The 55,487-nt window shown below is 67.1% G+C and carries 52 protein-coding genes and 7 pseudogenes; 38 read left to right on the top strand and 21 right to left on the bottom strand.

Features of this window, described 5'->3' with window-relative positions; translation table 11 throughout:
• Positions 1-27 precede the first annotated feature (27 nt).
• Complete coding sequence (locus ACIQI8_RS44160) at positions 28-1,797, bottom strand: tannase/feruloyl esterase family alpha/beta hydrolase (protein WP_402364626.1); 1,770 nt, start codon at positions 1,795-1,797, stop codon at positions 28-30.
• 590 nt (positions 1,798-2,387) lie between these two features.
• Between ACIQI8_RS44160 and ACIQI8_RS44155 the strand changes: the two genes are divergently transcribed.
• A complete protein-coding gene (locus tag ACIQI8_RS44155; protein WP_402364623.1) occupies positions 2,388-2,918 on the top strand; it encodes a carboxylesterase family protein in 531 nt (176 codons plus the stop codon).
• Positions 2,911-3,047, top strand: a pseudogene (locus ACIQI8_RS44150) (transposase); the annotation flags it as partial. The gene ACIQI8_RS44155 and the pseudogene ACIQI8_RS44150, both read left to right, overlap by 8 nt.
• A 243-nt stretch (positions 3,048-3,290) precedes the next feature.
• Here the strand turns inward: ACIQI8_RS44150 and ACIQI8_RS44145 are convergent.
• Complete coding sequence (locus tag ACIQI8_RS44145) at positions 3,291-3,689, bottom strand: hypothetical protein (protein ID WP_402364620.1); 399 nt, start codon at positions 3,687-3,689, stop codon at positions 3,291-3,293.
• A gap of 199 nt (positions 3,690-3,888) precedes the next feature.
• Between ACIQI8_RS44145 and ACIQI8_RS44140 the strand changes: the two are divergent.
• A pseudogene (locus ACIQI8_RS44140) lies at positions 3,889-4,170 on the top strand (transposase family protein); the annotation flags it as partial.
• Positions 4,171-4,556: 386 nt separating this feature from the next.
• Here the strand turns inward: ACIQI8_RS44140 and ACIQI8_RS44135 are convergent.
• Positions 4,557-5,303, bottom strand: a complete 747-nt coding sequence (locus ACIQI8_RS44135; protein ID WP_402364617.1) for an SDR family NAD(P)-dependent oxidoreductase — start codon at positions 5,301-5,303, stop codon at positions 4,557-4,559.
• 183 nt (positions 5,304-5,486) lie between these two features.
• Here ACIQI8_RS44135 and ACIQI8_RS44130 point away from each other — a divergent pair, with 183 nt between their 5' ends.
• Both ACIQI8_RS44130 and ACIQI8_RS44125 read left to right on the top strand, forming a co-directional pair.
• Complete coding sequence (locus tag ACIQI8_RS44130; protein WP_402364614.1) at positions 5,487-6,389, top strand: LysR family transcriptional regulator; 903 nt, start codon at positions 5,487-5,489, stop codon at positions 6,387-6,389.
• Between the two features lie 119 nt (positions 6,390-6,508).
• Complete coding sequence (locus ACIQI8_RS44125; RefSeq protein ID WP_402364611.1) at positions 6,509-6,925, top strand: hypothetical protein; 417 nt, start codon at positions 6,509-6,511, stop codon at positions 6,923-6,925.
• A gap of 2 nt (positions 6,926-6,927) precedes the next feature.
• On the opposite strand, the pseudogene ACIQI8_RS44120 reads toward ACIQI8_RS44125, so the two are convergent.
• Positions 6,928-7,557 (bottom strand): annotated as a pseudogene (locus ACIQI8_RS44120) (transposase); the annotation flags it as partial.
• Here ACIQI8_RS44120 and ACIQI8_RS44115 point away from each other — a divergent pair.
• A pseudogene (locus ACIQI8_RS44115) lies at positions 7,548-7,779 on the top strand (IS5/IS1182 family transposase); the annotation flags it as partial. The pseudogenes ACIQI8_RS44120 and ACIQI8_RS44115 overlap by 10 nt on opposite strands.
• An 87-nt stretch (positions 7,780-7,866) precedes the next feature.
• Positions 7,867-8,142 (top strand): hypothetical protein, encoded by a 276-nt coding sequence (locus tag ACIQI8_RS44110; RefSeq protein ID WP_402364608.1) that lies wholly within the window; start codon positions 7,867-7,869, stop codon positions 8,140-8,142.
• A gap of 8 nt (positions 8,143-8,150) precedes the next feature.
• Here ACIQI8_RS44110 and ACIQI8_RS44105 read toward each other — a convergent pair whose 3' ends face one another.
• The gene (locus tag ACIQI8_RS44105) at positions 8,151-9,035 is read right to left on the bottom strand and encodes a helix-turn-helix transcriptional regulator (protein ID WP_402364605.1); all 885 of its coding nucleotides are present in this window, start codon (positions 9,033-9,035) and stop codon (positions 8,151-8,153) included.
• Between the two features lie 186 nt (positions 9,036-9,221).
• Between ACIQI8_RS44105 and ACIQI8_RS44100 the strand changes: the two genes are divergently transcribed.
• Positions 9,222-10,049: an SDR family NAD(P)-dependent oxidoreductase gene (locus ACIQI8_RS44100; RefSeq protein ID WP_402364602.1), complete on the top strand. Its 828-nt coding sequence runs from the start codon at positions 9,222-9,224 to the stop codon at positions 10,047-10,049.
• A gap of 181 nt (positions 10,050-10,230) precedes the next feature.
• The gene (locus tag ACIQI8_RS44095) at positions 10,231-10,455 is read left to right on the top strand and encodes a hypothetical protein (RefSeq protein ID WP_402364600.1); all 225 of its coding nucleotides are present in this window, start codon (positions 10,231-10,233) and stop codon (positions 10,453-10,455) included.
• Here the strand turns inward: ACIQI8_RS44095 and ACIQI8_RS44090 are convergent, their stop codons facing one another.
• Positions 10,456-10,911: a VOC family protein gene (locus ACIQI8_RS44090; protein WP_402364597.1), complete on the bottom strand. Its 456-nt coding sequence runs from the start codon at positions 10,909-10,911 to the stop codon at positions 10,456-10,458.
• A 410-nt stretch (positions 10,912-11,321) separates the two neighbouring features.
• Here ACIQI8_RS44090 and ACIQI8_RS44085 point away from each other — a divergent pair, with 410 nt between their 5' ends.
• Entirely contained in the window at positions 11,322-11,630 is a 309-nt protein-coding gene (locus ACIQI8_RS44085; RefSeq protein ID WP_402364594.1) for a hypothetical protein, read from the top strand.
• 162 nt (positions 11,631-11,792) lie between these two features.
• Positions 11,793-12,065: a cold-shock protein gene (locus tag ACIQI8_RS44080; protein ID WP_402364591.1), complete on the top strand. Its 273-nt coding sequence runs from the start codon at positions 11,793-11,795 to the stop codon at positions 12,063-12,065.
• A gap of 163 nt (positions 12,066-12,228) precedes the next feature.
• On the opposite strand, the gene ACIQI8_RS44075 is transcribed toward ACIQI8_RS44080, so the two are convergent.
• Positions 12,229-13,089, bottom strand: a complete 861-nt coding sequence (locus ACIQI8_RS44075; protein ID WP_402364588.1) for a hypothetical protein — start codon at positions 13,087-13,089, stop codon at positions 12,229-12,231.
• Positions 13,090-13,390: 301 nt separating this feature from the next.
• Between ACIQI8_RS44075 and ACIQI8_RS44070 the strand changes: the two genes are divergently transcribed.
• From ACIQI8_RS44070 to ACIQI8_RS44060, 3 genes are all read left to right on the top strand, one after another.
• Positions 13,391-13,651: a hypothetical protein gene (locus ACIQI8_RS44070; protein WP_402364586.1), complete on the top strand. Its 261-nt coding sequence runs from the start codon at positions 13,391-13,393 to the stop codon at positions 13,649-13,651.
• Between the two features lie 36 nt (positions 13,652-13,687).
• Positions 13,688-14,008: a hypothetical protein gene (locus ACIQI8_RS44065; RefSeq protein WP_402364583.1), complete on the top strand. Its 321-nt coding sequence runs from the start codon at positions 13,688-13,690 to the stop codon at positions 14,006-14,008.
• Between the two features lie 111 nt (positions 14,009-14,119).
• On the top strand, positions 14,120-15,349 hold the full coding sequence (locus tag ACIQI8_RS44060; RefSeq protein WP_402364580.1) for an MFS transporter: 1,230 nt from the start codon (positions 14,120-14,122) through the stop codon (positions 15,347-15,349).
• A gap of 34 nt (positions 15,350-15,383) precedes the next feature.
• Here ACIQI8_RS44060 and ACIQI8_RS44055 read toward each other — a convergent pair whose 3' ends face one another.
• Positions 15,384-15,611 (bottom strand): hypothetical protein, encoded by a 228-nt coding sequence (locus tag ACIQI8_RS44055; protein WP_402364577.1) that lies wholly within the window; start codon positions 15,609-15,611, stop codon positions 15,384-15,386.
• Between the two features lie 28 nt (positions 15,612-15,639).
• Between ACIQI8_RS44055 and ACIQI8_RS44050 the strand changes: the two genes are divergently transcribed.
• From ACIQI8_RS44050 to ACIQI8_RS44040, 3 genes are all read left to right on the top strand, one after another.
• Positions 15,640-16,194, top strand: a complete 555-nt coding sequence (locus ACIQI8_RS44050; RefSeq protein WP_402364574.1) for a hypothetical protein — start codon at positions 15,640-15,642, stop codon at positions 16,192-16,194.
• 820 nt (positions 16,195-17,014) lie between these two features.
• The gene (locus ACIQI8_RS44045; protein WP_402364571.1) at positions 17,015-18,118 is read left to right on the top strand and encodes an amidohydrolase family protein; all 1,104 of its coding nucleotides are present in this window, start codon (positions 17,015-17,017) and stop codon (positions 18,116-18,118) included.
• Between the two features lie 280 nt (positions 18,119-18,398).
• Positions 18,399-18,797: a nuclear transport factor 2 family protein gene (locus tag ACIQI8_RS44040; protein ID WP_062701857.1), complete on the top strand. Its 399-nt coding sequence runs from the start codon at positions 18,399-18,401 to the stop codon at positions 18,795-18,797.
• A 1,030-nt stretch (positions 18,798-19,827) separates the two neighbouring features.
• Here the strand turns inward: ACIQI8_RS44040 and ACIQI8_RS44035 are convergent.
• Entirely contained in the window at positions 19,828-20,679 is an 852-nt protein-coding gene (locus ACIQI8_RS44035; protein ID WP_402364568.1) for an acyl-CoA thioester hydrolase/BAAT C-terminal domain-containing protein, read from the bottom strand.
• A 460-nt stretch (positions 20,680-21,139) separates the two neighbouring features.
• Positions 21,140-21,646, bottom strand: a complete 507-nt coding sequence (locus ACIQI8_RS44030; RefSeq protein ID WP_402364565.1) for an alpha/beta hydrolase — start codon at positions 21,644-21,646, stop codon at positions 21,140-21,142.
• 834 nt (positions 21,647-22,480) lie between these two features.
• Here ACIQI8_RS44030 and ACIQI8_RS44025 point away from each other — a divergent pair.
• Positions 22,481-23,344 carry an SDR family oxidoreductase gene (locus ACIQI8_RS44025; protein ID WP_402364562.1) on the top strand — a complete coding sequence of 288 codons (864 nt, stop codon included), beginning with the start codon at positions 22,481-22,483 and terminating at the stop codon, positions 23,342-23,344.
• 835 nt (positions 23,345-24,179) lie between these two features.
• On the opposite strand, the gene ACIQI8_RS44020 is transcribed toward ACIQI8_RS44025, so the two are convergent.
• Both ACIQI8_RS44020 and ACIQI8_RS44015 read right to left on the bottom strand, forming a co-directional pair.
• The gene (locus tag ACIQI8_RS44020) at positions 24,180-24,659 is read right to left on the bottom strand and encodes a hypothetical protein (RefSeq protein ID WP_402364559.1); all 480 of its coding nucleotides are present in this window, start codon (positions 24,657-24,659) and stop codon (positions 24,180-24,182) included.
• 285 nt (positions 24,660-24,944) lie between these two features.
• Positions 24,945-25,561, bottom strand: a pseudogene (locus tag ACIQI8_RS44015) (sigma-70 family RNA polymerase sigma factor).
• Positions 25,562-25,723: 162 nt separating this feature from the next.
• On the opposite strand from ACIQI8_RS44015, the gene ACIQI8_RS44010 reads away from it, so the two are divergent.
• The 6 genes from ACIQI8_RS44010 to ACIQI8_RS43985 all read left to right on the top strand — a co-directional run bounded on the left by ACIQI8_RS44010 (position 25,724) and on the right by ACIQI8_RS43985 (position 32,219).
• Positions 25,724-26,725: a MerR family transcriptional regulator gene (locus ACIQI8_RS44010; protein WP_402364556.1), complete on the top strand. Its 1,002-nt coding sequence runs from the start codon at positions 25,724-25,726 to the stop codon at positions 26,723-26,725.
• Between the two features lie 214 nt (positions 26,726-26,939).
• A complete protein-coding gene (locus tag ACIQI8_RS44005; protein WP_402364553.1) occupies positions 26,940-28,187 on the top strand; it encodes an NAD(P)/FAD-dependent oxidoreductase in 1,248 nt (415 codons plus the stop codon).
• A 153-nt stretch (positions 28,188-28,340) separates the two neighbouring features.
• On the top strand, positions 28,341-28,718 hold the full coding sequence (locus tag ACIQI8_RS44000; protein WP_402364550.1) for a hypothetical protein: 378 nt from the start codon (positions 28,341-28,343) through the stop codon (positions 28,716-28,718).
• On the top strand, positions 28,715-29,941 hold the full coding sequence (locus ACIQI8_RS43995; protein ID WP_402364547.1) for a lycopene cyclase family protein: 1,227 nt from the start codon (positions 28,715-28,717) through the stop codon (positions 29,939-29,941). The genes ACIQI8_RS44000 and ACIQI8_RS43995 overlap by 4 nt, the downstream gene beginning before the upstream one ends.
• Positions 29,938-30,669 (top strand): class I SAM-dependent methyltransferase, encoded by a 732-nt coding sequence (locus ACIQI8_RS43990; RefSeq protein ID WP_402364544.1) that lies wholly within the window; start codon positions 29,938-29,940, stop codon positions 30,667-30,669. Before ACIQI8_RS43995 ends, ACIQI8_RS43990 begins: the two co-directional genes overlap by 4 nt.
• Positions 30,666-32,219, top strand: coding sequence for an FAD-dependent oxidoreductase (locus ACIQI8_RS43985; protein WP_402364541.1), 1,554 nt, complete (start codon positions 30,666-30,668; stop codon positions 32,217-32,219). The genes ACIQI8_RS43990 and ACIQI8_RS43985 overlap by 4 nt, the downstream gene beginning before the upstream one ends.
• Before the next feature lie 29 nt (positions 32,220-32,248).
• Here the strand turns inward: ACIQI8_RS43985 and ACIQI8_RS43980 are convergent, their stop codons facing one another.
• From ACIQI8_RS43980 to ACIQI8_RS43965, 4 genes are read right to left on the bottom strand one after another with little or no spacing between them, the layout of a single operon-like run.
• Positions 32,249-33,256 (bottom strand): DUF5914 domain-containing protein, encoded by a 1,008-nt coding sequence (locus tag ACIQI8_RS43980; RefSeq protein WP_402364538.1) that lies wholly within the window; start codon positions 33,254-33,256, stop codon positions 32,249-32,251.
• On the bottom strand, positions 33,240-34,250 hold the full coding sequence (locus ACIQI8_RS43975) for a phytoene/squalene synthase family protein (protein WP_402364535.1): 1,011 nt from the start codon (positions 34,248-34,250) through the stop codon (positions 33,240-33,242). Before ACIQI8_RS43975 ends, ACIQI8_RS43980 begins: the two co-directional genes overlap by 17 nt.
• Positions 34,237-35,808, bottom strand: a complete 1,572-nt coding sequence (gene crtI, locus ACIQI8_RS43970; protein WP_402364532.1) for a phytoene desaturase family protein — start codon at positions 35,806-35,808, stop codon at positions 34,237-34,239. Before crtI ends, ACIQI8_RS43975 begins: the two co-directional genes overlap by 14 nt.
• Positions 35,805-36,953, bottom strand: a complete 1,149-nt coding sequence (locus tag ACIQI8_RS43965) for a polyprenyl synthetase family protein (protein ID WP_402364529.1) — start codon at positions 36,951-36,953, stop codon at positions 35,805-35,807. The genes crtI and ACIQI8_RS43965 overlap by 4 nt, the downstream gene beginning before the upstream one ends.
• Before the next feature lie 762 nt (positions 36,954-37,715).
• On the opposite strand from ACIQI8_RS43965, the gene ACIQI8_RS43960 reads away from it, so the two are divergent.
• The 5 genes from ACIQI8_RS43960 to ACIQI8_RS43940 all read left to right on the top strand — a co-directional run bounded on the left by ACIQI8_RS43960 (position 37,716) and on the right by ACIQI8_RS43940 (position 43,265).
• On the top strand, positions 37,716-39,200 hold the full coding sequence (locus ACIQI8_RS43960) for a hypothetical protein (protein ID WP_402364526.1): 1,485 nt from the start codon (positions 37,716-37,718) through the stop codon (positions 39,198-39,200).
• 160 nt (positions 39,201-39,360) lie between these two features.
• Positions 39,361-39,738, top strand: coding sequence for a hypothetical protein (locus ACIQI8_RS43955; RefSeq protein WP_402364523.1), 378 nt, complete (start codon positions 39,361-39,363; stop codon positions 39,736-39,738).
• A 1,006-nt stretch (positions 39,739-40,744) separates the two neighbouring features.
• The gene (locus ACIQI8_RS43950) at positions 40,745-41,608 is read left to right on the top strand and encodes an oxygenase MpaB family protein (protein ID WP_402364520.1); all 864 of its coding nucleotides are present in this window, start codon (positions 40,745-40,747) and stop codon (positions 41,606-41,608) included.
• Between the two features lie 137 nt (positions 41,609-41,745).
• The gene (locus tag ACIQI8_RS43945; RefSeq protein WP_402364517.1) at positions 41,746-42,348 is read left to right on the top strand and encodes a DUF4383 domain-containing protein; all 603 of its coding nucleotides are present in this window, start codon (positions 41,746-41,748) and stop codon (positions 42,346-42,348) included.
• A 203-nt stretch (positions 42,349-42,551) separates the two neighbouring features.
• Positions 42,552-43,265 (top strand): hypothetical protein, encoded by a 714-nt coding sequence (locus ACIQI8_RS43940; protein ID WP_402364514.1) that lies wholly within the window; start codon positions 42,552-42,554, stop codon positions 43,263-43,265.
• Positions 43,266-43,608: 343 nt separating this feature from the next.
• Here the strand turns inward: ACIQI8_RS43940 and ACIQI8_RS43935 are convergent, their stop codons facing one another.
• On the bottom strand, positions 43,609-45,921 hold the full coding sequence (locus ACIQI8_RS43935; protein ID WP_402364511.1) for an FdhF/YdeP family oxidoreductase: 2,313 nt from the start codon (positions 45,919-45,921) through the stop codon (positions 43,609-43,611).
• Positions 45,922-45,957: 36 nt separating this feature from the next.
• A complete protein-coding gene (locus ACIQI8_RS43930; protein WP_402364508.1) occupies positions 45,958-46,551 on the bottom strand; it encodes an SRPBCC family protein in 594 nt (197 codons plus the stop codon).
• A 1,067-nt stretch (positions 46,552-47,618) separates the two neighbouring features.
• Here ACIQI8_RS43930 and ACIQI8_RS43925 point away from each other — a divergent pair.
• Positions 47,619-47,855, top strand: a pseudogene (locus ACIQI8_RS43925) (hypothetical protein); the annotation flags it as partial.
• Between the two features lie 9 nt (positions 47,856-47,864).
• Complete coding sequence (locus ACIQI8_RS43920) at positions 47,865-48,254, top strand: VOC family protein (protein ID WP_402364506.1); 390 nt, start codon at positions 47,865-47,867, stop codon at positions 48,252-48,254.
• Positions 48,255-48,606: 352 nt separating this feature from the next.
• Here ACIQI8_RS43920 and ACIQI8_RS43915 read toward each other — a convergent pair whose 3' ends face one another.
• Positions 48,607-49,326, bottom strand: a complete 720-nt coding sequence (locus ACIQI8_RS43915; RefSeq protein ID WP_402364503.1) for a TetR/AcrR family transcriptional regulator — start codon at positions 49,324-49,326, stop codon at positions 48,607-48,609.
• Between the two features lie 113 nt (positions 49,327-49,439).
• Between ACIQI8_RS43915 and ACIQI8_RS43910 the strand changes: the two genes are divergently transcribed.
• On the top strand, positions 49,440-50,141 hold the full coding sequence (locus ACIQI8_RS43910) for an NAD(P)-dependent oxidoreductase (protein WP_402364500.1): 702 nt from the start codon (positions 49,440-49,442) through the stop codon (positions 50,139-50,141).
• Between the two features lie 57 nt (positions 50,142-50,198).
• Here the strand turns inward: ACIQI8_RS43910 and ACIQI8_RS43905 are convergent, their stop codons facing one another.
• Both ACIQI8_RS43905 and ACIQI8_RS43900 read right to left on the bottom strand, forming a co-directional pair.
• The gene (locus ACIQI8_RS43905) at positions 50,199-50,420 is read right to left on the bottom strand and encodes a hypothetical protein (RefSeq protein ID WP_402364497.1); all 222 of its coding nucleotides are present in this window, start codon (positions 50,418-50,420) and stop codon (positions 50,199-50,201) included.
• A gap of 88 nt (positions 50,421-50,508) precedes the next feature.
• Complete coding sequence (locus tag ACIQI8_RS43900) at positions 50,509-50,661, bottom strand: hypothetical protein (protein ID WP_402364495.1); 153 nt, start codon at positions 50,659-50,661, stop codon at positions 50,509-50,511.
• A 117-nt stretch (positions 50,662-50,778) separates the two neighbouring features.
• Between ACIQI8_RS43900 and ACIQI8_RS43895 the strand changes: the two genes are divergently transcribed.
• From ACIQI8_RS43895 to ACIQI8_RS43870, 6 genes and pseudogenes are all read left to right on the top strand, one after another.
• Entirely contained in the window at positions 50,779-51,462 is a 684-nt protein-coding gene (locus tag ACIQI8_RS43895) for a maleylpyruvate isomerase N-terminal domain-containing protein (RefSeq protein ID WP_402364493.1), read from the top strand.
• A 230-nt stretch (positions 51,463-51,692) separates the two neighbouring features.
• Positions 51,693-52,562 (top strand): RHS repeat-associated core domain-containing protein, encoded by an 870-nt coding sequence (locus ACIQI8_RS43890; protein ID WP_402364490.1) that lies wholly within the window; start codon positions 51,693-51,695, stop codon positions 52,560-52,562.
• Between the two features lie 210 nt (positions 52,563-52,772).
• A complete protein-coding gene (locus ACIQI8_RS43885; protein ID WP_402364487.1) occupies positions 52,773-52,973 on the top strand; it encodes a hypothetical protein in 201 nt (66 codons plus the stop codon).
• Between the two features lie 894 nt (positions 52,974-53,867).
• Complete coding sequence (locus ACIQI8_RS43880) at positions 53,868-54,077, top strand: hypothetical protein (RefSeq protein ID WP_402364484.1); 210 nt, start codon at positions 53,868-53,870, stop codon at positions 54,075-54,077.
• A gap of 140 nt (positions 54,078-54,217) precedes the next feature.
• A pseudogene (locus ACIQI8_RS43875) lies at positions 54,218-54,596 on the top strand (ISKra4 family transposase); the annotation flags it as partial.
• A 98-nt stretch (positions 54,597-54,694) separates the two neighbouring features.
• Positions 54,695-55,156: a DUF6924 domain-containing protein gene (locus tag ACIQI8_RS43870; protein WP_402364481.1), complete on the top strand. Its 462-nt coding sequence runs from the start codon at positions 54,695-54,697 to the stop codon at positions 55,154-55,156.
• Positions 55,157-55,487: the final 331 nt, after the last annotated feature.

The raw sequence follows: 55,487 nt of genomic DNA, 5'->3' as shown, positions 1-55,487 counted from the left end.
CATTTGATCGCTTGGTGGCGGGTCAGCTCATGCCTTGCCCTTGCTCACCACCCACTTCCCGTGAACCCAGTTGCCGACCTCCTCGTAGCCGGAGCGGAAGGAGCCGAGCCACTGCAGGCTCAGGTTCGCCTCCGCGGTGGACTTGGCCGATGTGTAGCTGGACGGGTCGTCGGCCGAGCCGCCCGTGGTGTTCACGGCGATGTAGGGGAAGGCGTACGTGGGTCGCGACGATGCGACCTTGCCGGTGCTGTCGACCGTCTTGGTCAGCAGGCTGTCCGGTGCCTGGCCCTGGGTGACCCAGTCGGTGATCGCAGTCAGGGCGTCCAGCTTGTCCGGGCCCTGGCCGCCGCCGCAGTGGGCGACGCCCGGGAGCAGGAAGAGGCGAGCGAAGCTGCTGGTGGCCCCGGCGCCGCCCATGACCTTCTGGACGGCCTTGTAGTACGCCATGGTTCCCACGGCCGGGATGTGCTGGTCGCCCAGGCCGTGCCAGAGGATCAGCTTGCCGCCCGCTTTCTTGAACGCGGTCAGGTCGGGGTCGGTGGCGTCGTAGATGCCCTCGTTGGGTTGCATGACCTTCTTGAAGTAGGCCGCGGTGAACTTGATGTCCTTGTACGTGAGGGACGGCCGCGGGCTGTCGAAGATCTGGTAGCGGAGCGTCTCGCGGACGAAGTTCTGGTCGCCGGTGGTGCCGGTCGCCGTGGTGGGCACGATGATTCCGGCCCAGTTGAGTTCCGAACCGCGCAACTGGTAGCCGGGGTAGAGGAGTTGACCGTGCTCGTCGGTCGGGCCCGCATAGATGCGACGCAGGGTGGTGACCTGGTCGGCGGTCAGGCAGTAGGCGTCGGCCGTGGAGGTCTGTCCGGCCTCGCACTTGATGCTCGCCGGGTCCCAGTCGCAGGCCAGCGGGTCGGCGATGATGCCGTCGGCCGGTGCGTCGCAACCCTTGAGGACGGCCGTGTGGATCGGGGCGAGGTCGGCCGTGGTGATTGTGGCCGGGCCGCCGTTGAGGTAGACGGACTGGGCGGTCCAGGCGTGCGAGAAGGTATTCAGGGCCGTGAAGTTGTTGGCCGGTGCCCCGGCGACGATGCCGTCGAAGTCGGTCGGGTAGCGCTGGGCCTCGGTCAGGGCCTGGTGGCCGCCCTGTGAGCAGCCGTCGAAGTAGGAGTGCGTGGCGGGGGTGCCGTAGTACTGCTTGACCAGGACCTTCGCCACCTGGGCGAGCAGGTGGTCGGACTTGTAGCCGAAGTCGGCACGCAGAGCCGGGTCGGTGGAGAAGAGCCCGCCGCCCTGGGAGTGGCCCTCGTCGCTGGAGCCGACGGCGAAGGAGCCGTCGGTCAGCGGGACACAGCCGTACGACGCGGCGGCGTTGCTCGTGTTGACGTTGCCGCACAGGCCTCCGCACCCGAGTTGCAGGTAGTTCGCTTGCCAGCCGGTCTTCGGGAGGCGCAGCTGGAAGTGGATCTGCGGGGCGATCACGCCCTGCACATTGCAGTACGCCCAGTCGCCGAGAGTGTTATCGGCGGCAGCCACCTCGGCGGCCGAGGTGATCTCGAACGGCACGTCCGGGACGGCCGCCGCCAGGTCGAGGGAGGCGACCTGGGAGCAGGTCAGCGCGGGCGCGATACCGGACGTGGTGGTGGCGGCGTTGACCGCCGTGCCGGAACCGGAAGTGGCTGAGGCGCCGGTCGTCGCGTCGGCGAGGCTGATACTCGCCCCGGTCACGAGGGCGAGGGTGGCGGCCAGGGTGGCCATGACGGTGGTGGACTTCCACGGACTCCATCTGGGGAGCATGCGCATGCTCGGTCTCCGTTCGTTCGCTGAGCCGAGGCGGGTGACCTGGCGCTGTGTGCGGAACGACCCGTTCGGTCCGTCTGTCCTCAACACATCGCCGTATCTCGCGGCCCACACCCGGCCCCTGGTTACTGCGGCTTCACAGGGGCGGTACGCCGAGGACCGTAGTCCCGGGATCGACTCGGCACAAGATCGGTCAACGAAATTGTTAACAATTCTTCTGTCAACCCTCACGCGCGCAATCTAAGGATTCACGGCGATCCCTGTGATTAGCGGCCGTGCCTGTGGTGGCATGCGGAACGCGAACACAAGCATGAGGCGAACCGTCCCCCCTCTCGGAACGGGAGCCCGTGTGAGCCTGCGAGATTTCCCCCGGCCGCCCTCCACTGCGGCCGACTTGGGTTGCCGTCGGCTGCTCGGTGGTGCGGTCGGTGTCGCCGCCGCGGCAACGGGGCTCGGCGGCACGGTGGCCGGCGCTACGTCCGCCGCACCCCGTACCAGCACCGGGTCCGGTCGAGCAGTACGCACCCAGTCCGGAGTGGTGACCTGTGTCCCGGCGGCCCTCGACGGCATCACCGTCTACAAGGGCATCCCGTATGCCGCATCCACCGCCGGCGAGAACCGCTGGCGCGCCCCCGCAGCCGCCCCCGTCCTGGAAGGGCGTCCGCAAGGCCGACGCCTGGGGCGCCGCCTGCCCTCAGCCCGTCAATGGCATCGATGCCGACAAGGTGCCCGAGCTGAGCGAGGACTGCCTCAACCTCAACATCTGGACGTCGGAGGCGAGTTCGAAAGCCCGCCGCCCGGTCTTCGTGTGGATCTACGGTGGCCGCAACAGCGCCATGTGGTCAGGTCAGCCGGTCCATGAGGGCGCGACCCTCGCGTCGAAGGACACCGTCGTGGCCACCTTCAACCACCGCGTCGGCGCCTGCACGTGCGGAGGTCGGGACGCTCTCACTTGGCACCCTGACGGGTTTGAGCGGCGGCGTCGACGGCCTCTGGCTTTGTCAGTGGGTTCCGAGTGGGCGGTTTGTGAGTCTATGAGTGGTCTGGTGTCACCTGATGGTGTGGGCAAAGCCGGAACGTGCCGGTCCGAGCCGGTGGCCTGCTGGGATCGGTCGGGTGAGTGAACGCAAGCCGTACAGAGCGACTTGACGGACGAGCAATGGGCGTTGATCGGGCCGGTGCTCACGGCCTGGAAGGGCCGGCATCGTTCCGTCAGCGGCCGTCAGGGCCGCTACTCGATGCGGGAGATCGTGAAACCGGAGTTTCGTTGCGTACGAGACGGGACGGCCAGCAGACGTCACGCCACCGTGACCTGCAATTTCCGCTACCACTGGGACTTTGAGACAGCCCTGCGTCCCCACCCCGGAGCGGCATCGCTGACAAAGCTCACACTGAAGACACCGATGAGACAGTGCCCTGGCCCTCATCCTGCCCGACAAACTGCCAGGGCCCGCCGGACAAACCGGCGAGCCCTCGCAGACGATTTGGATCTAGACCTAGGCCACGCCCGAGCCGTACCCCGGGTGGGCCGTGTTACTGCCCCAGTACTCGTACACAGTCACGCTGACGGCCGTCTCCTCCAGGAAGAAGTTGCCGATCGCCGACGCGCATTCCCCGTTGTTGTTCGGATCGGACACGACGTAAGCGACAGGGCCGTCACCGTCATAACCCTGCACTACGGCCTCGGTACCGCGGCCGTCGGTCGTGTTGTCGCAGACCGTGATCTTCTCGTAGCCCGGGTAGCCGTTCAGATCGGCGTCGAAGTACACGGCACCGCTCGAATTGCTCGTGTACACCCAGCCGCTGTTGGACGACGCCTGTGCCTGGGTGACGAGGCCGATCGTCGACATCACCGCGATCCCGGCCACCATCGAGGCTCTTCGCAAAGTTCGCATGATTCCCTCCCGTTTCCACTTCGCCTCCATCGGAGGCACCGCCGATTCAGCTACTGAAGATCCTTCGTCCGTGCGATAGCCCCTAGCAAGGTGGTGGCAGGGGTTGTGGACTCTGCGGTAACCAACTGTGAACTCTCCGCCAACACTGAGGAGTTGAAGCCCATGGTTGAGCGGAGGCCGACGAGTATGGCGATGTCCTATATCCGTGGGCACCGCCCACGCCTACACCGCCGCCGTCATCGACCTGCTCGCCGACCTGCCGCGTGCCCTGGGCGAGTCCGACCCCGACTACGTCCCGCTGGACGGCGCCCCGGCGGAGTGCGACCCGGTCGGCTACAACCGGGCCGACTTCTCCCACAAGCACCGCCGGCACGGAGTGGACGTGCAGGTGGTGGCTGACCCGTCCGGACGGCCGCTGTGGATCTCGCCGACACTGCCCGGCCGTGCGCATGATCGCATCGCTGCCCGCACTCACCGGATCTGAGTGGGCGGTTCGTGAGTTGATGTCCGTTCCAGACTTGGTTACTACTTCTTGCTGAAGGTGCCGGGCTCGGCCTCGGTGAGGATTCCTATGGTGACCAGGCGTTTCATCTTGGTCCGGGTGCGTTCGATGTGTTTTCGGCAGGAGCTCGAAGTTGAGGGCCTGGCAGATGTCTCGGCCCCTCAGCGGACCGGTGGTGTCGTTGAAGACGGCCAGGATGCGCGGGTAGTCCGGGTGCTCAGGCAGCTCCAGACTTCCTGCTGGGTCGACCGTCTGGGCCGGGATTCGGTCGGCGAGGCCGGTGATGGTCGCGCGGGTGATGGCGAGGTGTTCCAGACATAGTTCGGCCTCACGGACCTTCGCTGTGGCGATGGTCTCCGCGTCGTTCAGACGGCGAGGCGACCACCGTCGGCCACGATCACCTGGCCGGTGACGAAGCTCGCGCGCTCGCTCGCCACGAACGCGATGACCTCGGCGAGTTCCTCGGGCGTGGCATTGCGCTTGAGCGGGTTGCCTTCGCCCCAGCTCGTGAACTGGTCGGCGCCGATGAACTCCACCACGTTGTCGCTGTTCACGTTCCCAGGAGCCACCGCGTTGACGCGTATGCCGTACCGGCCCCACTCCGCGGCCCAACTGCGGGTGAAGGACTCGACGGCCGCCTTCTGCGCTCCATACGTCGACATGTGCGGCATGGCGATCGCAGCGGCGATACTGCTGATGTTGACGATGTTGCCGCCGCCCCGCTCGATCATCCCCTGGACGATTCGTGTGCTGAGGACGAAGGTGGCGCGCACGTTGGTGTCCCACGACTCCGCGTTCGCTTCGCTGTCCTGGTCGAGGGTCGGCTTGATGCTGGCCCTGTAGCTTGCCGCGTTGTTGACCAGCACGTCGATTTCACCCGCCTCCTTTGCCAACCGCTCGACGTCGGCGAGATCACTCAGATCGGCGAGGATGAACCGGGCCTTTCCATTGCCGGTGGTGATGTCGTCCACCACCTCGGCCCCTCGCTCAGCGTTGCGGCCGGTGATCACCACCGACGCTCCGTCGCGGGCGAACGCGTGCGCCGTCGCGGCACCGATCCCTCCTCGCGACCCCGCACCCGTGATCAGAACGCTCTTGCCCTCGAAATCCATTGTGTGCTCCTCGAAAAAAAAAGATGCCTGACGGCGCGAGCCCAGATCGGGCGGCAGCTTTCCGGCCCTGGTGGCCGCGCTGTGCGTGCACCACGGTAGGAGCGGCTCGACATAGAGGCAAATAGTGGCAACGTATACTCTGCATTGACATCCTCTATGTCAGGTCGAAGGTTGGATTTTCGAATGAACCTGCGCCAGTACGAATACGCCCTGGCCGTCGCCGAGGAGGGCTCCATGACAGCTGCGGCAGAACGTCTGGGGGTCACTCAGCCCTCTCTGTCTCAGCAGATCGGCGCCTTGGAGAAGCACCTGGGGGTGCAGCTGTTCACCCGCACCCCGAACGGGGTGACGGAGACCGTGGCAGGGCGGGCTTTCCTCGCGGAGGCGGAGATCGCGACGACCGCATCCCGGCGCGCCATCATGGCCGCCCGCGCCGCCGACGGGGAACTGGCAGGCGAACTCATCATGGCCGTCCACATGGGCCTGGGAGCACGGCAGTTGCCCAAGGTGTTGGGGCAGTTGCGCAATCGCCACCCGAAGCTGCAGGTGACTCTCCACGAGGAGCCCGATCCCGCGGACATGGAACGACTGGTCCGCCAGGGAACCCTCGACATGATCCTCGTGCACCGCTTCCCCGCCGGCTGCACCTTCGACACGCACCATCTGGGCGAGGAAGCCTACGTCGCCGTCCTGCCGAAGGGGCACCCGCTTCTCTCGGACGGCGCCGGCCTGCGCCTGGAAGACCTGGCGTCAGAGGGATGGATCCGGTTCCGACGCGCCAGCCTGCTCGACGACTACCTCGCCCGCCTGCTAGCCGACGCGGGCCTGAGCCCGCACACGGTGGCCCGAGCGTCACAGATCTCCACTGCGGTGCGGCTCGTGGCGCAGGGCTTGGGCGTCACCGTGGTCCCTGCCTCGGCCATCCCCGAAGGCTTCGAAGAACTGGCCTGCCCGCTACTGCCCTCCCTGACCGAGCCCGTCCTCGTCGGCGTGCGGCGCGATCCGGGTTCGGCAGAGACGGCCATGCTCGACCATCTCAACCAGCAGAACTGGTGCGGTACAAGCCTCCTGCCAGTCCGAACCTGATTGAGCGTTCACATCCACGTTGCACCAATATGAAACGACCTCGAGCCAAGCTTGTCTCTTACCCAGGCGGCCGGTTCAGAGCCGGGCTGAGTGTCAGTGCTGCCGCGTAAATTGTGCGGGTGAGCTGGGATGTATTCATCATGCGGTTTCCGCCCGAGGCCGAGGTAATAGACGAAATACCCGAAAGCTGGGAGCCACCGAGCCTGGGCACGGGCCGCGACGTTCGCGGTGTCCTTGCAGACGTGTTGCCGGGCATCGAGTATGCGCAGAACGGTTGGGGCGACTACGAGGGCCCAGGCTTCTCCATCAGCACGCCGGTCAAGGACGCTGATGAGGCCACGGTCGCCGGAGTCAGTCTCTTCATCCATGGCGACAGCGAAGCAGCAGCTCCCGCAGCCCTCGCGGTCGCTAATGCGTTGAAAGCACGGGCCTTCGACACCGGGTCGGGAGACTTCCTCACCGCGGACTGCGCCCAGTCGGCTTTCGATACTTGGCGTGCATACCGAGATCGCGTCCTGGACCAGCGTGCGCCCTGAGCACGAGTGGCGGGCCGCCCGTTCTTCGAGCCAAGTGGCCTGCCTGGTCCGGGTGTTGAGAGTTTCGGTGCATGAGCCGATCAGGTGAGATGTGGGCGGAGGTTTCCGAACCCCCGGCGGACGCGGGCCGGGTGAGCCGATCGAGCACAGCGGGCCTCGCCCACGGCCGCCGCAAGTCGGCGGCGGCCCCGCGCAAGAGGCGGATCTGAATGTGGGCGGCGATGATCAGCGAGGTCCAGCGCCCGCCGGCTTCGGGGGTCCCCAGCTTCGGCCGGGTCCAGCCGAGGGTCTGTTTCATCAGCCTGAAGAGGTGCTCGATGTCGAACCTCCTCAGGCCAGCGCACGGCGACGTTCTCGCTGTTCAGGCCGGTGGCGGACGACCAGAGCCAGAGCGGGAGCGGGCCGCTTCCGCCGGGCAGGCGGTCGATCTGGACGCGGATCAGCGTGCCTTCGATGCCGGGGAGTTCGCCGGTGTGGTCGATCCAGGCGGGGCGGGTGGTCAGCGGGGGGTGGATGCCCTCCCAGGCCATCGGGTGGGCGGCGCCGTGCCGGTCGGTGACCTGTGTCGTGGCCGCGTCCGGCTCGCCCCAGGTCTCCGGACTGGCGAAGCGGAACTCCTTGCCGTGCTTCGGCCGCTCGGCCGGCCAGGACCACGCCGGTCATGGTCCTGGCCGACAAGGCCTATTCGTCCCGCGCGATCCGGACCTATCTCCGTCGGCGCGGGATCCGGACCGTGATCCCGCAGCCCACAACCCGCTGACCAGGCCGGTAACCGCAAACGCCGCGGCAGCCGGGGCGGCAGGCCACCGGCCTTCGACCGGGACGCCTACAAGCAGCGCAACACGGTCGCACGCTGAATCAAGGATGATGATCGCGTGCTTCCTCCTCGACTGCTGTGGTGCGATCCTCGGCCCATTCCCCGGTTCAACCGTCAAGAACCGGTGACACTGATTGTCCGGGATCCCGGTTTCTACGAGCCGACTGACGAGGACGACTGCACCGCGTTCTCGTACTTCTGCCAGGCGCATGACCGCTTCTACCAGCGCGAGGCTTGCGGTGAGGGACCGCATCTCGTGGTTCTGCACTGTGAGGAGCACGGGCCCGAGAGCATGTGGGCGCAGCCTCTCACACTCATGGTCCCTGAAGGCTTTGAGCCTCCGCTCAGCAAGGCGCAACTCAGCTGGCTGCAAGCAGAGTGGGATGCCGCTGAAGCATGATCGCCCCTTTAGCCGGGGTGGGGCAGGCCGTGCTCTGATCCGTGTGGTTCGGTGGTGTCCGTGGTCCAGGAGGCCAGCAGGCGCAGGGCTTCGTCGGTGCGGGAGCCAGGGTCGGCGAGGAAGGTGAAGAGCGTCTGGTCGGGGTCGTCGGGGAAGGCCAGGACCTCGGTGCGCAGGGTGAGTTCACCGGCGACAGGGTGGTGCAGCACCTTGGTGTCGTGGCTGATGCGGACCACTTTCTGCACCGCCCACCAACGGCGGAACAGGGCACTGCGCATCGACAACTCACCCACCAGTTCCGCCGTGCGAGTGTCGTCGGGGTGACGGGCGGCGTCCATCCGCAGCGTCCCGACGAACATGGCGGCGACCTTCTCCCAGCTCTCGCCGAACACTTCCCGCGCCGTCTCGTCAAGCATGATCCACCGGGCCGCGTTCCGCTCACGCGCCGGCATAGCGGTGAAGTCGGCGAGCAGCAGACGCGCCATCCGGTTCGCAACGAGGATGTCCGTGCGGGGGCCCAGGACGAACGCGGGCGTGTCCCCGAGCCGGGCGAGCAGCGCGTGCACGCCGGGGCGCACCTTCTGCGGGGAGCGTCTGGCCGTACGGCGCGGCGCCATGGGGCGGCGTGCCACGGCATGCAGGTAGCTGCGTTCGGCATCGTCCAACTGCAGTGCCCGCGCCAGCGCGTCGAGCACGGATTCCGACGGGGTGATCGGCCGGCCCTGCTCCAGGCGCGTGTAGTAGTCGACGCTGACTCCTGCCAGTGCCGCCAATTCCTCCCTGCGCAGCCCTGGTACCCGGCGCGGTGCAGTGTCCGCGATGCCCAGTTGCTGGGGGTCGAGTGCGGCCCGCCGGGCGCGCAGGAAGTCGGCGAGACCTTCGTTCCGGTCCATAGGGCCAGGATCGTCGCCCAATGCGGCAGGTGCCAGCGCGTGGGTGGTCCTCCCAGACCCAGGATCGAAGAGACCACCTCTGCTCTCGCCGCAGCCGCCTCTGGCCGTTTGTCTTGAGGACGGAGCCAGCCGGCTCCGACAGATGGGGTCGACCTCCCGGGTCGCCCACGTTCTCAAGGATCAGCTATGTCTTCCACCTGGCTCGTAACCGGAGCGACCTCTGGCTTCGGCCGTCTCGTCACCGAACGCGCCCTCGCCACCGGCTCCCATGTGATCGCAGTGGGCCGGCGCAAGGACCGCCTGCAGGAGCTTGTCGAGCTCGCCCCGCAGGGAGGGCTGACCGCCGTTGAGCTGGACCTCACCGACGCCGGCGCCGAGCGGGTCCTGGCCGACACCGTCCGTGCCGCCGGCTGCCTGGACGTGCTGGTCAACAACGCCGGCTACGGTCTGTTCGGGGCGATCGAGAACATCGACGCACGCGAAGCCCGCGCGGTCCTCGACACCAACGTATTGGCCAACCTCGCCGTCTTGCGCGCCACTCTCCCTGCCCTGCGCTTGGCACAGGGCCGCGTCGTGCAGACCTCCTCCCTCATCGGCCAGTTCGCCTGGCCCTCCTCCGGCCTGTACGCGGCGTCCAAGGGCGCGGTCGAGCTGATCAGCGAAGCCCTCGCCCACGAAGTCGCCCCCACCGGCGTCAAGGTCACGATCATCGAACCGGGCACGTTCGGCACCGAGTTCGGAGCCAACCTGCGCGTCGTCCCGCCCACGGACGCCTACACACCCACCGTCGGCAAGTTCCTCACCGACTTCTCCGCCCTGCCTCCGGAAGCCTTCGGTGACCCGTACGCCGTGGCAGACGCCGTCATGAGCGTCGTCGCCCTCGAGGAGCCGCCCCTGCGTCTGGCTGTGGGCGCCGACGCCGTCGAGCTCATCCGCGCCTCCCTGCGCTCCCGCCTGGAGGAACTCGACCGTTGGGAGTCGCTCTCCCTCAAGGGCGAGGTGCGGTCGGCCTGACACCGCTGACACGGTGATCGTGCCGTTCCTCAACGGAATGGCGCACGACCACCAAGGGAAGCGTCTATTGCGGAAGAAACTGCATGGGCGGGTCGGGTGGGAACACGGGACATCGCGAGCGCCGAGATGGATGGGCTGCCTGAGACTCTCGTGATCGCCCTCTCGTCGGGCGGGGCCCACGATGCTGGCCCGCGTGGCCGTGGAATGGGTGAAAGACCGCACGCGTGACGTGACGCTGAAGGTGGTCCGGCAGAGCGGCGAGAGCTTCGAGGTCGCGCTGCTCGTGTATCGCGCGGAATGGGTGGGAGTGAGAGAAGGACGCGCCGCCCTGTGCGCTGACCACCAAGGTTCGCTGGGTGAGTGGTGGCTGGTTCTGTGTCGGGGACGCGGTGGGTTCTGGGTGTGATCAGGGGAACCAGCTGTCGCGGGCGGCGCTCAAGCCGTCTGCCGGTGCGTCGGCGAGCAATTGGAAGAACTTCCATGCGTACGCGTACGGATCGAGACACTCCAGGTACCGCTCGCCCCACGGTGCGTCGATTGGGTCGGCGGTGACGGTGCATCCGGCCAGGCGGCAGTAGACCGCTGTCGCGTCGACGTCATCCACCTCGACGCCGATGACCACGCCCAGGCCGCGTGGCCCGGTCTTGGTCATGCGTTCCCGTTCGCTGTCGGGAAACGGCATGCCGACCAGGGCATCGACGAGCAACTGGAGCTCACCGCGGCGCAGGATCGCCATGACGGTCCGGCCGTCCGGTCCCGGTATCGCTGCGATCGGCGTGAACCCGAGCCCTTGGTAGAACCTGGCCGCCTCGGTCACGTCCGGGACGCGAAGCCCGACCCGGAAGGAAGCCTCATCGGCCATTGCGCTCTCCCTTCAGCATGCGGTTCACCACGGCACGATGCACGAACACGGGCAGCGGTGGCCAGTAGGTGTGGACTGATCACGCTGCTTGGATCCGGGGTCGGCCCCCGCGGTGCCGGCGTTCGGATCGAACGCGGGCGTGTTCGCGGCGCTGGGCTTCCAGCACGGCGGGGTGGTTGGCGATGTTGGTTGCGCCAGCGCGGGTAGGGGTGCAGGTCGCGGGCGGGTGCAGGGTGGTTGGCGGGTCGCTGTTGCCCAGGACAAAGCCGCGCGGCGGCCCGAAGCGCGGCTCGATGGGGTTGGCCCAGGACACCTGGGTCGAGGTGAAGCACAGCTCCGTCCTGTGCCGGGCGGCCCAGGCGCGGATGCTTTTGGCCTTGTTGCCGGACCAGTTGGCGAGGACGACGTAGATGGGGGCGTGGTCGGGCCGAGCGGTGCGGATGCTCTTCAGCGGCCAGGGTGTGGTCGGCGCCCTTGCGGGTGCGCACCACGCCCCACAAGCGGTCGTCGGCGAGGCTGTAGCAGCCGTGGAAGCAACGGATGCCGTGGGTGCGGTCGTAGGCGGCGGGGTGGACCCGTGGGGGTCTCGCCAATGGGACGCCGGCGACCTGGAGGGCGAGGACGTGCGGATCGTCTCCGTCGGCCAGCTGTCGGTCGTCTACTTCGTCAACCGGGCCCTGCGTCACCTGTCCGTCCTGGACATCGTCTGGCTCGGCTGAACCAGCCGACCTCCGGCCATCGGGCGGATGCCATGGTCAGAACCTGCTTTCGAACCTCGGCGTTGCATGGACTCTGTCCAGAGCGGGAATCAGAGTGATCCTGGCCGCCGCGCGGCAGCCCCGCTCACTGCCCGGACGAACCGATCGGAGGAGGAGGCAGTCATGGCTGAGGGAACGGTCAAGTCGTTCAACTCTGAGAAGGGATACGGGTGGATCACGCCCGACGGCTGGAATTCCCCGCCGCATCAGAGCTGGTGGAGCAGGCTGCGAGGCAAACCCGCCCCCGTACCGGAGGCTATACAGGACGTCTTTGTCCACTACAGCGCGATACAGATGTTCGGCTACAAGACTTTGGACGCCGGGCAAAGGGTGTCCTTTGACATCCAGCAGGGTGCTAAAGGTCCGCAGGCTTTCATGGTGACTCCGCTGGGGTGACGCTTCCGGCGCTGGGGGATGCGCTTCTCGGTCGGGTGCACAACCTTCTCTACGTCCCTGTGCACGACGGGGTTCTCCGCGGGTTCCGGATTCACCTCCACGAGTCGGGGAGAGGAGAAGCCAGCCCCTGGCACCTCTGTTCGCAGCTGTCTGAATCCTCAGGTCAGGACGACTTTCTGGTGCGCTGCGGGTTGCCGTCAGCGGTCGGGCCGCCGGCGAGAGACACGAAGTATTCGTCGAGCAGGCGGATCAGCTGATCCACAGCGTGCTGGTCGTCCTCAGCTGACCACGGCTCCTCCGGGGGACCCTCAGGGAAGGCGAGGTTCAGGACCAAGCGCGTCCAGACCAGGTTCGATCCGAAGTCCAGTCGGTCGGCGAGCCATTCCCGAAACCCGTTCAGAAGTTCCCCTTCGGTGGCGGCGTTGTAGCCGTTGAGGAACCCGGCCACCGACTCGAAGGTGACGCGGCCAACGAAGGTGCCGGGATGCGTCTTGAAGTCGTCCCAGAAATCTTGGCGCGACTGCACCGCCTTGCGCATGGCACGCCCTGCACGACTCCAGGCCGGGGGGATGTCTGACAGATCGGTGCCGCCTCCCCACGTGGAGAACCTGACCGCTTCCGGCCCCACGCCGAGAGCCGCCAGCAGGCTCGCCGCCCGGTCGGTGCCGGCGAGGGGCCCGCCCTTCCGGGTCCAGATGTATGTCCCCGGGGCGTCTCCTTCGTGATCGGTCGCGACGAAGTCCGTTCCTTCCAGCACGAAGAACGCTGCCCGAAGCCTGCCGTGGCCGTCCCATGAGCTCTCAAGAGTCAGCCTCAGCCGACGGGCGACCGCGTCCAAGTCCACCCACAGGTAGGCGAACGAATACAGGGGCCAGCCGACGCTCTGGAACATCGATGCCTGCCAGGCTGGATTGAGTCCACCTGGTTCCGTCGCAGGCTCCCAGCCGTCCTCGGCATCCGGTACGTACATCAGTTCAGTCACCGACACAGTCAACCAGCACGCGGCCTCGATCCCGGCCGCCAAGTCGACCACCTCGTTGGGAACCAGGGCCAGTCCGACACCGGCACCCCTGCGAGCGGCAGACCGATCAGGTGCTGCCTGATCGGCGTGCAGTCGCCTCCTTCGTGGTCTTCTTCGCCGCCTTGGCCTGTGGCAGGGACTCGTTGAGGGCGGTCATGAGATCGAGGACCTTGCCCGGCTGCTCGGGCTCGCGGGCCCAGGGAACAGGCTTCTCCTCCCGCGTCGCCTCGATGATTTTGGCAGGGCGTCGGTGTACGTGACGGTGAACTCGGGGCCTCCGAGGTCGTCTCGGGTCATGCGGTCGATGACGGCGAGCGCCTGCTCGATCTCCTGCTGTGACACCGACTCGGCGCTACTGACCACCATTGCCTCGTCGGCCGCGACCGACTACCTGACTTCGCACAAGCCCACAGCGCTGGCCGCGGCGCAAGCCGGCGTCGAGGGCTACACGGCCACCCTGGCATGGGGTTCCGGGTTCTTCGTGGTCGGCGCGGTGATCGCTGCGCTCCTGATCCCCAATCGGGCTCTGGAGCCGTCCGAGGGCGAGCCCGTCATGGCCCACTGAGCCTAAATCCACCCTGCAGATGCCCTGCTGCCTGCGATGACTGATGTTCTCAGGACACCAATCAGCGCAGGAAAGCAGGGCATCTCCAGGGAGGTGGACACGCCGTCACTGCGCGCCCGGCACTTCGCGAAGCAACTGGGCTGGCATGAGATGTTGGTGCCGGAGCTCGCACGGCGACTGGGGGCCGACCCCGACCGGCCGGAGGAATCCAGGCCGACCGCCCTGGTCGCTGCCGCACTCGCCTCCGCCGTCGTCTGCAGCCGCCTTCTCGGCATCAGCAACGAGGCCGCCGCACGCTGGACTCGCACCTCCGGCGCCCACCACGCGGCCTACGCCGCCGAGCTGACCCGCCGCTGATCCGGCAGACCGCAGACCGTCCACTGCGAGGCATTCCGTCAAGCGCAGGGACCGGCGTTCATGGCATCGCCCACTCGTCAACCGGGCAAGCAGCCAGTCAGACTGCCCGCCATGAACGAGATGCCTCCGATCACCGACCAGACAAGCTCCGAGCAGGAGCGATGGCTCACGCCGGGTGTCCGCGGCATCGGTGCAGCCAGCCTTCTCGCCGACGTGGGCCATGAGATCCCCACCGCCCTGCTGCCCTCGCTGCTGACCTCCACGCTCAGCGCCCCGGCCGCCGCTCTCGGCGCGATCGAGGGTGTCTCCGACGCGCTCGCCGGGGCGGCCCGCTTCGGCGGCGGCTTCCTGGCCGACGACCCGGCCCGCCGCCGCAAAGTCGCCGTCGGCGGCTACACGACCACCGCCGTCCTGGGCGCCGCGACCGCCGGGGCGACCGCGGTCTGGCAGGTCGGCATCCTGCGGGCCGCCGCCTGGACCGCCCGAGGGCTGCGCGTTCCGGCACGCAACGCCCTTCTCGCGGACATCGTCCCGGCCAAGGCCTACGGCCGCGCTTACGGCTTCGAGCGGATGATGGACAACCTCGGCGCGATCTTCGGGCCGCTCCTTGCCCTCGGTCTGGTGGCCTGGCTCGGCGTCACCTGGGCGATCGGCCTTTCGGTGATCCCCGGCCTGCTGGCCGCCGTCGCCATCATCTACGCGATCCGGCACACCCGGACGCCAACCAACCGAGACAAGGTCCCCCTCAAGATCCGAATCCGCCCCGTCCTGCGGGGCGACCTCGGCAAACTCATGGCCTCCGTGGCCGCGTTCGAGACCGGCAATGTCGCCGCCACGCTGCTGATTCTGCGCGCCAGCGACCTGCTCGCCCCAGGCCACGGCACGAAGACCGCGACGACGATCGCGCTTGGCCTCTACACCGCCTACAACGTCGCCGCAACGATCGCCTCGGTCCCGGCCGGTCGCCTCGCGGACCGGATCGGCGCCCGCGGCCCAGTCCTTGTCCTGACCGGCGGGGTCGCCGCATTCGCCGTCGCCTATGGCCTGTTCACGATCAACAGCGCCGCGATCGTCTTCCTGGCCGTGCCGTTCCTTCTGGCGGGCATAGGGATCGGCGCCGTGGAGACCGCCCAGCATTCCGCCGTCGCAGCACTCGCCCCGAAGGACTTGCGCGGCTCGGCATTCGGCATGCTCGCCACTGTCCAGTCGTTCGGAAACCTCACTGCCAGCACCATCGCCGGCATCCTCTGGACGACCATTTCGCCCACGGCCGCCTTCACTTACCTCACAGCGTGGATGCTCGTAGCCCTCGCCGGACTTGTGCTCTCGCTTCGCCGCTGAGCACCAGCCATTGCACAGCTTGTGATAGCCCGGACTAGCAAGAGAGGGTGCTGCGCTCGGAGCGCCCGACGCCCTCCAAGTTGCTGATCGCGTCCACCTGCTGCAGAACCTGGGCCAGGCCGTCGAGAAGCGCGTCGCCACGCACCGCGACTGCCTCCGCTCGCTCCCGCTCCCGCCACCCGACGGCGACGAGCCGGTGCCTCCCGCGCTTGCGACCGGTCGACGCGCCGAGCGGATGCGCGTGCATCACGCCGTGGTCCATGGCCTGTTGAGCGAGGGAATGGGCCCGCGTGCGATCGCCCGTCACCCGGGCTGGGGACGGCAAACCGTCCAGGGGTACCGCCCGCGCCGACCGCTGGCAGGACGTGGTCACCGGACGGCGAACCCGTGCCAGCCGACTCGACATCCGCCGGTTCGCTCTGCAGCGGCGCATCGACGAGACCGACGGAGAGATCACCAACTGGCGCCTGAGTGAGGAACTCGCCGAGCGAGGTTATACGGTGCCCTGCACCATCCTGCGGGACTGGGCCCGCAGGCGCCTGACCTGGCCAGGCGCTTCTGCCCCCATCCTGGCAGCACCATCCCTGCGCACCGTCGTCGGTTGGATCACCCGGCACCCCGACACGCTTACCGAGGACGAGATTCAACAGCTCAGGGCCGTCCTCGACGGCTGTCCGGAGCTGGAGCAAACCCACGACCTCGTCCGGGACTTCGTCTGGATGCTGGCCCAGCGCACTGGTGCCGACTTGCCCCGCCGTATGGACGGCGCGCGCGCCGCACAGCTGCCGGGGATGACCGGCTTGGCAACCGGGCTGGCCGCCGATCTCAAGGCGGCGCAGGACTGACCGTGCACTGGAGATCTGGTGGCACGGAGGGTGCCGAGACACGCGTGAAAAAGATCAAGAGGCAGTCGTACGGTCGGGACGGATTCACACTGCTCCGCACGTTGATCCTGCTTCAGTACCCCCGCGACCGCTCCCCAAGATCAGTACCAGAGCTCGCTGAACAACGTCACAGCCCCGCCGTCGCCGCCAGCTTCCGGGTGGCTTGGGCAGTCGGCCAGCAGACCCGTGCCGTCGCGCTACCGGGAGAACAGCTGCGGCGCCCAGGAGCGCACCCGTCCCCGTGCGGCGCGCCGTCCGCCGATTACTCCCCGGGGAGTAATCCGCCCCCGCCGTCGCCCCCGGCAGTACGCGTCACCTCGCCCTCCCGCCCGACGAAAGCCGCGGTTCTCACCGGAAGTCTGGAGACCGAAGCAGACGTCACCCGGAGGGAGGTCGGTCAATGGCACAACGAGCGGTCAGCGGCGATGGCTGGACCGACATGGCGAGAGTCTCGTTGTTCTTCCATGTTCTTGACCCCTTGGAAGTCACTCACGGCGGCGTCACGGTACCCATCGGCGGCCTCGACTCACGGCTGGTCCTCGGTCTATTGCCGGTGAACGCAGACGAACCGGTCCGGCTCCAGCGGTTCGTCGAGGCTGTGCGAGTCGACACCCCTTCCCGGCCCGCCGCGAGATCGTCCAGAAAGGCGCCGAGGGGGGAGAGGGGAAGCGGCCTGGGTGGACGCCTGGGCGCGCCTGGTGACAACGAGGGTCGATCTGAATTGATGCGGACGGATGCTGCACGGATACCGCACCACACAAACACCTGAGGAGAGACTGAGATGAAGTCTATGGGACGCCGCAATTTTCTGGCCGCCACGGCACTTGGCGTTGGTGCCGGCTTGTCCACGAATGCCATTGCCTCCTGCATGGCAGAGAACGAGAACGAAACTTCGGAAATTTCTCTGCGAGACCAGGACTTGCCCTTCATCGGCACAGAAGAGACCTTTTCCACCCATGAGTTGATGGTGTTGAACGACAGGCTGTTCCTCGAGGATACCGGTCTTGCAGAGCTCGGCCCGCGCCGCATCGGTGCAATGGATGAGGCGGGGCTCAACGTTCAGGTCCTTTCCGCACATACGCCAGGTGTGCAGAATGTCCCAGGTCGGAAGGGGATCGACTTTGCGTATCGTCTCAACAAGATGCTCGTCGACGGACCGATGGCCGCCTATCCGGGGCGGTTTCAGGCATTTGCAACCTTGCCGCTGCAGAATCCGGAAGCCTCGGCAGATGAACTGGAACGCACAGTTCGGGAAGATGGCTTCCTGGGATGTCTGACTAATGGAATCATCGGGAAGAAATTCCTCGACCATCCCGACTTTGAGCCGGTACTGGCGCGCGCCGAAGCCCTTGATGTGCCGATATACATCCATCCGGGCCTGCCGCCTGACGAGGTTTTCCAAATCTACTACAGCAATATGCTGCCGGAATATCAGAAGGAGTTCCAGGACCAGGTTCTCAGCATCTCTGCATATGGATGGCACCAAGAAGTCGTCACTCAGTGCCTCCGAATGATCACTTCAGGGGTGTTCGACAGGCATCCGAAGCTCCAGATTATCATCGGCCATATGGGAGAAGGTCTTCCGTTTTTCTACGAACGCATCGTCGAGAAGATGGGCGAAGTGACCAAGAGTAGCCTGGACAAGCCGTTCGAGCAGTACTTCCATGACAATTTCTGGTTCACAACCAGCGCATTCTTCCAGGATGATCTGCTTGATCTCCTGCTGAAGTACATAAGCGTTGATCGAGTGATGTTTGCAACCGACTACCCGTTTGCGAATATGAAGGATGGAACCGACTGGTTCCGGGCAGTCGATCTGCCACGTAAAGTCAAGGAAAAGATTGCTTTCCGAAACGCGGAAAAACTGTTCGGAATAAAAGTCTGATACGTCCCGACGGGCAGAATGATGCCCGTGAAGTGACGCGCCGGCGTCGGCGGAAGTGGAGAGTGCTTTGAGCTCGTAACGCGATCATGGTGAAGGGTTGTCGAGTCGTCTCCAGCCGATCAGTCCGCAGGCCAGGGAGACTATGGCGGTGTGGAGGTCGAGCCGTCTGCCAGCGGACTGCGAAGCGCTTGATCTGGCGTGCGACGGTCTGTCTCGACGACCTTCCGCAGTCTGCGGAGACCGACGATGTCCGGCGACCCTTCGCTGTTACTGTCGCGCCATGTCCAAGATCGAGATAGACGTCGTGACCGCCGAGTTCTTCGATGCCTTCGACAACCGGGGCGGCAAGGCTGCCGACGTGGCCCGGATCCGCCGCCTGGTTCTTCCGGGTGGCGTGATCGTCAAGACCGGCCCGGAGTTCACGGTCTATACCGTGGACGAGTTCATCGAGCCTCGCCAGCGGCTGCTGACCGACGGTCGGCTGGTCGAGTTCTCCGAGTGGGAGACCTCTGAACGGACAGAGATCGCGGGCGATATCGCGTCGCGGTTCGGCGAGTACCGCAAGTCCGGGATCTTGGATGGTGAGCCGTTCGAGGGAGACGGGACCAAGACCATCCAGTTCGTCCGCACCTCCGAGGGCTGGCGGATCGCAGCGTTTGCCTGGTACGACCAGCCCTGACCGCGGGATAGTCCGGGCTGGGGCTTTCAGCTTGGGTGGATGTGGTGCATCGCACCGGGCTCAATCATCTTCGTTCGGCACGGCATATCGAGCATCTTGACAGCCGGGTCGCCCCAGGGCACAGGGCGCCATGTGCTTGTAGCACGGTCATGACTGTGCTTTTTGAGGCGTCTCCAGCAGATGAGGCTGCAGGCCAACGAGACGAAGGCGTCGTGGAGTTCGGTCCGACGTTCTCATCGGACGGCGAGGCGTTTGAACTGGTGGAGCAGGGCGAAGGTCTGCTCCACGACGTAACGGAGCTTGCCCAGGCCCCGGATGTTCGGGGCGACCTTGCGTGAAATCACCGACAGGATTCGCCGCTTCGCACCTCTTCGCGGTTGGGGTTGAAGTCGTGGCCCTTGTCACCGAGCAGCGAGGCGGGGCGACGACGCGGGTGCCCGCGCTGTCTAGCCACGGGAGGGATGCCGTGGATCAGGGCGAGGGTCTGGGTGATGCGTTGAGCGGGGTACCGCGTCCGTCGCAGATCACTGGGTGCTTGCTGCCCGTCATGCGCCGGCCGACCTGCGACGGACCGGTGTCGGCTCCTTTTTCGCACGGATGTGGAAGCCGTCCACGCACGCCCTGGACTAGCCGAGTTCGCCGGCCGCGTTCAGCCGGCGAACAGAATGCGGTGCAGTTGATCGAAGACACCGGCCTACTGCCAGCGATCGAGGCGCCGCCAGCAGATCTGTCCGGAACCGAAACCTAGTTCCAGCGGCAGAAGTTGCCAGGCTATGTCCTTGTAGAACGTCCAGGATGCCTTGAAGACACAGCCTGTCCGATACCGGTTGCGGGCCCGGTGACGTCTCCGGCCAGGGCGGCAACAGCGGCCCGATCAACGCCCACCAGTCGTCGTCCACGGTCCACGGCCGAGTGCCGCGCGGCTCACGACGACCTTGATGAGGCTTTGTGAAAGTCCCCAGGCTCGCTCTTCGTTCTCCAAATCGTTGACCTGGCACTGTTGGGCCGGAGCCAGCCCGTTGGGAGACGACTACGAACGGAGCCGGTTGAGGAGGGGCGTCCAGGCGGCCTCGCCGAGCAGGGTGTCGCCGCTGGCTGTGCCGCCGTAGAGGAAGGCCGTCGAGGGCGCGGCGGGGCCCTCGCCGGGGAGACGCGGCCGGTGTCCTGCATCGTCCCGGGCCACCACCTCAACCCGGGCGCCGGCCGCTTGACGTCGGGCGGCCAACTGCTGCGCATACCGCAGGGAGGGCCACATCGCGTCGTCGGCACCAGCGACCAGCAGTACGTCGGCGCGTGCCTTCTCCACCGCAATGGCGGCGGCGTCCAGGCGTGAGGCGAACGTTCGCTCGCTCTGTTCGTACCAGCCACGGATCGCCAAGGGGCCGTCACCTTGTACGGCGGGCAGCCAGGAGTCGTCCAGCGGGACAAAGGGCAGCGGGCGTCCGCGCCAGGTCCAAGACGAGCGATACGGACGCTGCCGTCCATCGAGTCCCGGCCCGACGTTGCACCAGACCAGGGACGTCGGTGACACGGCGACCACCACGTCCACACGCGGCTCGTGCACCGCGGTCAGCAGCGCGGCCTCGGCGCCCTTGGACACACCGAGGATGCCGACGCGCCCCGCTCCGCGAGATCGCAGCAGCTCCACGGCTGCGACGAACGTCTCCAGCGGTACCTCGCAGATCCCCTCCGGCTGCCCGGGTCCGCCGAACCAGCGGATGGCCAGGGAGAGGAAGCCCTGCTCAGCGAGAAGACGGGCGCGCTGCCGATCTACCCGGCCGCTCGACCCAGCCAACACGACCACACCCGTGCTGCTGCCTGCGGCCGGCTCCAGCAGTACCGCCTCCCAAGGAGCCGTCAGCGCATACTCAATGACCTTCATCGCCTCCCCCTTCCAGGCAGCGCCAATCTCCATCCCAAGCACCCTAAGACGCATGATCAAGCAACACGGCATGGGGGCGTTACGAACAAGAATTTGGCGTTCTATACGGGGTAGTCACGGCGAGCAAGTCTGTCCCATCCATGAGCGAGGGTCGGGGGATTTCAACGAGCCCCATCAACCTGGCCGAACTGTGCGCCGGAAGGTCCGTGGTCGGTCTGGATCTGAGGGAACTGCTTCGGCCCCAGGAGGCTTCCCGGCAGCAGATGCCGTGGCCGGGCGGCCCTTACTCGATCCGTCTGTTGGCCCCGGACGCGTTGCGGTTTCCGGCCGCCGAGGACACGCGTGTCCACTGGCATGACGCTCTGCACATGGCCTGGGAAGCATGGTCCGGCTGAAGCCAGGCAGGCCCTTACACGTCACTCGTCCGTCCATGCCCCGGCAATGTGCTTGGACAGCCGCTCTACACGACGACTGGAACGGGGCTGGACCAGGCCCGGTGCGGTCCCTGCGCATGAGGCCGCGGCATCTGACGTACCGCGGCGGCCGTGACCCCGTGCCAAGTGCTCGCGCGTCGCGCCATCCACGGACCGCCGCCGAGGACGACCACACCACCGGCCCGGGCACCCGCCGTGCGCGCTCGCTGCACGAAGTCCTGCATCTGTCGCCGGGCCGCCGTGCCACCGTCCTCGCCCTGCACGAGCAGGATGCTCCGGCCGGCCAGTCCACCGACGTTTTCGCACGCCGGCAGGCGCGGGGCCAGCGCCACTACACCGAGCACCTGGGGGTGCACGGCGGCCCGCAGGGCGGTCCGCCCGCCCATCGCATGCCCCAGCAGGATGACCGGGACGTTCCCGGCCAAGCGGCCCAGGTCGCTGAGCGCTCGCAGCGCATCAGTCTCCGCGGCACCCTCGTTCCAGCCCCGGTCCCGATAGCGCACCTGGCCCAACAGCACCTCGTCCAGTGACACGGCCGATGCTGCGGCCCTCAGCACCGGCCGCATCCGCAACGCCGACAACTGCCAAGGACGCGTGGCACGACGGCAGACAAGTGGGCCTCCGTGCAGGACCAACACGGCCGCACGCGTCCGCTCCGGAAGATGGCGCACCCGCAGAGGCGTGGACGCCACCCCCTCACACCAGACCGACACAACGGCACCTCTCGCCCGACGCGGATCCCATGTCCAGAAGGAATCCGTCGCCGCCACAGCAGCCGCTTGCCCAGATCGCTGACCCGATCGAGTGAAGTCCGCTGCGCGCATGCGCGTCATAGGCCGACTCCGGGCGATGCAAGTACGTGAGAGCAACTGGCACCAGTAAGGAAACACGTGATGACGACCCAGACCATGCCCACCGCTAAGGCCGTCCACGATCAGTGGTGCACGCCTCGCCGTGGTCCAGTTCCATCGTCGTCTGTTGCCTTCAAGTCATCCGCTGAGGTTCCCGAGGCCGGCCTAACGAACCCTGCGCACTGTTGACGAGGACACTGTTCCGGATCATCTCTTGCGGGTACCCGCTACGGCGTTGCGTGATCGATGCCTGATTTTGTCCCCTCGTCTCGCACGCCACGACTGTGCCGTCGTGTCGTTCGCCAGACGACCACCACAAACGTCTGAGCTAGGGAAGTGGTCCATCCATCCCGCCGACGGGGCGTGATCGACACCCCCAGATGCCAAGGTCTCCGACAGAGTCAGGTACTCATCAGCTCAGGTTCCTGTCGACCCCTACGCCGTCCCGGACAACCTTTATCGGCCCGGCGTCGCTCGGGTATAGAGGATCCGGTCTCATCTGCAGAGGAGCAGCTCGTGGTTGACCATCAGTACGTTCTTCGAGGCCGTGTCGCGGTGGTGACAGGTGCCGCGCGGGGTATCGGTGCAGCGGTCGCCACGCAACTGGCTCGCAGGGGAGCGAAGGTCGCACTGCTCGGTCTGGAAGGGGACACGCTCGCGCGGGTGTCCCGGTCTTTGCCGACCCAGGCGCAGCACTGGGAGGTTGACGTTACCGACGACGATGCGATGGCGCGGGTTGCCGGCGAGGTCCGCGATCGCTTCGGCCCGCCGACGGTGGTGGTGGCGAACGCAGGCGTTGCGGAGGGCGGCCCGTTCGTCGATTCCGCCCCGGCCACCTGGCGGCGTGTGGTCGAAGTCAATTTGATCGGGAGCGCTGTCACCGCGCGTGTGTTCCTGCCCGCCTTGCTCGACACCCACGGTTACTACCTGCAGATCGCCTCCCTCGCGTCCATCGGCGCCGCACCGATGATGAGCGCGTACTGCGCGTCAAAAGCGGGCGCGGAGTCCTTCGCGCACGCTCTCCGCGCGGAAGTGGCTCCCCGCGGAGTCGCTGTGGGGATCGCTTACCTGAACTGGACCGACACGGACATGATCCGGGACGCCGACACGCATGCGGTCCTGCGTGAACTGCGAGCGCACATGCCGCGCCCGGCGCGGAAGGTCTATCCGGTCACGGACGTGGCGGCTCGCCTGGTCCACGGTGTCGAAAGGCGCTCGTCGACGGTGTATGTCCCTTCGTGGCTTCGCGGTGTCCAGACGGTACGGGCGGCCCTGCCCGGTCTGGTCGCCCTCTGGTCCCGGCGCGCCTTGCTCCGTTCCGAATTCCCCTCTACGGGCTTGCTGGGAGCCGGCGGCCGCGCGGGTCGCGGGGGTGCATAGCATTTCTTCTGCAGCCCTGGGCAGCAAGGAGAGCGCCGTGGCGACGGTGATCGTGGCCCGCGGGGAGCGCCGGCAGGGCAGCGCCTTCTTCTCGTGGTCGCGGTGGGTGGGGTGCTCGGTGTCGTCGCAGCCCTCGGAGCCGGCGTGAGTCGGCGCTGCCGCGTGCAGCGGAGATCGGACCGGACTCCTACCCGCGTAAGGGGCGGCGCTGAGTGCGAGCCCTGTAGCCCCCTGCCGTTCGCGGCGGGGTCCAGAACGGGGATGTCACCGACCACGTACGGTGCATCTCATACGTGCGTCGTATTCGGCGTGGTGGACGACTGCCGGGCGGCATTTCTGCGATATGCGGGGCCTGGCCACCAGGACGACCACATGTCCAGAACGTCCCGGGCTCGCTCGACGCCGAGGTCATCAGAACCGTCGAGGCCCGTTGGCCACATTCAGGCTCACGCCGCACAGGGCGCCCCATGAGGCTGCGAGCCTTCCAGACGTCTCTCACGCCTGTGCAGGAGAACGTTGAATAGGAATGCGTCGCAGGCGTCCGAGGCGAACCGGCACCAGGTGAGCGTGTGTGTCGGGCATTGCTGTGCCGATGACCATGGCCAGTCCGATCGCCGTATCCCATGCGCCGATGGTCCTGATCATCAAGCCTGCGACTCGCGGTGCTTCACCGCCAGGTTCCCGCGCGGACGCACAGGGCTTGGCCAGTCATGCGAGTCTGATCATGGTGGCGGCGCTGTAAAGGCGGTCGCGGCGCCCAGCGCACGGGTGAGGTTCATTTGTCATCGCCCTCTGTCCCGCCGTGGTCGTGCAATGGATCAAGGTTCCTTGTGGATCACTTTTCCTCATCCGGCGCGGGCTGATGCAGGGCGGGCCGTGCCGTATGGTCGGGGTGCCCGCGCGTACGGCGCGCCTCTTTCATCTCCGCCTCGTACAGATGCGCCCGGCCGTCGACGAGCTCCTGCCGCACGCGTGTTTCGACGTGGGTGAACGGCTGGTAGTAGGTGGCGTTGTACGCCTCGACGATCTGGAAGGTCCAGTGGCCGGGGATGACGTTGCGACCCACGATCTCGCGCTCCACCACGTCCGCCTGCTGCGTGTGCCCAGCCGCCCGCAACTGCTCTACGGCCTTACCCAGGGCCAGGTCGGCTCCTCCGGTGAGTTGATGGAAGGCATACAGATGCCCTCGGGCCCGCTCTACGGTCTCCAGTGCCTCCGATAGCGTGCCCAGGGCTTCGACCGTTGCGTCGCTGACGCCCTCGGGCCGCATATGCACAGCATCGGGCTGACCCTCGTGGTCCGCTGCTTCACTCATAGCGATGATCCTGCCCGGCCGCCCCTGCTGACGGACGTCGGCACGGCGAGGGCGGCGGTCATTCTTTCGGTCTGACCGTCGCCGGCACTGTCGCCAAAGGCGAGTTGTAGCGGGGGCACCAGGCGTTTGGGCAGGGTTGCAGGCGACCATGCAGTCGAGGTGCGGGCATCGGGCCGATACGGCGTGGGCGGCACTGGTTTCGTCTGGTGGTCGGAGCGGTGCCACCACCTGGCCACCGCGCAGCGCGCCGATGCCGTTGTGTGTGGCGGAACTTCCTTGGCGTGGCTATGCGGCGTTTTCACTGGTGCGATCCTTTTCGATTCCTTCGCGCAGTCGATGGAGGCCACGTCGGGTGTGGCTCTTGACCGTTCCCAGCGGCAGCCCGGTGAGCTCGGCGATCTGTGGCTGGGTCAGATCCTGGTAGAAGGCAAGGCACAGCACCTGACGCTGGCTGTGTTGCAGTCGAGACAGCGCGTCGACCAGGAGTATGCGGTCCAGGATCTCGGTGGGTTCGCCCTCGTCGTGTAGCTTCCACTCGGCGTCGTGGGCAGCGTTTTCGATCAGGCTGAGGCGCTTGGTTCTGTCAGCCAGTGCATCGATGATCTTGCGTCGGGTGATGCCGACGATCCAGCCGCCGAGCGGTCCCTTCTCTGGGTGATAGCCGTGTCTGCCGCGCCAGGCGCCGAGGAACACTTGCTGGGTGACATCCTCCGCCTCGTACGCGTCACCGAGTGAGCGAGTGAGCGAGTGGCCATTGTGCGGACGAGCGAGCCCCAGCGTCGGTAGACGGCGGCGAAGGCGTTCTCGTCGGCGGCAAGAAGACCACGAGCGAGTTCATCCTCGTGGCGGGTCCCTTGCAGGGCGGGAGAGCATACGTCGGTGTCTCGCGTATTCGTCGGCATGATCCGTTCCTCCTGCCGTCTGGGGTTGTGCGTGACTCGCGTTCGCCCGCACAGCGGATCGGGGCGCTGTCTGCGTCGGATTCGCCGGTTTCGTGTAACCAAGTCTTGTGAGAGGAAACGACGCACACAACACGCGTCGCTTGTGCGTCGTAAAATGAGAGGGTGGTGGACACGGGCGAGGTCGACGGCGAAGAGGCAGGGGTACGGCGAGGTGGCGGGCTGACCACGGGCGAGGTGGCGAGGCGTCTGGGTGTGGCGCCGACGACTGTCCGTTCGTGGGATCGACGCTATGGACTTGGCCCTGCCGCGCACACCGGCGGCCGTCATCGACGCTGGACAGCCGAGGACCTGGCCAGGCTCGACCGAATGTGCGCACTGACGGCAACTGGAATGCCGCCTGCTGAGGCGGCTCGAGTGGCCCTCAGCGAGTCGGTTTCCGGCGCGCCTCCGCACGACGCTGGTGATCCAGATGTCCCGCAACCTGCCGCTGTCATGCCCAGCCGCGTCGGCACCGGTCTGAGACCCGGCGACGTTCGTCAGGAATGCAAGGGAGTCGCCCGTGCGGCCCTACGCCTGGACGCTTCCGCCCTCGATGAACTACTGGCGAACACCATCGAGCAACACGGCCTGATCAAGGCGTGGACGGAGGTGATCATGCCTTCATTGCAGGCGGTCGGCCGCAAGTGGGAGGGCTCGGGAGAGCGGTATGTGGAAGTCGAGCACTTCCTGTCCTGGCATGTCTCCGGTGCGCTGAGACGCCACTCGCCTCCCGTGCCGGCCGATCACCCAAAGGCCAGCACGCTGCTCGCCTGCGTGCCTGCGGAGCATCACACCCTGCCGCTCGAAGTGCTGGCCGCGGTGCTGGCTGAACGGGGCCTGTCCGTTCGTATGTTCGGCGGTGCTCTGCCCGTCGAGTCCCTTGTCGCCGCCGTACGCAGAACCGGGCCGGCCGCTGTAGGGCTCTGGTCCCAGTCCCGAACCACCGCTAATCGGCCCCTGGCCCAGCACATCGCGGCAATCGAGTGGGGGGTGCGCGGCGCACGCAAGAGGTCCGTCGTCCTGACACTCGGCCCGGGCTGGGCCGCACAGACCCTGGCGGGTTGCCCGCGCCCTTCAGGACTGGCGGAGGCTGTGGCGGCAGTGGAGTCCGCCGTCCGCAGATGAGGACGCACTGCATGTCTGGGGTACACGAGTGGGTTGTGCCTGGCATCGAAGGGGAGACGGTGCTCGGGCGGGGACGCCTGTATGCCTCCTGTTGAAACCAGAAACGACGCAGACCGAGCCGGGACGGGGCCGGAAGAGCGGGACAGGCGCAGACGCGAGCAGGAATCCCACCCGCTGCTCACACCGCGAAACCTGACGCTGAAGGAAGAGGCACATGACCAGTCACTCGCACAGCACTCCCGACTCGGTTGTCGTCGGATCGGGCCTGGCCGGTCTCGCCTGCGCTCTGGACCTGTGCCGCGCCGGACAGCGCGTGGTGCTGGTGGAAGCTTCCGACGGCGTGGGAGGCCGGATGAGAACGGACCGTCGCAACGGCTTCTTGCTGGATCGCGGCTTCCAGGTGTTCAACACCTCGTATCCGCAGGTCAAGCGGCGCCTGAACCTGAGAGAGCTGCGGCTGAGGCCGTTCACTCCGGGCGTCATCGCGCACACTTCGACGGGACCCGTCCGGCTGGCCGATCCGACCCGGCAGCGGTCGGCATGGGGGGCACTGCTGCCCGGGCGCGTCCTGTCGGCGCAGGACCTGCTAGCCCTGGGCGTGCTCTTGGCGAGGGACGCCTTCCTGCCTACCAGAGTGCTCAAGCAATACCCGGACCGGAGCACCGCCTCGGCTCTCTCCGAAGCAGGACTGTCGGCTCAATCAGTTGCCGAGATCTTCAAGCCCTTTCTGTCCGGGGTGTTCCTGGAGGACAAGCTGGAAACCTCGGCTCGCTTCTTCCATCTGGTCTGGCGCAGCATGATCAGAGGAACGCTCTGTCTGCCCGCAGACGGAGTCGGTGCTGTTCCGGCCCAGTTGGCAGACGGCCTGCCCGACGGCGTTCTTCGGTTGAATGCGCCGGTCGACATGCTCACCCCTGATGGGGTGCTGCTGAGCGACGGCCATGAGCTGCCGGCCGCGTCCGTCGTGGTGGCGACGGACGCGGCCGCCGCAGCGCGTCTGCTGCCGGGCCTGACCGTTCCGGATGGCCGCACGGTGACCACCTACTACCACGCCGCCGAACGCCCCCCACTGACGGAGCCCACGCTGGTCGTAGACAGTTCCGGAAGCGTGCTGAACACCTGTGTGTTGACTCAGGTCGCTCCCACGTACGCTCCGCCGGGGACCGCCCTGATCTCCACATCCGTACTGGGTGCGGACCGGCTGGGCTCCGCCGATCGGGTGCTTCGGCGCCTGTCGGAGCTGTACGGCACTGAAACGAGCAGTTGGCGACAGGTGGGCAGTTACACCGTTGAACGGGCGCTTCCCGCGATGGAGCCGCCCTGGCCGCTGAGCCGTACGACGCGTATCGCACCAGGAAGGTACGTCTGCGGGGACTACCGGGCGACCGGCAGCGTTCAGGGCGCGCTGGCCTCTGGTACGCGGGCGGCACGGGAACTGCTCAGCGATGTGGCGTCGCGCTGAGGGCCGATCAGTTCGCGCGAGTTGAATCCGTGTGTGGTCCGGACGCGGAACAGAAGGTGGGGAAAGACCGGGCGAGCTTCCTGGGATATGGAGCGAAGTGTGAACCTGAGCGGTGCAAGCACTGGTAGCCGGCGTCGCTGCTGCGTCGCTTCCGTGGCCGCTGGCTTCGGCCGCTCCGGAATCGCCGTCGTGAGCCTCACACCGGTGCGTGACGCTTTCATCGACGCGGTCGCAGAACGACCGCAGGTGCGGACCACGGGGCGGCCTGAATCCAAGCCATTGCTGGGCGTCCGGCTGGGGGCAGTGATCCGGGAGACACGAACCAGGGTCACCGATGTCCTGGAGACGGCGCCAGGGAACGCCGATACCTGCTTCGTCGAACTTCGCGTGACGGACGCGGTCCTGCCGAAGCGAGCCGAAGGCAACTCACCCTTTGTCCTGGTTGCCCTCGTCTGTGCGATGGAAGCAGGCGCCGAACAGCGGGGCTCCGCCCTGGAAAGAGCTCCCGCCGTCGATCGGAGGGCCGGGTGAGTCTTCGGTCCGGTGCTTTCGAAGCGCCGCAGGATGTGATTATCGTCGGCGGGGGAGCGGCTGGACTCAGTCTTGCCTACCGACTGGCGGGGGCTTCCCCCTCACTCGGCATCACACTCGTCGAAGCCCCCGACGGGGCGTTGCGTCCTCCCGAGCGGACCTGGTGCTACTGGGACTGCGGCGAAAGCGACATCGACGAAGCGGTGAGCGCGTCCTGGTCCCGGCTGCGGATCCACGGCGCCGACGGTTCTGCGACGACCGTGCGTCCGTCGCCGCTCAGTTACCACATGGTGCGGTCCGCGGACTTTGAACGTCTTGTGCACTCTCGGCTCACACGTCTTTCGAGCGTACGCATTCTGCGGGCGACAGCGCACACAGTGCGCAACACGGCCGGCGGCGCTGAGGTGTTGTGCACGCCCGCAGACGGCCGGGTCCTGTCCTTGCGTGCGCGATACGCCTTCGACTCCCGCCCGAGGCACCATCTGCCGCCGGCCCGCACCCAGCTGACGCAGCACTTCCGCGGCTGGTTCCTGCGCACCGAGACAGCCCGATTCGACCCTTCGGTCGCCGACCTGATGGACTTCCGGGTGCCGCAGCCGAGCCATGGACTCGCCTTCGGCTACGTTCTGCCCTTGGCGCCGGACCGGGCCCTGGTCGAGTACACCGAGTTCTCCCGGGCCCCACTGACCACCGCGGCGTACGAGACCGCTCTCCTGCACTACTGCCGCCACATCCTGGAGCTGGGCGCGTTTGAGGTCGAATCGGCAGAACAGGGTGCCATCCCCATGACCGACGCGCGCCTCGCCCACCAGGTAGGACCGGCAGTTTTCCGGATCGGTACGGCGGGCGGCGCCACCCGGCCGTCGACCGGGTACACCTTCGCTGCCGTTCAGCGGCAGAGCCGTGCCATCGCCGCCTCCTTGCGTGCAGGCCATGCCCTGGTGCCTGCGCCGTACGGGCAGCGGGCTCTGGCCATGGACGCCGTGCTGCTGCGAGCCCTGGACACAGGGCGGATCAACGGTCCCGACTTTTTCACGGGCCTGTTCCGGCGTATCCCGCCTGAACGTCTGTTGCGCTTCCTCGACGGCGACACGTCCTTGTGGGAGGAGTGGAGCGTCGGCCTGCGCACCCCCATCGGCCCCATGCTCCGTACAGCCGTCGAACTGCCCTTCTTGCCCCGCCGTTCGCCACCCGAACCACGGACTGGAGAAGACCACCGATGACACAGCTGCGCGACCACGAACTGGCACGGGCTTTCGACCACGCCTCACGCACCTACGACCGCCTCACTGCCTTCAACCCCGGTTACCGCACAGATCTCCTACGGTCTGCGCGTCGCCTGCGGCTGCCACAAGCCGGAACCGGGTTGCATCTGCTGGATCTCGGTTGCGGTACGGGCGCTTCCACCAGGGCCCTTCTGCGGGCTGCACCATGCGCCAGGATCACCGCCGTCGACGCCTCATCAGGAATGTTGCGGCGCGCCATGGCCAAATCGTGGCCCGCGCGTGTGCGGTTTCAGCACCGTACGGCCGAGGAAATCGCGACGAGTGGAGAGGGATCGTACGACGCGGTGTTCGCCGCCTACCTGTTCCGCAACGTCACCGACCCGGACAGGATCCTGACAGCCGTCCGTTCACTGTTGCGACCCGGCGGCCGGCTCGCCGTCCACGAGTACAGTCTCAGCGGCTCCGCCACCCACCGAGCACTGTGGACGGCGGTCTGCCACGGCGTGATCATTCCCGCGGGAACATTGAGCGGCGATCGCGCCCTTTACCGATACCTGTGGCGCAGTGTCCTCGATTTCGACACTGCCCCCGCCTTCACCTCGCGTCTTTCGGATGCCGGCTTCGCCGGTGTGCGGGTCGCCCCCGTAGCAGGTTGGCAGACCGGCATCGTGCACACCTTCCTGGCGTCCAACCCCACCAGCACGCAGGCCTCGGACGCCGGATGAGAGTGCGACGGCAGACGGTATCGAGGGGCCGGGACCGCAAAGCCGAAATCATCATGCCCGCGCCGGGGCGCGCCCGTTTCGCTCCTGACGATGCGCCCGCCGTGGTCGTCGTCGGCGGCGGTATCGCGGGTCTGGCCGCGGCCACCCTGCTGGCCGAACGAGGCGTCCGTGTCACGCTCCACGAAAAAGAGGAGTCGCTCGGCGGACGCCTCGCAGGCCGGCGTACCCGCCTGTCCGACGGCTCCCAGGTGACGATGAGCCGCGGCTTCCACGCCTTTTTCCGCCAGTACTACAACCTGCGCGGCCTGCTACGGCGAACCGATCCCGGGCTGGATCGCCTTCGTCCGTTGCCTGACTATCCGCTACGGCACAGTGGCGGACTCACCGACAGCTTCGTCCACGTACCGCGTACCCCACCCTTCAGCGCGCTCGGCTTCGCCGCCCTGAGCCCGACTTTCGGCTGGCGCGACCTCACCGCAATGGACGCACGCGCCGCGCTACCGCTCCTCGACGTCCGGGTGCCCGAGGTCTACGACCGTTTCGACCGAATGAGCGCCACAGCGTTCCTGGACCGCGTCCGCTTCCCCGAAGCTGCTCACCATCTGGCGTTTGAGGTGTTCTCCCGCAGCTTCTTCGCCGATCCACGCGAACTGTCGGCTGCGGAAATGCTGCTGATGTTCCACATCTACTTCCTGGGCTCCGCGGAGGGCCTGCTCTTCGACGTACCCGACGAGCCCTTCCCCCAGGCCCTTTGGGAGCCGCTCGGTGAGTACCTCCAGCGCCTGGGGGCGGACATCCGCACCGGCACACCCGTGCGGTGCGTCCTGCCCGACGCGCACGGGGGAGTGGAAGTGCGGACAGACCACACGGTGGACGGGTATGACGCGGCGGTGCTCGCTCTCGACTCCGGTGCACTGCGTGAGGTGGTCGCCGCCTCACCAGGCCTCGGCACTCCGGGCTGGCGCGACGACATCGCCTCTGTGACGACTGCCCCGCCTTTTCTCGTATCCCGTATCTGGCTCGACAGGCCAGTCCGGGCCGACCGCCCCGGATTTCTCGGCACCAGCGGCTACGACGGCTTGGACAACATCAGCGTCCTCAACCACTATGAAGGAGAAGCCGCACGGTGGGCAGCTCACAACGGCGGCTCCGTCGTGGAGCTGCACGCGTACGCTCTGGCCGGTGACGCGGACCCCCTGACGGTGCGAAACCGTCTCATCGCGAGCCTCCATCGTGTGTACCCGGAAACAGAGCCGGCACGGATCGTCGACCTCCGGGACGAATGGCGCTCCGACTGTCCCTTCTTTCCCGTCGGTTCCTACGCGCGGCGCCCCACCGTGCTGACGCCCCACCCCAGGGTCACGCTCGCCGGTGACGCGATCCGCTGCGACCTTCCCGTTGCGCTGATGGAACGCGCGGCTACGACCGGATTCCTGGCAGCCGGGGCCCTGCTCGCGAACTGGGGCGTCCGGGGACAGACACTGTGGACCGTCCCTCGATCCGGCCGCTCACCTGTGATGCGATTTCTCGGCCGATGGGGGGACAGCTGAGCTTGCGGGGCCCTTCATCCGTGGTTCGGTCACCCCGGAAAGTGTCCCGTGCTGCGAAGGAACCAGCGTCGCTCCGCGTACGCCAGGTCGTCCTTCCAGAGCCTGCCGGCTGTCCGGCGCATCAGCGGTCGCAGCACGGGTGCTGCGGCTCGGGCCAGAGCAAAGCCCCGGCGGTCCGAGGCGGCGACGATTGCTTCCGTGACCGCGGTCAGGGGGCGTTGGGCCGAATCGCGGGTCAAGGGCGTGGCATGAGTCTCCACCACGGACGTTGCCCCTTCTCCCTCGGTGATGCGCATGACGACCGTGCGGGGTTCGGGAGCGGTGAATTCCGCGCGGACCGGAACCACCAGACGGCCGGTCACCCGGAAGGAGACGTCAACGACGAAGACGTCGTCCCCTTCCCCTTGTGGTGGCCGTGCCACCGTGAGGTCGACGAACGAGTACGGGTGGAACCATGAGCCGTGCCAAGGATCGAGCCGGTTGGCGACCACGTCCTGGGGCTCACACCGCCCGACGGCCGTGAAGACAGCGTCCACCCCGGTGCCCGCCACCGGCCGCACCGGCACCATAGGGCGTTCCGTCGGGTCCTCGCCCCCGACCGCGTCCAGTCTGACCCACACCAGTACGCCGTCGTCGTGAACAGGGTAGGGATCCCAGCCCGCGAGCGACCCGCCGTCCAGCGCCAGTCCATGCCAGTGGCACACCAGTCTGCCGCACACCACCCTGCTGTCCCGCAGGGGCGCGCCCAGGTGGGGGCAGATACCGGGGCCCGCGTGCAGCTCACCCGTGTCCGACCGCCACACAACGACTTCGACACCCCCCACGATCCTGCCTGTGGGGCGGACGCCGGCACGCAGATTGCGGGAGCTGCCGACGACGAACCAGTTGCCGGAGGGCTTGGCCGACGCCCTTTTGAGCGCGTCGGCGATCAGTGCCGGGCGTGCTTCCCGCCACGTCGGCTCCTGGGTTGCCCACGATGACCGGCGGCGCCGCCTAAGCGGTGGCGTCCAGCCGGAACGGTCAGCTCGGTCTGTCACTTGACGGAATCCTTTCGCTGGTATGCGGTGCCGCTCGACCGGTGCTCCGGCGCTCGATGCGGAAGCGCCCACGCGCGCCGGCGACCTGCACAAGGCCGGTGGCCATCGTGGCTGCACGGCGTTTGCGGGACACCACCGCACGACGGTGCAGCACCGTGTACTCCTGGTCTGCGATCGCGTCGAGGATGCCGCCGTACAGGGTGAAAGCGGCACGGATGCAGGGGCGCGTTCGCGGATCGAGCATGGCGATGCCCTTCTCTGCGGACTCGTACACCCTGCGTGTCAGGGCTTCGGCGTCGACCAGAGCAGCGCGGATGCGTGGGTCGGCGCGGCCGGTGCGTCTGCTCCACTCCAGCAGCGGCCGATCCACGCCGTGGGAGGTGAGGAGATCCGCCGGGAGATAGACGCGTCCCCGATCGAGGTCTTCGCCAACGTCGCGGAGGAAGTTGGTGAGCTGGAAGGCCACGCCGAGGGCCGCCGCGTAGGGAGCCGCCTCCTCGCGGGGGACGACCGTGCCGAGTACCGGCAGCATCTGCAGTCCGATCACCGCGGCCGAACCGTGCATGTAGGAGCGCAGGGCGGCGTAGGTCGGGTAGTCCGTGACATGCAAGTCGCTGCGCATCGCGGCCAGGAAGTCCTCGAACAGTGCGGGTTCGATGCCGTAGCGCTCGGCAGTGTCGGCGACGGCCCGGACGACGGGTGCGTCGCTCCCGCCGCGGGTCCGCAGTCCTTGGGCCAGGTCGCCTTCCAGGCGGTGCAGGAGACGGTCACGCTCCTGGGGAGTCTGGCGATGATCGAGGGTGTCCACGATGTCGTCGGCCCAGCGGGCGAAGCCGTACAGCGCGTGCACGGCGGACCGGCGGTCCACCGGAAGCAGCCGAGTGGCCAGGAAGTAGCTCTTGCCGTGGCGGGCGTTGAGCCTGCGGCATTCGGTGTAGGCGGCTCGCAGCGTGGGGTCGGCAATGCCTGCCGCGTCCAGTTCACGACGGGTCATGGGCGCCTTCCACAGTCATGGTGACGGCTCGGCCGCCGGGAGGTGCCGGGCGAAGGCTCTGGCGACCACGGCCGGGAAGGTGGCCGGTCACGCGTGCGGCGGCGAGCTTTCCGCTGATGAGCACCGTCGGCACGCCAACGCCGGGTGTGGTTCCGCAGCCCGCCAGCACGACGTTCTCCAAGTGGCGCACCAGGTTGCGGGGACGGAACGGGCCGGTCTGGGCGAAGGTGTGGGAGACGGAGAAGGGGCCGCCCGCGGCGTGGCCCTGTGCCGCCCAGTCCAGCGGGGTCACCAGCATTTCCTCCTGCACGCTGTCCGCGAATCCGACGAGACCGCGGCGCTCCAGCTCGCGGACCAGGCTGTCGCGATAACGAGGCCCCAGGTCGCGCCACTCATCAAGCGATGGACCCACGTCGGTGTTGGGGCAGGGTGCCAGGACGTAGTGCAGATGCTTGCCCGGCGGGGCCAGGGCGGGGTCGTGCGTTGTGGGTCGGGTGATCAGCAGGGATGGATCGCTCATCAGCCGCCCCGAGCGGGTGAGTTCATCGAAGGTGCGTTCCCAGGCGGCGCCGAAGGACAGGGTGTGATGAGCGAGGCCGGGCCACGTGCGGTCGGTACCGGCGTGCAGGATGACAGCTGACGGTGAGTGCCGCAGCCGGACCGGGCGTTTGGGACTGTGCCCCAGCAAGCGGTGCGCAGTGGACAGCTCGCATGTCAGCACCACGCTGTCACAGGTGATCCGTTCACCGCACGCCAGACGCACAGCGCGGACCCGGCCCGCCGACTTTTCCAGCGAGGCCACTTCGGACGACCAGCGCAACTCGGCCCCTGCCTGTGCCGCCGCGTTCGCCATTCCGCGCGGCAGCGCGTGCATGCCCCCCTTGGGGAACCAGACACCGGCCACGGTGTCCATGTAGGCGATCACCGCGTACGCGGCGAGGGCTCGGGCCGGCGCCACTCCGGCGTACAGGGCCTGGAAGGAGAAGACCCGGCGCAGGCGGGGGTCTGCGATGAAGCGTCCGATGCGCTGGTCGAGTCGACCGAAGCCGCCCAGGGCGGCCAGGCGGGCCAGGTCCGGATGCAGCAGTTGGAAGGGCGAGTCGAAGTTGGTGTCGATGAATCGCCGCATCTGGGCCTGATAGAGCCGTTGCAGCCAGTTCCGCAGTTCGCGGTAGCCGGACGCCTCGGCCGGACCGGCGAAGCGTCTGACTTCGGCCTCCATGGCCTCGCCGTCGGTGTGTACATCCAGTGAGGACCCGTCCGCGAAACATGCCCGGTAGGCGGGATCGAGCGCCGTCAGTTCGACGTGACGGCCGAGGCTGTCGCCAACGGCGGCGAACGCTTCGTCCGCCAGATGGGGCATGGTCAACACCGTGGGCCCGGTGTCCACCTGGTAGCCGCCCAGCTGTGTCCGGCCCGCCCGGCCGCCGGGTTCGGCGTCCCGTTCCACGACTGTCACCCTGCGTCCTGCGCCCAGCAGGTGCAGCGCGCAGGCGAGGCCGGACAGCCCGGCGCCCACCACGACCACATGATCCGTCGGTCCCGCTACCGTTCTCACGCCGCCTCCTCTCTCCCGGTGCACTGCGGTGCGATTCCGGAAGCTCGCGCGACCAGGGCCGCGAACTCCCTTTGAATGGCGGGTTCGGCGCCTGTCCGGTGGAAGTGCCGCAGGCTCGTCGCGGCCAGCGCCGCGATCTTCGACTCGACGACGGACTGCGCGCCGAGACGCTCCAGTGCGGCACGCATGCGGTGCACTGCGTTGTTTGATACGGAGGGCGTACGCGGGGAGAGCAGGTCTGCGGCTTCCTGGTCACCGGACGCTTCCGCGAGCTCGATTCCGACGGCGAGCAGATAGGTGAGTTTGCGCGTCCGCAGGTCGTCATCGGCCGGCTTGCCCGTCAGAGCCGGGTCGCCGAAGGCGCCGAGGAGGTCGTCGCGAAGCTGGAAGGCGAGACCGGCACACCGCCCTGCGGAACGCAGGGAGTCCAGGACGGTGGCGTCGGCACCTGCCAGCGACGCTCCCAACGCCAGTGGACGTTCGACCGTGTACAGAGCGCTCTTGAGAGTGGCGATGGTCAGGGCCTCCGCGACGCCGGACGCATCCGTGGCCTGCGCGTGGATGTCCCGGTACTGTCCGGCGACCATCTCCCTTCGCATGGCCTGCCATTCACGCTGCAGTTGCGGACCGTAGGGCGAGCCGAGAGCCGTTTCCGTCAACAGGTCATCCGCCCAGGCCAGGGCGAGGTCGCCGCAGAGCACGGCTGCGGAGGCCGCGAATGTCTCGGGTGAGCCCGACATGCCTGCGCTCTCGTGCATGCGGGCCAGGTCGATGTGCACCGACGGCGCGCCGCGGCGCCGCGGGGATCCGTCCATCAGGTCGTCGTGGATCAGGGCGCATGCCTGGAGGAGTTCGAGGGCGGCACCCGTGCGCAGGACCGGCGTGGTGTCCCCGGATCCGTGGGCGGCCTGCCATCCGCACCACGCGAACGCCGTACGCAGCCGTTTTCCGCCGCGGCGGACCAAGGACGTGACGCGTTCGGTGATGTCGCGGGCGAACAGCGGATCCGTCTCGCGGGCCTTTCTCAACCCTTCATCGAGGATGCGCCCGAGCTCCGTCTCCACGGCCCGGGCCGCGTCCTGGGCCGTGAGTGGGCTGACGCCTGGCTCGACCGGCTCGGCCACGCTGGGCCGCGGTCCCATCATGCACAACCCCTTCGCACTGGGAGTCACCTCTACACCAGTGCTTCTGCCGCATGCCCGGGCACGGATGCGCTGATTCCCACCGGGTGTGCGAGCCGCCCGGATCACGGTCACCTCATCCGCTCGCCTGCGGCGCTGTCAGGGCGGAGCGTCACCTCGGTCGTGTTCCTGGCGGCACACCTCGGCAAGGTCGGTGAGCCGCTCCGGCTGGCGCACCGGCTGGGCAGTGCGGTGATTGCGGCTGAGCTGTTCCCGATGACGGTCGAGGAATGCCCAGTAGCCGGCCGACAACTACGAACTTCTGGCCTGACCGGCGGCCTCACTCCAGAGGAGCCGCACCCATCTCGAATCACCGGTCGTCCCCCTCGTCGTGGCCCTGTTGAAAGGCCTTCGCGGATCGGTGGCGGGCGTCCCTGGCGCTACAGGGGGCGGGGCTGGCTTGCGCTCCGACCTGGCAGGTCCAAAGGAATGAGCAGGTAATTCATCCCTGGTGCTTTCGTCAAGACTTGAGCAGGATTTGAGCTGAAGGCAAAGCGATCCCCACCCCCGGCAAGGATTCGTTGACTCTTCAAGATCTCCCGCGTTAGCTTCCCGTCAAGCCGCAACAGACAAGACCAGCGCGGCTCTCGGCGGGGGAATCATTCAAAGGCGATTGCCCACTCCGCCTGTTCTTAGCTGCTTCCAATGCGGCTTCACGTGACTCATCGAGCGCCCCTGGAAACGGCGGGGCATACGATGGAATTCGGTGAATGGGGGAATTTCTTCATGACCAAAATCTCTGGCAGACGCCTGACTCTGGCCACCGCTCTCAGCGTTGTCGCCACGTCAGCTGTCCTGGGCCTGGGGCTCTCGGCACCGGCGCACGCCGCCTGCACGCAGAGCACGGACACGCCGGGCTGCGGCAGCACCAGCAGCCCGACTCCCACCCCCACACCCACCGACGCCAAGCCCTCTGACTCCGCGGCGCCGCCCATCAGCGGGCCCACGATCACCGCGGCTCCCAGCCCGAGCAGCTTGCCCTCCGTGTCCGGTGCCGCGACGGTCAAGGGTGTCTTCACTCTGGGCAACGGATCACCGCTGGCCGGCGCGACCGTGACTCTCACGCCGGTGGACGAGGTGGCGGAGGACGGCAGCGACGTCACTCCAACGGTCGTGGGTACCACGAAGACGGCAGCAGACGGCAGTTGGTCGTTCACGCTGCCCTCATCCCTGCCGGCCAGCCTCCAAAACTACGCGGACGCCAATGGGGGAGTGCTGTCCCTGGAAGCGTCCTTCGACGGAAAGGCACCCGACGGCACGGTACTGACCGGCAGCGACTACGTCGACGCCGGAGTGGCCACGGGCTCGGCGACGACGGAGGGGTCGGTGGCCGCCCGTGCCGAGGCTCCAAATAGCGTGGCCATCCACCCCGATGTGGACGAGACGCAGGTGACACCAGCAGACTCAACGCTGGTCGACAGTACGGACACCGCGTCCGATGACTCCTCCGGGACGGCGGGCAATACCTGGCAGTCGGCGGACGGCACATCCACCACGGGCTTCGACCCCGACAAGGTCGATGGCGTCGACTACAGCTCCGTGACCCCGGATCTCGGCCCGGCCTGCATCGTCAGCAAGCACGTCATCAAGCAGCACGACTACTACACGACCATCGGTGAGGCACACGCCTACTACGACACCACCGCGGCCTTCGAGTACAACAACACCCTGTCCAGCACCTGGGGCATAGCGACCAGCGTCGACGGGACCCACTGGTCGATCACCGGAAAGATCTCCCGGAAGAACAGCACAGGCCACGCGGTCGGATTCGCCGGCCAAGGACCCTACTGGGCAAAGCGCTTCCAGATTCCCGTCGAATACCAGGACGTTGACCGGCGCGTCACGTGCGTGGGCGTGAAGACCAAGCACACCTACTCGATCATCCCGGTCAAGTACGACATCCCGTCCGGCGGCGACGTGGCAAGATACGGCGCCGACGTCCGATCCAAGGACGGAGTGAGCGCCTATCGCAATTCCAACCCCGCCTATCGCGCCGTCCTCGGCAAGAAGCAGTATGCGACCATCACGTCAGGAACGTCGGTCACCTACAGCGTCGCCGCCAAGGTGTTCAACGTGACGGTCAGCCTCGACACGGAGTACGGTGCGGCGCATTACCAGAAGATCACCGCAGGGTCGGGAAGCTCGGAACACGACATCTGGGGTGCCAAGGGCAAGATTTCGGGGAACCCCGGTGTCATCTACTCGTACTGATCGCGCCGGACAGTTCGTTGTAGCGGCTCTGCTGGTCCTCGCGACCGCGTGCTCGGGCTCGCCGGGAGGCAGCTCTGCAGGGACTGCCCTGCAGGCGGAAGGGCCCGGCACGAGCGGTTCCCTCGGCTTCTCGGACGTGAAGGTCGGTGACATCTACCGCATGGCCTTCCCTCTCACCAGGAACACGTCCAAGCTGCCGGTGTCCGTCACCGGGATCAAGCTGCTGGACATCCCGCCAGGCGTGAAGGTCCTCAAGTACTCCGTGTACTCGGTGAAGGACACCCCCGGCTACCGCCTGGGTTACCAGGAGACGGCTCATCCCACCGCCGGTGACATCGACCTCGACAAGTACCCGGATTACTCCGGGCACCCCTACACCATCAAGCCGGGAGTGCTCAGCGACAAGTACGCGGTGATCAGGCTCCGAGTCACCGGAAAGGTCACCGAGCCGCTTACGGGATGCGAGGTCGACTACACCCAGGACGACGGGACTTACCGCCAGACCTTGGCATGCAAGTTCGGTCTCGACATGGCCTGAACAATCTGCGCCGCAGTACAGCGCCCCGCTCCCGACAACCGGGAACGGGGCGCTGTCTCGATGAGAACCTCTGTCGCAAAGAACTGCCCAGCACCAGCAGCGTCGTGTTTGCTGCCGGGGCAGGGGTGCGGGCGGCATAGAAGGCGGCGATGTCCACCGCAGCTGCCCGCACGAGCTGTTCGGGCTGGCGTTTGCCGACCGCCCAACTCCCGCAGCGGCGTTCGATGGCCTCCAGGGCGTGGTCGTAGGAGCCGCGGACCGCTTCCAGCACGACCAGCCGCCGAAGTCCCAGGCTGTGGCGCTCGCGCGGCAGCCCCAGCACCTGGTCGGCCGGACAGTAGTTGGGCCGGCCCGGGGCGCGCAGTGCGCACCAGGTGACGGTCGCCGGCCCGACCACGGTGACCAGTTGGCGCCGGTGGCCCTTCTCCAGACGGGTCCGGCCCGGGGCGAGTTGGGCCCGCTCGCCGGTGCCGAGGGGCGACAGTTCGGCTTCCTCCTGGCGGGCGCGCCGGTCGGCCCTGCAGGAGGAGGCGGGCCAGTTCCCTCGCCCCGTTCTCGGCGTCTTGCTCCACCCGTTCATGGGGCAGGAGCAGAGCTTCGGGACCGGAGAGGGAATCGATGAGACGCCCCGCAGTTCGGCGACCTCCTCCCGCGCGGCAGTCTCTCGCCGATCGAGCTCCTCCAGCCACAACACCATCGCCGCCTCCAGGACCACGTCCTGGGACACGACGATCCGCCGTCCGACCACGAACGGCAACGGCGCACGGCATCACCAGCTCACCGCAGAAGAGCCGCCCCCAAGCCGTAAACGCCGCCCTCACGCTTCCGTACAGCAACGGCCCCACCGAGGGTGTGAACACCAAGACCAAGCAGAGTCAGGTGCTTGTGCGGCGCTGACTTCCAGCGCTGTCGGAATAATGGGGTGCATTCCGCATCCAAAAGCCCCGTTCTCGGGGAACCCCCATCACCAGGTGTGCTCACTCCACAGTGGGAAGGACGTGAGACGGTGCTGACTGAATTGCGCGATCAGCTGGGCCGGGCTCTGTTCCTGCGCGTCGCCGGCCCGGACGGTCCGGCCACCCGTGCACGTATTCACGACACGCCCGGGCCGCGCTGGTTCTCTCCGGAACGGCCCATCCGCACCGTCCACGGCGATGCATCGATGTTCGTCGGCGGGCTCAGCGCCTTGCTTCTACAGTCCCTGCACCCTCTCGCGATGGCAGCCGTCTCCGCGCACTCGGGGTTCCGCAGCGACCCCTGGGGACGGCTGCAGCGCACCAGCACCTTCCTCGCCGTCACGACCTACGGAACTGCCTCCGACGCGGAGGAGGCCGTGGAGCGTGTGCGCGCGATTCATCAGCGTGTACGCGGGAAGACGCGCGAGGGATTGCCATACCGCGCCGCGGAACCGCATCTGCTGGGCTGGGTGCATGCAGCCGAGACCGACAGCTTTCTGCGTGCCCATGAGCGCTACGGGGCGCAGCCGCTGGACGCGGCCGGATACGACGCTTATGTAGCCGACACCGCGCGCGTCGCTGAGGCCTTGGGTGTGCTGGATCCGCCTCGCGATCGCGAAAGTCTGGCGCAAAGGCTGAACGCCTATCGACCGGAACTGCGGGCCACTTCTGAGGCCCGGGCAGCCGCCCGCTTCTTGCTGCTGAGCCCACCGCTCCCGCTGATCCAACGGCCGTTCTACGCGGCACTCGCCGCGAATGCGGTCGCCCTTCTTCCTCCATGGGCACGGGATCGGCTGGGGATACCCAGGTCGGCTCTCGTGGACGACCTGGCGGTACGACCTGCTGGCCTCCTGCTCACCGGGACAATCCGCTGGGCCATGACGTCGGCATCACGAGGACCGCACACATCGTGAGGCGGCAAGGAGGCTGTCGAGCGGTGGTCCTGCACGCGGCCGGTCGGACCGGGAGATAGCTCAGAGGATCTTGTACACGAGGCCTGACCATGAATAGAAAATGCATCCAAAAGAGACATACCTGATGAATAGGCATCATGAAGCTACAAGATGAACTCCCTGTCGATCACCACCTGGCGACCGTCTACCGCTACGGTTCCGCCGTGTGCGGTCTCGTCCTGCTCGTCTTCGCGGGCCTTGGCTTCGCCGACGCTCTGAGCCCCTTCGACACTGCGGGCGGCACGATCGCGGGTATGACCACCAACGTCGCGCTCAGCGTCATCTCTGCTGTCGTGGGGCTGGCACTCCTCGTGGGAACTGTGATCGGCGGAAACTTCGCTTCCACCCTCAACATGACGGTGGGCGCCCTGTTCGTGCTGAGCGGCTTCTTCCACCTCTTCGTACTAGACCGCCCGGCCAACGTCCTCGACTTCGGCATGACCAACGTGATGTTCAGTTTTGTCATGGGGCTGCTCATCGCGACGTTCGGCATGTACGGCCGGGTCTCCAGCAAGCTGCCCCACGACAACCCCTACTGGCGCCTGCGCCATCTCGAACAGGGGGCACGCGAAGTAGCGGCGGTCGAGTCGCGGGGTTTGATTCCGGCGACATCGGCGCTCCCGAGTATCGAGTCACGGGACAGTGCAGCAAGCAGGAAGGGACACGACTTGACTCATGGTGGAGCCGACAGCGGGGCGTGAAGGCTCGCGCCCCAACGTCGTCGTGTCCGCTGACGGCCGCGGAGCGCTCAGCCACCCCGGATCGCGCTGCTGGCCGATCGCGCGGACGCCACGGGTCTGACCGGCTCCTTCGCCGACGCGTTGCGCTGGTTGCGGCCGCCCTAGGTACGTGCTCTGAAGACCCGTGCACTCTCCCCGCGGGTGTACCGCGCACCTTCGACATCGTGCTGGGCACCGACGGCATGCACTCCAACACCCGCAAACTCGCGTTCGGCTCCGAATCCGACTACGTCACCCACCTCGGCCACTACTACGTGCTGGCCACCCTCGACGCCGGCGAAGACGACGTCATGTACAACGAGCCCGGCAAGATGGCAGCGCTCGGCGGCGCGAAAGCCCCGGCGTTCTTCGTTTTCGCCTCTCCACTGCTCCCGCCCGCCCGTGACAACGTCGATCTGCAGAAGCAGCAAGTCATGGACGCCTACCGCGACGGGAAGTGGCGTCTGCCCGAGCTCATGGACAAGATCCCCGCATCGAACGACTTCTACATGGACTCCATCAGCCGCGCCACCCTCGATCACTACAGTCAGGGACGCGTCGCTCTCGTCGGCGACGCCGCCTACGGCAACGCGCTGGGCGGGTACGGCACCGGCCTGGCCATGGTCGGCGCCTACGTGCTCGCCGGCGAACTGGCCCGAGCCGACGGCGACTACCGCCAGGCCTTTGCCGCGTACGAGGAAAAGTTCCGCGCCTACGCGTCGGTCTCGCAGAAGATAAACGCCGGACGGCTCCTCGCACCCCGCACGAAGCTCGGCATCGTCGCCCGCAACGCCCTGTTCACCGCACTGTCCCTCTTCGGGCCGCTCGTCGCGATCTTCGACAAGCCCGCAACCAACATCAAACTCGAGGAGTACGACGCCACCCTCCGCGTCGCCTGACAGTTCTCCGCAGCCTCGGACATAGCGGCGCGCCGATGTCGCTTCCTGCACGCCAGCACCCCGTGCACCACACCCGCCGGGTCGCGATCGGTGCCGCGAGATCTCCTGCATGCCCGTCAGTGGGACAGACCTGGAGGAGGTCGCGGCCGCGAGTCGCTGCCGGTAGGTCTGCGCGGTCCGCCGTCGGGAGTGAAAATCTGACGGCGGATCCGACGCTCGTGGGGGAGACCTCAAGTAACCGACACGGCCGTGGAGTTGGAGACCGTGGAGCCTGTCGAGAGTGCGGAGTCTGGGCCGCCTGATCCGGTGTCCGACGAACCACTGGTCACGATGCCGCACTCGGTCACACGGGTGCCGGCCGAGACCGGTCGCCCGTGGGTTCCAGGCGGACGACGATGCCCTTGGACGTGGGCTGGTTGCTCATGTCGGCGACGCTGTCGAGCGGCACCAGGACGTTCGTCTCCGGGTAGTAGGCGGCAGCCGACCCCTTGGCCGCCGGGTAGGACACGACCTCGAAGTTCGCGGCCCGGCGCTCGGTGCCGTCCTCCCAGACGCTCACCAGGTCCACCCGGTCGCCCTGGGCGAGGCCGAGCGCGGACAGGTCGGCCGGGTTGACCAGGACGACCTGGCGGCTGCCGTGGATGCCCCGGTAGCGGTCGTTGTTGGTGTACGGGACGGTGTTCCACTGGTCGTGCGAGCGCAGGGTCTGCAGCAGCAGGTGTCCCTCAGGGGCCACGGGGACCACCGGCTCGTTGCAGGTGAAGCGGGCCTTGCCGGTCTCGGTCCGGAACACGCCCTCGTTGACCGGGTTGGGCAGCTGGAAGCCTCCCGGACGGGTCACCCGGGCGTTGAAGTCGTGGAAGCCCGGCACGATGCGGGAGATGCTGTCGCGGATGGTGTTGTAGTCGCCCTCGAACTTCGCCCAGGGCACGTCACCCGTGCCGTCGACGCTGAGCCGGGCGAGCCGGCACAGGATGGCGACCTCGCTGAGCAGGATGCGCGAGGCTGGTTCGATCCGTCCCCGGGAGGTCTGCACTTCGCTCATGGAGTTCTCGGCGGTGACGAACTGCTCGCCGTCGGCCTGGACGTCACGCTCGGTGCGCCCCAGCGTCGGCAGGATGAGGGCGGTGTCGCCGCAGACGGTGTGCGAGCGGTTGAGCTTGGTGGAGATGTGGGCGGTCAGCCGGCACGTACGCATCGCCTTCTCGGTGACCTCGCTGTCGGGCGCTGCGCGCACGAAGTTCCCGGCCAGGGCGAGGAAGACCTTGACGTGGCCCTCCAGCATCGCCTTGATCGAGTTCACCGAGTCCAGGCCGTGCGGGCGCGGGGGGTCGAAGCCGAACTCCTCTCGCAGGGCGTCCAGGAAGCTGTCGGGCATCTGTTCCCAGATGCCCATGGTGCGGTCGCCCTGGACGTTGCTGTGGCCGCGCACTGGGCAGACGCCCGTGCCGGCACGTCCCAGGTTGCCGCGCAGCATCAGGAAGTTGACGATCTCCCGGATGGTGGGCACGCCGTGCTTGTGCTGGGTGATGCCCATCGCCCAGCAGACGACGACGCGTTCGCTGGCGAGGACCTCGTCGCGGACCTTCTCGATCTCCTGGCGGGTCAGTCCTGTCGCCGCGAGCACGTCGTCCCAGTCGACGGTGCGGGCGTGCCGGGCGAACTCCTCGAAGCCGGAGGTGTGGGAGTCGATGAAGTCGTGGTCCAGGACGGTGCCGGGGCGCGCGTCCTCTTCCTCCAGGAGCAGCCGGTTCAGTGCCTGGAACAGGGCGAGGTCCCCGCCGGGCTTGATGTGCAGGAAACGGTCGGCGATCTGGGTGCCCCGCCCTACGATCCCGCGCGGCTTCTGCGGGTTCTTGAAGCGCCGCAGCCCCGCCTCCGGCAGCGGGTTGACCGCCACGATGCGGCCGCCGTTGCGCTTGGCCTCCTCCAGCGCGGAGAGCTGGCGCGGGTGGTTGCTGCCGGGGTTCTGCCCCACCAGGAAGATCAGGTCCGCGTGGTGGAGGTCGTCCAGGCTCACGGTGCCCTTGCCGACGCCGAGGGTCTCGTTGAGGGCGAAGCCGCTGGATTCGTGGCACATGTTGCTGCAGTCGGGCAGGTTGTTGGTGCCCAGGGCGCGGGCGAAGAGCTGGAAGACGAAGGCGGCTTCGTTGCTGGCCCGGCCGGAGGTGTAGAAGACCGCTTCGTCGGGGGAGTCCAGCCCTTTGAGTTCCTGGGCGAGGACGCTGAGGGCGTCGTTCCAGCCGATGGGCTCGTAGTGGTCCGATCCGGGACGTTTGATCATCGGCTCGGTGAGCCGGCCCTGCTGGTTGAGCCACATGTCGGAACGGCCGGCCAGGTCGGACACGCTGTGCTCGTTGAAGAAGTCGGCGGTGATCCGGCGCGTGGTGGCCTCGTCGTTGATGTGCTTGGCGCCGTTCTCGCAGTACTCGTTGCGGTGGCGCCGGCCCGGGGCGGGGTCCGCCCAGGCGCAGCCGGGGCAGTCGATCCCGCCCACCTGGTTCATGGTGAGCAGGTCGACCCCGGTCTTGCGCGGGGAGGTCTGCTCCAGGGAGTACTCCAGCGCGTGCACGACGGCGGGGACCCCGGCCGCCCACTTCTTCGGCGGTGTCACGGAGAGGGAGGTCTCCGGCTCCTCACCGGGCGGGTTCTGCATCGCTTGGCCTTTCTCTTGCCGTGTTGGGCGGGCAGGTCAGCCGACGGGCCACTGGGCGACACGGCTCCTGGGCGGTTCCGGGGTGTCGTGCTGGACACGGCCGTTGCGGATGGTGCCGCGCCAGGCGCCGCCCTCCTGGCCGAGCCCTTCGATGAAGTCCTTGAAGCTGACAAGTTCTCCGCGCACCAGCCGGGCGGCCAGCTCCGTGACCCTGGGGGAGCGGGCGAGGACCTTCACCGCGCCGTGCGGCCGCAGAAGCATCCGGACGGTGATCGAGGTGCCCCCGGACTCCGTGGGCCTGAACTCGACCTCGCCCTCATGGGTGGGATGCTGCTCCAAGCCCCGCCAGGCCAGATAGGCGTCGGGGTCCTGTTCCACGATCTCGACCAGGAAACGGTGGCGCACAGGGCCGTAGCCGATGGTCCACGCGGTGACGGTGGGCCTGACCTGCTCGACGTCGCGCACCACGGCCGAGAAACGCGGGAACGACTTGAACTGCGTCCACTGGTTGTAGGCCGTACGGACCGGCACCGCGACCTCGACCCTCTCCTCGACGTGCCGCTCGCGCAGCGGACGGCGGCGTGTGACGCCGTCGCCGCCGGTGCGCCCGTCGTCCTCTTCGTGCGCCATCGTCGTCCTTCTTCCGGTGAGAGAGGCTGGCATCGGGACGCCCGACCTCCCCTGGTGGGTCAGGGCATCACTTCCAGTTCCCCGATCCCGGGCTTCAAGTCACCCGCCCGCATCCCCGACCCCTGTCCACGAGTTCGAGTGCACGTCCGCCGTGCTTCCCCCGGCGCCCGGCGGCCACCTCCAGCTTCACCCCTGGCCCCGGCCACCCGCCACTCACCGCACCTGGGCAGGCGGCCTTTCTTGATCCCGTTTTTCCTTGCGCGTCCAACGGGCCGGTGCGCGAACTCCCCGGCCGACCCTCACGGAGCGCAGGACGGCGTGAGGAGCTTCGGGGTCCAGTCCGCGTTCAGAGCTGCCGAAGGAGCATCCGCAGGGCGAGCAGCAGGAAGTGCAACCCGGTCACCCGCTGCATCGTGTAGCCCCTGCCGGTTGGCCCTGCCGGCTGACGCGGAGCATCGGCGGCCTTTTTCTCGGCCCGGCCCGCCGTCTCGCATCATCCACCACCGAAGCAGTCGTCGTCCTCGTCATGGATCAGCACCTGCGCGCTCTCCGGACACGGCCACGCCTACGACTTGAGGTGGCGCCTATAGGCTCAGTCGGAACCGAGAGCTTGAGTACTTTCATGCTCTCGTCCTCGATCTCGGCCTGGCTGTCGATCTCGCCTTTGCTCAAGCCTGTGCCCGCGTTCTTGCCCCTGCCCGTTCCCTCGACCGCGGCCCCGAGGTTCCCCACAGCCTCGTCCTCGCGCGCGGCTTCCTTCACGCTCGGGACATGTTGGTCCAAGCGGCAAATAACTTCGCTGGCGCCGACTTCACCACCATCGCCCCTGCCTAGGTCGACCTCACAGGGATCCGCTGGGACCGCGAGACACGATGGCCCACCCGTGCGTGGGCGGATCGGATGCGCAGAACGTCCGTAGAAGACCCTCCCGGGCCCGGCGTGTTCGACGGTGCAACTCTCGCCAGCCCTGCCATGGCCGCAGGCTTTGATGGAGGGCGCCGATCAGCGACTTTTGTGCGGTGGCATCCATGAGGGAATAGGCGCGGTTCGGCCAGCCCGGGGAGCGCGACGGACCCGTGGTCGGGGAGGCATCGTCCTCGCCGCACCGCTACCTCTGGCCCTCAGAGTTGGATCTGATGGCCCGACTCGCCGGCATGAGGCTGCGCGAACGCTGGAGCGACTGGCACCGCATGCCGTTCACCAGCAAAAGCCGCAACCACAACTCCGTCTGGGAGAAGGCACCGTGGTGCCTGTTGTCATACCGAGCGGTGACCCTGCCGGTCGAACAGCGTCTGTGTGGGTAGCGTATGGGCATGGCGGTGTTCGGGACTGTTCAGGTGAACCTGTGGTGCGAGGATGTGGAGCGCTGCGCAGCGTTCTTCCGTAGCCTTGGGATGCCGGAGAAGTTCCGTTTCCCGTCCGACGGTGAGCCCCATCAGGTCGAGGTGGAGGCGGCTGGCGTCCGGATCGGGTTCAGCTCGGCTCGTGTGGGCAGCGAGCTTTTCGGCATCGCCACTACGCCAGGGGAAAACACTGAGGTCGTGCTGTGGTGTAACGACGTCGATGGCGTGCATCAGACGGCGGTCGATGCAGGAGGCGAGCCACTGAAGGGTCCCACGGACTCGCCGGACGGACGTCTTCGCTTTTCCTGGCTGCGCGATCCTGAGGGTCACCGCGTGAAGCTCGTACAGGAACGCGGCTGAGTAGCTGTTGCTGGTCCGATCTTGACGGGTGTGGGTCGCAGGGGAGTCTCGGTCGGGAGATCGCCACTGCGCACCGAGCGTCAGGTCACCCTTGATTCCTGCGCGATGACCTCGGTTTTCTCACCGCGTACGAACCCCTCGGCGGCCTCCAGCCGCAGCCGTTCCCCCTTCTCTTGCTCGCCGGGCACCAGCCCGCCCCCGGCCTGTACCGCATGGCCCCCCTACCGCAGGGATCATGGAACGCGCCGGGACTCGGACATCGCGAGTTCAACCTGAGCAATGCCCTGGCGGTAGTTGCTTACCTACGGAGGCGACTCAGCGGCCCTGTGGCTGGGTCGCTTGCGCAGGGCAGTCAGTTCTGCGGTGTGATGGCCAACGACCGGATGAGCTGGGCCAGTTCTTCGCGGAAGAGCTTTTCCGGGCTGAGAGCCTGGGTCTGCAGGTGGCCGTAGATCTCCAGTGACACCAGGCCGTGCAGGTGGCTCCAGATACGCAGGGCCAGGGCCACGCCGGCCGGGGGCAGGTCAGGGAAGGCCGGGCGGACCTTGTCCAGCAGACCGAGAGCGAAGTCGGACCACTCGAAGTCGCTGTCCGCGTAACGGAGTTCGGCGTACGGCCAGGCCGCAGCCGCGAGTGCCGTGATGCCGATGCAGACACGGCGGGCAGCTTCCGGAGCGGCGCCGCCCTCGGGCGGCTGGTAGCCGGGGACGGGGTCGCCGTAGATGAGGCGGAAGCCCTCGGGGTTGGCCAACGCCCAGTTCCTGAAAGCGTGGGCCCATGCCTGGATCCGGGCAGCCGGGTCCTGAGCGGGGGCGGCCTCCCAAGCGGCGTCCACGGTATCGGCCAGCGAGGTGTAAACGTTGTTGATCAGCGTGGTGACCAGGTCGTCGCGGGTGGTGAAGTAGCCGTAGATGGCGTTGGCCGTCATGCCCATCTGGCGCGCGATGGCCCGCAGCGTGATCGCGTCCGGTCCCCCCGATGCCATCAACTCCAGCGCGATCTTCTTGATCTCGGCGGTCGTCTCGGCCCTCAGCCGCTCGCGGCGCCCCTTGGTGTTCCCCACGCTTTCCATGGCCACCGACTCTACAGCGTCACAATACTGCGTGCCGTATTAATACTTCACGCCGTATAGTCTCTGCATGCCGTGAAGACAATGGCGGTACGAGCAACTACCCAGGGAGAACCATGCACATCGGAGTCATCGGGGCCACAGGCGGCATCGGCAGTCGCGTCGTCACCGAAGCCCTCGACCGGGGGCATCACGTCACGGCCTTCAGCCGCGACACCACGCGGATCGACGACGACCGCAAGAACATCGTTTGGAAGAGCGTCGACGTCCTCGACGCCAACGCCGTCGCCGCCGTCATAGCCGGCCTCGACGTACTGATCAGCGGATTCCAGCCCGGAAACGCCGCCAAGGACATCGCCGACACCGTGGCCCGCTCGATCGCCGACCCCACCGTGTACGCCACCGCCGCGCGCGCACTCCTCAAGGCGCTGCACAGCCACCCACGGACCCGGCTCATCGTCATCGGCGGTGCCGGCAGCCTGGAGATCGCGCCCGGCGTCGCACGGGCCGACTCCGACGAACTCCTGCACGAAACCCTCGACCAGATCGGCCTGCCGAGGGCGTACGCCGCCGCGGTGCGCGGCCACCGCGACGCCCTGAACGTCCTCCGCACCTCCAACCGGCTGTGGACCTACTTCAGCCCCGCAGAGGACATCGCACCCGGCGAACGCACCGACCGGTTCCGCATCGGTGGCGACCAGCCGGTACTCGACGCGGAAGGACGCAGCCGTATCTCTATGGAGGACGCCGCCATTGCCCTTGTCGACGAGGCAGAACTGCCGCGCTTCGTTCAACGTCGGTTCACCATCGGCTACTGACCGACCCCAACGGACCAAGGCCGCGGGAACATCGTGCCCGTCCACAGGCGCCGAGAACTACGTGATCGTGACCGTCACGAAATGCCGACCAGACCCACTTTCAAGGAGCCTCATCAGTGGGGCGGCTGCTGCACCGGTACGGCTGGTCTGGCAGAGTCCGACCCCTGTGCGCTGGAACGCGACGAGCACGCCGTCCCCCGGCGGTGTGCCGCGGATGAGTTCCGCGACGAGCGTACGAGCAGCGATGGTGGCCGGTGCTTCCGCCAGCTCGATTCGCACGTCTGTAACTCCTTCTTCAGTCTTCGGTCTTCCTTGGGGAAGCCGTGCCTTCGTGGGAGACAGGGCACCGGCGGCCCGGGCGGTGGCGTCAGGTCTGTTTGGCTGGGGTAGGACGGGCGGCGGGCGCCAGCCTGGTAAAGGCGATGGCGGCGCCGGTGATGAGGACGGCCACGGAGATCCGGGCCCAGCCGGGTGCCGCCGCGGTGAAGAACACCGGGAGGCCTAGCAGGGCCGAGATCACGCATGAGCCGACGATGACTCGCCAGGGCGCGGGTGTCGCCCCGGAGGACGGCCGGTAGGCGTCCAGCGCAGGCGAGTGGGCTGCGTTTGAACAAGCAGCCGCCTTATCCTCGCAGGCATGTCTTACGAAGAGGAAGGACCGCGTCCGGCCGACGTACTGCGCGCGTCTTACGGTGCCTTTGACGCCGTCGTCACGACCATCACGGATGAGCGGTCGTGGCTGGCGACCGGCTGTGCCGGCTGGGCGGTGCGCGATCTTGTCTTCCACTGCCTGAGCGACGCGCAACGCGGCCTGGTGGCGCTGCACACGCCTGCCGGACGGACGCCGGACCGTGACGCGGTCACCTATTGGGAGGATTGGCGCCCGGACCCCCTGGGCGCGGCCAACGGGCGGAGGTTCACTCGGGTCGTCGCCAGTATGTTCCTGCGTATCGATCAGCTGTGCGAGCTGTACTCGCAGACTGCAGCCGCAGTGGTGAACGCCGCGGCCAGTGCCGCGCTCGACCAGCCCGTTGCCACCCAGGGCCGCGTGCTGAATGCCGGCGATCTGATCCGCACGCTGGCCGTCGAGGCGACGATCCACCATCTCGACCTCATCGTGTCGCTCCCTGACGCACCAGGCCCCTCGGCAGAAGGGCTTGGCCAAGTGCGCCGCACGCTGGACGGGCTGCTGGGCCGCCCGGTGCCAGTGCCGTGGGACGACGCGCAGTACGCACGCGTGGCGACCGGGCGCGCGCCGTTGTCCGATACCGACCGAGATCGCTTGGGTGCGGACGCCGCCCGCTTCCCCCTGTTCGCATAGCCCCCCACAGCCCCCGGACAAACTGACCCCCGTCTGCAGACCGGCCGAAAAGGGGTGACAACGGCCGCCCCTCGGCCGTCAAAACGACCTCTGGCACGACGACACTGGTCGACCTGGCCTACAGCTACACCCGCGCGGGCAAGGACACCACCAAGATCCGCACCCGCACCGACAACGCCGCCGGCCGCAAGACGTCGTACACCTACGACTGCCAGGAGCGGCTGTCCTATGTGCTTGAGGCCGACTCGGCCGGTGCCCGCACGGCGTCGTGGCTGTACTGCTGGGACAAGGCGGGCAACCTCACCTCCCAGGACGGCACTGCCGCCGCGTGCCCCGGCAGCGCGGCCTTCACCTACAACGACGCAAGCCAACTCACAGCCCAGACCGGCTCCACCATCCCGTGGTCGTACGACAAGTCAGGCAACGAGACAGCGGGCGGCCGTACGGCCGCGACCGCGCGGACGAACGAGACGTGGACGGACCACAGCCAACTGTCCGGCATCACGCAGGGCGGCACGAACTACGACCTGATACACGCGGGATCCGACAACTCCGAACGTACGAAGCTGAGTTCCACCGGGTTCCACCAAACCGCGCTCGGACTGGCATCCACCACGACGAACAGCGTCGACACCGGATTCATACGCGAACCCGCGGGCACGTTGAACACCATGACGACCGGGGGGAAGTCCTCCTACTACCTCACCGACGCCACCGGCAACGTCCTTGGTCTGGTCGACGACGCGGGCAAGCGCACCCACACGTACGCCTACGGATCCACCGGCCTGCCCCGCACTACCCCGACCGAAGCAGTTCCCCAGCCCCACCGCTACACCGGCGCCTATGCCGACCCGAGCGGGCTGTACAAGATGGGCGCCCGCTACTACGAATCCCAACTCGGCCGCTTTACCCAACCCGACCCCTCCGGCCAGGAAACCAACCCCTACCTCTACACCGAAGGCGACCCCGTCAACCGCACCGACCCCACTGCCTGTTCTCCATCGGAGACGCTCTGGACTCTGCGGCAGATATGGCCACTGGCGTCTATCACCTCTACCAGGGCGATACGCAAGCGCTCTGGGGAGATGCGCTCGGGGTGATCGCAGGCGGCATCGTAGGACTCGGCTGCGAAGCCGCTCTCACCGCCGGAGCGCCTGCCACCCTGGGCACGTCCACGGGCGCGACTCCGGTGTGCTTCGCAGCCGGGTGGGCAGTAGGAACAATCACCAGCAACGCGATTTCAGGATGATCGCAGCCGGGGCGTGCGACTCATGAGTCCGCGTCCCGCCTGATCACGGGTGAGGGAGCAGATGTCGGGACTTGAGCCGAATGTAGGGCAGAAAGCGGCGATCCGTCGCTACTTCCAATTTGCCACAGCCCTGTTGGCGCTCGGTCTGATCATCGGGATCGTAGCTGCGGCAACCGGCTTTGCCAGAGCCTGGATTGGTGTGGCGATCTTTCTGTTGATCTGGTCGACCTTCGCCCTGTGGTACAGGAATCAAAGGCGCTGAGGAGTGTGTGGGCCCGGTGTGAGCCGCCGGGCCGATTCTCAGCAGCTGGAGACGCTTCAGTTCGTCCTTTACGTTGTCGGCATTCTCTTACTGGCCCTAACAAAGCCTTTGGGCGTGGCGGTGGGTGATCAGGCGGACAGTGAGTCCGAGGAAGGCCTCGTGGATGTTGCACGGTGCTGTCCGTCGGACTCGGCGGCGCGGCCAGCGCAGCAAGCGAAGCCGCAATTTGAGTTCGTGGCGGGGGCTCACTGACATTCTCGGCTTCGCAGCGATTTCTCAAGGGGAATCGGCAGCTGGAGCAATACCGGTGGCGTTCGGCCTTATGCTAATCGCCGCTTCCATCTGGGTGGGACGAAAAAAAGACGCCGAGGTGAATCCTGAATGACCATGCGATCGGGAATCATTGTCCCGTCGATCGACGCGCCGGTCGGCATCATAGTCGGAACGTTCCTCGCGGCTCTGGCGGTGATCTGTATCTACTATTTTACCCAAAAAAGTAGAAGTACCGCCGCGCAGGCATGGCATCTTGAATTACTGGCTGCATCATGTGGCTGGACGGCATCGACAGCAAAGCCGGCACGTACAGTAGCGGCAGGCCGAAGAGGAACGCGCTCGGCCGCCGGGGCCGGACTGGATCCTCGAATTCAGCCGTGCCACCGGCGCACCGCAAGCCGTGCACGTCGGCGATTGCGGCATCGCCGGCCGACGCCTCATCTCGGATGGGGTGTCGGCCGGCCGGTCTGCCGCCCGGATACCCACCTCGCTGTCTGTTTCGCCCGCTCTTAGGCGGCTGGTCAGATAGCCTCAAACGCCGTCTCACGTCTGTAAATTGAAAGGCGACCCGGTGGTGAAATCAGAAATTCCACCACCGAGTTGCCGGAAAGGGAGTTGTCGATGATTGAGCCGGATATGGGAGCAAGGCGCAAGTTCCTGAGCAAGGATTTTTTTATTGTCGGTACCTTTCTTGTCCTCATCGGGATTGCGTTCTCTGTCTTCCTTGTGGTGCGCGGTATGGCAGGCGGATGGGTGCTAATGGGCCTGCTCGTCGTCATATGGCTGGCAGGGGCTTATTCGCGCAAGGCGGTAAATTCGACCTACCGCTAACCTTTGGAGACTACTTCCAAAGACGGGCGCGCTTGCGTCGTTCGATTTTCCCTGAAGAACGCCAATTCGTTTACTGTCAGTCCCGCATCCAAGGCTTCGTCGATGGACGTGGTGTGGATGGACTGGAGCCAAAAGAACAGCGCCACCAACTCGACCTGATCAACACCGAAGCCGCCCGCCGCGGCGTCACTGTCCCCGTCCTGCTCGACCTCGTGCACGTCGCCGAGTACTGCTGGACGGCCGCGCATGCATTCCATCCGCCCGGCAGCCGCGAGGCCGAGACCTGGGCCGCGGACAGACTCACCGCGATCCTCACCGGACACGTCGAACGCGCCGCCACCGAGATGTCCGCTCAGGCTGCGGCCGAACGGCTTGACTTGCTCCCGCCGCGAGGCCGTCACCACCTGCCACGGCTACCTCGATCAGCTCCGCTACGACACCGCACTCAAGGCCGGCTGGCCGATCGCCACCGGCGCCGTCGAAGGCGCCTGCCCCCACCTGATCGCCTACCGCCTCGACACCGAACTTTGACGGATCTCATCGGAGTTTGACCGACTGTCGGCAGGGGCTGGCATCTTGTATGCCGTACCCGCGCCCAATGAAGACCGGAGCCCCCCATGCTGCCCTCTGTTACCGACCGCGAGGAGTTCTCCGCGCTGGTCATCAGGACTGACTTCGGTGACTCGGCGGCTTGGCTGGCCGTGTGTCAGGAGTTGTCGAGGCCCTGGGGCAACGGCGACTACGAGCCGGCCGTCCACATCATCGATGATCCAGCTTGGGCCGGTGCCACGGCCGATGAAGTGATCGCTGCCGTATCAGCGGACGAGGACTTGAGCGTCGTCTTTCTCGCTGACTGGACCACCATGCGGGACAACGACCACGCGCTGCTAGCGGTGGCGGTCCTGACCAGAGAGGAGTGCCAGAGCGATGAGGAGTTCGAGGTCTACGGTGGATCAGTACGCGCCGCCCCCATCGGCATTCACGACATCCACGCGAACCTGTCGATCGCCAACCTGGACTTCGCCGACGTCGTCGATGCCGCTCAGAGCGACCCTGCCGGAGTCTTCCGGTCGTTCTAGGAGCTCACCACGGCCGAGGCCAAACATCGATGAGACCGATCGAGCTTCGCTGAGACGGGACAACGGCCGGAGCTGATGCACGCGTTCATCCCGGCCTGGCAGTATCGGTGGTCAAGGTTCGTGGGTCAGTCGGTCGGCGCCTGTCGTGGCCACGGCGCCGTCGACGACGACTTCCCGCGCCGACTACGAGCTCGGCTGTCGTCGGCTGGCGAAACAGCACCCTGAAAACACAAAAGGCCCGTAACCCTGCGAGTCCGCTGGGGGACCGGTCCTTGCCGTGCTGGTGCTGTGTGTCACGCCGCCCAGGTCGCGGACCCCGCGCATGGGTCGG

This window comes from Streptomyces sp. NPDC092369 (assembly GCF_044755245.1).
Lineage (GTDB): Bacteria > Actinomycetota > Actinomycetes > Streptomycetales > Streptomycetaceae > Streptomyces.
Note: the sequence above shows the minus strand (reverse complement) of the source record. Positions and strands in the feature narration are given on the sequence as shown.

Excerpts from the sequence above, each read along its gene's own strand:
- ACIQI8_RS43920 (WP_402364506.1), top strand. The coding sequence starts at position 47,865 with ATGGCGGTGTTCGGGACTGTTCAGGTGAACCTGTGGTGCGAGGATGTG.
- ACIQI8_RS43930 (WP_402364508.1), bottom strand. The coding sequence starts at position 46,551 with ATGGCGCACGAAGAGGACGACGGGCGCACCGGCGGCGACGGCGTCACA.
- ACIQI8_RS44035 (WP_402364568.1), bottom strand. The coding sequence starts at position 20,679 with ATGAAGGTCATTGAGTATGCGCTGACGGCTCCTTGGGAGGCGGTACTG.
- ACIQI8_RS44105 (WP_402364605.1), bottom strand. The coding sequence starts at position 9,035 with ATGGACCGGAACGAAGGTCTCGCCGACTTCCTGCGCGCCCGGCGGGCC.
- ACIQI8_RS44065 (WP_402364583.1), top strand. The coding sequence starts at position 13,688 with ATGACTGATGTTCTCAGGACACCAATCAGCGCAGGAAAGCAGGGCATC.
- ACIQI8_RS44020 (WP_402364559.1), bottom strand. The coding sequence starts at position 24,659 with ATGAGTGAAGCAGCGGACCACGAGGGTCAGCCCGATGCTGTGCATATG.
- ACIQI8_RS44135 (WP_402364617.1), bottom strand. The coding sequence starts at position 5,303 with ATGGATTTCGAGGGCAAGAGCGTTCTGATCACGGGTGCGGGGTCGCGA.
- ACIQI8_RS43955 (WP_402364523.1), top strand. The coding sequence starts at position 39,361 with ATGGCCTTCCCTCTCACCAGGAACACGTCCAAGCTGCCGGTGTCCGTC.
- ACIQI8_RS43975 (WP_402364535.1), bottom strand. The coding sequence starts at position 34,250 with ATGACCCGTCGTGAACTGGACGCGGCAGGCATTGCCGACCCCACGCTG.
- ACIQI8_RS43885 (WP_402364487.1), top strand. The coding sequence starts at position 52,773 with ATGTCGGGACTTGAGCCGAATGTAGGGCAGAAAGCGGCGATCCGTCGC.
- ACIQI8_RS44090 (WP_402364597.1), bottom strand. The coding sequence starts at position 10,911 with ATGGCCGATGAGGCTTCCTTCCGGGTCGGGCTTCGCGTCCCGGACGTG.
- ACIQI8_RS44085 (WP_402364594.1), top strand. The coding sequence starts at position 11,322 with ATGGGGGCGTGGTCGGGCCGAGCGGTGCGGATGCTCTTCAGCGGCCAG.
- ACIQI8_RS43910 (WP_402364500.1), top strand. The coding sequence starts at position 49,440 with ATGCACATCGGAGTCATCGGGGCCACAGGCGGCATCGGCAGTCGCGTC.
- ACIQI8_RS44080 (WP_402364591.1), top strand. The coding sequence starts at position 11,793 with ATGGCTGAGGGAACGGTCAAGTCGTTCAACTCTGAGAAGGGATACGGG.
- ACIQI8_RS43985 (WP_402364541.1), top strand. The coding sequence starts at position 30,666 with ATGAGAGTGCGACGGCAGACGGTATCGAGGGGCCGGGACCGCAAAGCC.
- ACIQI8_RS44145 (WP_402364620.1), bottom strand. The coding sequence starts at position 3,689 with ATGCGAACTTTGCGAAGAGCCTCGATGGTGGCCGGGATCGCGGTGATG.
- ACIQI8_RS44045 (WP_402364571.1), top strand. The coding sequence starts at position 17,015 with ATGAAGTCTATGGGACGCCGCAATTTTCTGGCCGCCACGGCACTTGGC.
- ACIQI8_RS44040 (WP_062701857.1), top strand. The coding sequence starts at position 18,399 with ATGTCCAAGATCGAGATAGACGTCGTGACCGCCGAGTTCTTCGATGCC.
- ACIQI8_RS43990 (WP_402364544.1), top strand. The coding sequence starts at position 29,938 with ATGACACAGCTGCGCGACCACGAACTGGCACGGGCTTTCGACCACGCC.
- ACIQI8_RS44070 (WP_402364586.1), top strand. The coding sequence starts at position 13,391 with ATGACGGCGAGCGCCTGCTCGATCTCCTGCTGTGACACCGACTCGGCG.
- ACIQI8_RS44055 (WP_402364577.1), bottom strand. The coding sequence starts at position 15,611 with ATGGACCACGGCGTGATGCACGCGCATCCGCTCGGCGCGTCGACCGGT.
- ACIQI8_RS43960 (WP_402364526.1), top strand. The coding sequence starts at position 37,716 with ATGACCAAAATCTCTGGCAGACGCCTGACTCTGGCCACCGCTCTCAGC.
- ACIQI8_RS43935 (WP_402364511.1), bottom strand. The coding sequence starts at position 45,921 with ATGCAGAACCCGCCCGGTGAGGAGCCGGAGACCTCCCTCTCCGTGACA.
- ACIQI8_RS44155 (WP_402364623.1), top strand. The coding sequence starts at position 2,388 with ATGCCGCATCCACCGCCGGCGAGAACCGCTGGCGCGCCCCCGCAGCCG.
- ACIQI8_RS44005 (WP_402364553.1), top strand. The coding sequence starts at position 26,940 with ATGACCAGTCACTCGCACAGCACTCCCGACTCGGTTGTCGTCGGATCG.
- ACIQI8_RS43880 (WP_402364484.1), top strand. The coding sequence starts at position 53,868 with ATGATTGAGCCGGATATGGGAGCAAGGCGCAAGTTCCTGAGCAAGGAT.
- ACIQI8_RS43915 (WP_402364503.1), bottom strand. The coding sequence starts at position 49,326 with ATGGAAAGCGTGGGGAACACCAAGGGGCGCCGCGAGCGGCTGAGGGCC.
- ACIQI8_RS44100 (WP_402364602.1), top strand. The coding sequence starts at position 9,222 with ATGTCTTCCACCTGGCTCGTAACCGGAGCGACCTCTGGCTTCGGCCGT.
- ACIQI8_RS43895 (WP_402364493.1), top strand. The coding sequence starts at position 50,779 with ATGTCTTACGAAGAGGAAGGACCGCGTCCGGCCGACGTACTGCGCGCG.
- ACIQI8_RS43870 (WP_402364481.1), top strand. The coding sequence starts at position 54,695 with ATGCTGCCCTCTGTTACCGACCGCGAGGAGTTCTCCGCGCTGGTCATC.
- ACIQI8_RS44095 (WP_402364600.1), top strand. The coding sequence starts at position 10,231 with ATGCTGGCCCGCGTGGCCGTGGAATGGGTGAAAGACCGCACGCGTGAC.
- ACIQI8_RS44130 (WP_402364614.1), top strand. The coding sequence starts at position 5,487 with ATGAACCTGCGCCAGTACGAATACGCCCTGGCCGTCGCCGAGGAGGGC.
- ACIQI8_RS43945 (WP_402364517.1), top strand. The coding sequence starts at position 41,746 with ATGAAGCTACAAGATGAACTCCCTGTCGATCACCACCTGGCGACCGTC.
- ACIQI8_RS44160 (WP_402364626.1), bottom strand. The coding sequence starts at position 1,797 with ATGCGCATGCTCCCCAGATGGAGTCCGTGGAAGTCCACCACCGTCATG.
- ACIQI8_RS43965 (WP_402364529.1), bottom strand. The coding sequence starts at position 36,953 with ATGATGGGACCGCGGCCCAGCGTGGCCGAGCCGGTCGAGCCAGGCGTC.
- ACIQI8_RS44060 (WP_402364580.1), top strand. The coding sequence starts at position 14,120 with ATGAACGAGATGCCTCCGATCACCGACCAGACAAGCTCCGAGCAGGAG.